The sequence below is a fragment of the Mucilaginibacter segetis genome (genome assembly GCF_016522075.1).
GTDB classification, from domain to species: domain Bacteria; phylum Bacteroidota; class Bacteroidia; order Sphingobacteriales; family Sphingobacteriaceae; genus Mucilaginibacter; species Mucilaginibacter segetis.
Genome location: NZ_JAEHFW010000002.1, coordinates 1 through 57,671 on the forward strand (window position 1 = coordinate 1; position 57,671 = coordinate 57,671).

Consider the following 57,671-nt stretch of genomic DNA (forward strand, 5'->3'; position numbering starts at 1 on the left):
CTTTTTGCATCCCAGCTCGTGGTCTCCCACTTACCGTTACGCTGCATAATTTACTTCCTATCTCTTTTAAGAACTTTTTTGATGTCTGTCGCAGACATCTTTTATTTTGAAAACCTATTTGGTTTTACTTTCTTTTACTATTTGCTTCGTTCCCGAAGCGGCTGCAAAGATGCAAATAATTTAGTATTCATGTCAAGTGTTATTTTCACTTTTTTTTAAATATTTTTTTATTCGCTAATCTTCAAAAAACAACGCCCTTTTTTATTTGAGCGGTCACAAATGTAAGGAGAAATCGGCTATCTGCCAAAAGTATTTATAAAATAATACAAGGCCTTATGGTAACTTGCTGTTAGTGAACTAATCTGCATCAATATTTATTTTATCTGATACCGCAAATATGAGCCTATTGTGCCTGCAACCAACAAAAACAGGGTTTAAAAAATAAACTCAAAATTGCAGCAGGCCTTCGTTTTTTTATAAAACAGCGCAATTTATGCCCTCGTTTTTTTGTGTAAGTTTGAATTATATATGGATAATTATTCTTTTCCGGCGCGTTTTTTGGATTCATTAACCGGTGAACCGGGATTTAACCGCGAGCGTTTCATAAACGAACACCTTGCCGGCAGCCCGCTTACCTCTGTCCGGCTTAACCCTTTTAAGCCATCATCCATGAAAATAAATACGCAGGTGCCCTGGTGTGCCGAAGGTTTTTATCTGGATGAGCGACCCTCTTTTACCTTCGATCCGCTTTTTCATGCGGGCTGTTACTATGTGCAGGAGGCATCGTCCATGTTTATCGACCATATTCTGAAAAATATCCGACCTGAAAAAGAGGATGCTATTAAGGTGCTCGACCTGTGTGCTGCTCCCGGGGGTAAAAGTACCTTGCTGAATTCGGCCCTGCAAAGCAGCGATCTGCTGGTATCCAATGAAATTATAAAAACGCGCGTACCTGTATTAACTGATAACCTTACCCGCTGGGGAACATCAAACGTAATTGCTACTAATAACGACCCGAAGGATTTTACTCACCTGCAGCATTTTTTTGATGTGATACTGGTTGATGCGCCATGCTCGGGCTCGGGCATGTTCCGTAAGGATGCCGCGGCCATGAAGGAATGGTCGGAAGCTAATGTTAACCTTTGCCACCAGCGGCAGGAACGGATACTTGCGGATATTTACCCGGCTTTAAAAGAAGACGGCTACCTTATATATAGTACCTGCTCCTACTCGCACCAGGAAAACGAGGATATACTGGATTGGCTATGCAAGGAATTTGAGCTGGAAAGCATACGTATACCTATAGATAAGGAATGGGGAATTGTGGAAAGCCAATCAGACGTGCAAAAGGCCTGGGGATATCGCTTTTATCCGGGTGAGGTAAAAGGCGAAGGATTATTTGCAGCCTGCATGCGTAAAAAAGGAGACACAACCGGCACCTCGAATTATAAAAACAATAGTCAGCAAAAATTACCCGCTAATGAGCTGGATATAGTAAAAGCTTATTTAAATGAGCCGGATGATTTTTACTTTTTTAAGGTGAATGATGACTGGCTGGCTATAAACCGCGAGCATAAGGAAAGCCTGAACCAATTGCACCGCAGTTTATATATCAAAAAATCGGGGGTACGTGTTGGCAAGCTGGCCGGAAAGGACCTGATACCTGACCACGAACTGGCCCTGAGCCTGGCCATTAACCGTAATGCCGTTTTAAGTACCACACTAAATAAGGAACAAGCCATACAATACCTGCGCAGGGATAACATTAATATTGATGTTGCTGAAAAGGGCTGGAGCCTGATGACATACGAGGGCCACGCTTTAGGATGGGCAAAATTACTACCCAACCGCATTAATAACTATTACCCTAAAGAGATAAGGATAATGACGCAACAAGTGTTGTAATCCCTCGCTTTATAATATAAACATGAATATTATCAGATATTCTTACCGTCAATCACTTTAAAGAAATCGTCGCGGTAGGTGTCGCCAACTGGGATCACTTTGTCGCCGATAAAAATACGGCTGCGCTCAATGCTGTCTATCTTATTGATAGCTACGATGTATGATTTGTGTACACGTATAAAATGTTTATCGGGCAGGGCATCATCCATTTTTTTCATGCCTTGCAGGGTAATTATGCGTTCGGCATCGGTAAATATGGATACGTAATCTTTTAACCCTTCTATATATAATATATCGTGCAGGTAAACCTTCTGAATTTTATGCTCTGTTTTAACAAATATAAAATCGCTTAAAAAATCATCCTGCTGTGCAGGTTCAGCCGGGGCTACGGGTTTAGCAGCAGGCTGTAAAACGGATTGTGCCTTTTGTACCGATTTTAAAAACCTGTCAAAAGCGATGGGTTTAAGTAAATAATCCACTACATCCAGCTCGTAACCTTCTAAAGCGTACTGCGGATAGGCGGTTGTAAGTATCACCTTGGTTTTTCCGTTGGCAATGCGCAAAAATTGTATGCCGGTAAGTTCGGGCATTTGCACATCCAAAAAAACCAGGTCGATATTACCATCCTGCACCATGGTAAGCGCTTCAATAGGGTTAGTGGTTGATTTGATCAACTGCAAAAAAGGCATCTTGGAGATATAATCTTCCAGTATATGCAAGGCCAAAGGCTCATCATCAACAACAAGACATCTGATCATGGTTATAAAACTAAGGATAATTGACAAGTATAAGTATCCGTTTCGTCACGAATATCTAAATTATATTTACCGGAGTACAGCAGATCAAGCCTGCGGCGTACATTAATTAAACCTATCCCCCCTTCCGCATCGCGGTTGTGGGTGTGTTTTTTGTTTTGGATAAAAAAGTACAGATGCCCGTCGGTAAGGGTTATTTTTAACTCAATAGGTGATTGCGGATCATTTGCCACCCCATGTTTAAAAGCGTTCTCGATAAAAGATATCAGCAATAGAGGTACTATTTGCTGGTTGGTTACCTCACCCTTCACTTCGTAATCAATAAAAGCTTTATTGCCAAAGCGTATCCGCTGCAGATCGATATAGTTTTGCAGGTACTGTAGTTCTTTGGTCAGATCAACCTTATTATCGTTACACTCATACAGCATATACCGCATAATCTCCGATAATTTAAGGATAGCCTCGGGCGTGGTATCCGACTTTTGATAGGCAAGCGAATAAATGCTGTTTAAGGAGTTAAAAAGAAAATGAGGATTGATCTGCGATTTCAGGAACGACAACTCAGCAGTGAGCCGCTGATTTTCCAGATCTCGCTGTACGCGTTCATTCAGGAACCAATCAATAGTGAATTTTAAAACGGTACTTAAAAATATGAATATTACACTGGTAAATATGGTACTGAGAAAATAAGACCAAAAGCCGGTTGTTGCACCATCTTTCATGTGCATTAATATTATTTTTTTGAATACTAATGCTACTCCATACTTACCAACACCAAATAAAACTATAGTGGCTATTATAAACATAGCATACGTTTTATACTTCTTTTTATCTAAAAAGCGCGGTATTAATATAAGGTAGTTTAAATAGAAGAGGCCTATATTTATTATGCCATACAGTAAAAATATTACCAGTAAACTTTGCAGTGCTACTTTGCTGTTACTATGAGCTAAAAACAAAAAGAACGCAATACCGCCAAGCCAAAAAATTATGTGCCAGAATATTTGCCAACTTTTTTTTATTAATGCCATACCTTACAATTACAGCAACTAATGTAATATTTTGATAATTACAAACCCTTGTAATTATATATAGTAAGTTTTTTTACCGATGAACTGGCGTTTATTACCGATCAACTGATTTAAGTATATAAATCGGCGTTTATCTACAAATCCTGTGTGTTGGTCTAAATGATTTTAGCGCCCGGTTTTTTTAATATTCCTTTGTTGCATCAAAAACAATCACAACAATGAAAAAGTTAGTTTCAAATTCAAATCCATTCATTTTATTACTTGCTCCTGTAGTATTTGCAATAATTATGGGGGTTAGCTACCAGTTTGAACAAAAAACACAAGAGTTTGCTTCAACACACTCTACCACCATACAAGCAAAATCATTATTCGTTAAAGGTGTTAGCTTAGTTAAAACTGTTTGCAACCTTTCAAAAGATACTGTATGGTAATCCGTACCGAAAACCTTTCGTTCAGCTTTGGCAGCCAGCAGGTTGTTAAATCGCTATCGCTGCAAGTGCCCGAAGGGTGCATATACGGATTTTTAGGACCCAACGGCGCCGGTAAAACCACTACTATTAAAATGCTGCTAAACCTGCTGCAAACAGAAGAAGGCAGCATTTATATTTTTGAGCAGGAACTGCAAAAGAACCGCATAAAAATATTATCACAAATAGGTTCATTAATTGAGCAGCCTGCTATATATCATCATTTAACCGGTAAAGAGAATCTGCTTAACCGGGCTATGCTGCTACAGGTTAACGAAGACCGTGTAGACGAAATGCTTAAGCTGGTGAAGCTGAGCAATGCAGCTAATAAGAAAGCCGGGCAATATTCACTGGGTATGAAACAGCGCCTGGGTATTGCGCTCGCCTTATTGAACGATCCTAAATTACTGATACTTGACGAGCCTACCAATGGCCTTGACCCTAACGGGATTATTGAAATACGCGAATTACTGATGCGATTGGTTAAAGAGCATCAAAAAACCGTGTTCATCAGCAGCCATTTACTGGGCGAAATTGAGCGGATGGCTACGCATGTTGGCATTATTAATAATGGTGAGATGTTGTTTCAGGGAAGTATAAAAGACCTGGAGAGCATTAGTCAGCCACAAATATATATTGAAACAGATAACAGTGTTGATGCCGCTAATCTGCTGAAAAGGAACGGATACGAGGTGAGCGATATAAATAACCAAAGCTTATTTGTGCCTTTCGTTTCTAAACAGCAAATGGGCGAAGTGAATGCTTTGCTTAATCAACACAGTATTATGGTTTTCAGCATCAGCAAACAACATAAAGACCTGGAAAACCTGTTTTTATCTATCACTCAAAATACCCAATCATCATGAAGGGATTTTTATTATCATTCCGGTCTGAATTTTATAAGACCCGCAAAACCCTGGGTTTTTGGAGCGCCATACTGTTGCCTTTACTCATTACCCTACTGGCCTTTGCTATATTTTATACCAAAAGTGAAAAATTTGTAATGATGCAGCCTATTATGCTGTGGATACAATTTACCATGATAAGCCTTGGTATGATGGGTTCTTTATTATTACCGATGTACACCATATTTGTGGCCTATTCCGTAAATAATGTAGAACATAAGGCCGATACCTGGAAAACCCTGTTCAGCCTGCCTATTTCGCGCTGGTCGGTATATGCGGCTAAATTCCTTTACGCGGTGTTCCTGATATTTTTATGCCTCGCTTTGTTTACCGTTTTGACTATAGGTTTTGGTAATTTGCTAAGCCTGTTAAAGCCCGAGCTAAAGTTTAACAACTACCATATGGAACTGCAGCTTATGCAGGTTTATTTCAAATTATTCTTATCAGCATTGGGCATATTATCCATACAATTTTTATTAAGCCTTTTATGGAAAGACTTTTTGAAACCTATGGGTGTCGGTTTTGTGGCTACTATAGTGGGGGTAATAGCGGCATCAAAGAACTGGGAATACAGTTATGCATTCCCCTATTCGCACCCAATGGTAGCATTAAGCAGTATGATACATAAGCAAAAAGGCCCGGCTAAAGATCTGGTAATTGATGTTTTTACTAAAGATGTATTTGTGAGCCTGGGCATATCAGCAGTGGTATTTGTAATAGGGTATTTTATTGTACAAAAACGCAGTGTAAAATAAAACAGGGCAGGTCAATAGTTTTAAAAACTCCAAGAAGTTTTTCTATTAAGCATCAATGGCATATATTTATAGGTAATAAATAATTACCATATGTCAGTACTATCGTTTTTAAACATTGGCGGCCCGGAGTTAATTTTAGCCATATTAGCGCTAATAGCCTATCCTATTATGGTTATATTTTGCCTGATAGATATTATCCGCTCCGATTTTAAAGACCAGAACACCAAGTTACTTTGGATAGTGATCGTGCTGCTCGCGCCGTTTTTGGGTTCAATACTTTACCTCACCATAGGCCGAAATTCAAAATCCGGAGGGCTTTAGATCGCCTTTATCTTACCGGCTTCGGAAATACCGGCAGGCTTTCGTGCCCCTGAGCGTCAACAGACTGTACCGCAAAAAGGTAATTGTCCTTGGAGTAAGCCAGCGTAGCATCAGTGCCGCTTACATAAAATTTCTTCTCCCAAACCGGGCTGCTGGTTTCGCGCATTAAAACATAATAACCTGCAGCAGCATTACCCTTAGGTGCCTGCCACTTTAATTGGGTTTTATTGGTAAGCCCGCTGGTTACAATACCTACATTTTGTGGTTCCGCTGGTGCTAAAGCCAGGTTAGCCAGTACAGCAAGATTCATGCGTGCCACTTTCTGCGTATATTCATAATCGGCAAAATCGGGCAGATCCCCATAGTTAACTCCGTTCCCGGTACGTATATCTTGATGCTGGCGGTTAAAATCCTCGTTCATTTCGGTAACGCGTATAGCTGTAAAACCCTGTTGCGAAAACGGCGTATGATCGCCGCCGCGCAGGTAACGGTCTCTGCGATAGATCAGCTTAACATCTAACTGGTCAACATATCGTTCGCCAACTTCCTTTATATAACGTGCCAGTTCGCGTGCCGGGCTGTCATTCTCGCCGCCTACCGCATTACGGATGGCTGCTTGTCGCTCGGTCTCCGCGGCGGGTACACCTTCGCTAAACACACGCACACTGCGGTTGTCCTTTAACCCTGTTTCCATCCCATAGGTATTGCCAACAATATCATTATTCAGCATGGCGTCAATATCCCATCCTTCAGCTTTAGCGCGTTTGGCCAAATTGGTTGAGCCGTATAACCCTTGCTCTTCGCCCACCATCGCAACAAAAATGATGGTAGCCGGGAATTTATGTTTTGCCATAACTCGCGCCAACTCCATGGAAAGGGCGGTACCTGATGCATCATCAACCGCGCCGGGTGCTGCGGATGTGGCATCCATCACATCGCTCACCCTGGAATCATAATGCCCGGATACCAGGTAGATGCGTTTATCGGCGGTATCGGTCCCTTTTAAAATGGCCAATACGTTTTTCATGGGTGTATCCTTATCAATGCGGTTTCCCTTTGGTTGTGTAAAAACATCAAACTCTACCTTCATCCGACTGCCGGAGGCAGCCGCGTATTTTTCATACTCCGCTTTTATCCAGTTACGTGCAGCCCCTATCCCCTCTGTTTTACTTGTGGTATCGCTTAACGTATGGCGGGTTTTAAAACTTACCAGCTTTCGTACTATGGCTTTTATGTTTTTGGCCGATACTTCATCGGTCATTTGTTTAATGGCAGCATCAGGCCGTATGGTGGTTTGCGCAAAGGCGGGAGCAGTGATCAATAGAAGAATAACGAGTTTAAGCTGTTTCATTTTGCAATTTAAAAATTATACTTCTTCCTCCTCGTTTACTTCTAAAATGTTACCTGTTTGGCTAAAATTGCTTTTTACAAAATGGCACCAATCGCATTCTTTTTTACCGCAGCCTACGTTAAAATCATGCTGCATTATTTTTTGATAAACCGAGGTGATCTGCCCGGTAACCGTTTCAATATCATCAGGGGTTATCACTATCTTTTCGCTGAAATACTCATCATTAACCGGCTCAACAAAATCAAATATGGTGTTGATCACTTCCCAGTCATTTGTGCGGTCGTTATCTACTAATATTTTATAAAATACCGCCTGGCGCCAGTAATCGCCGCCATTAGGTTGTTCCTCAGTTGGCCTTAGTAATTTAGTTTTGGCGTTGCGTACCCGGCCGGTTTTATAATCAACCACGGTAACCTGCTTGCCATTAAATTCAATTTTATCCAGGTTTCCTTTTATGGGCACGCCATCTACCTCAATGTTTTTTATAGTTCGCTCAGTTAGCGCAACTTTATTCCATGTGGGTACATTTTGTTGGTAATAGGGCGGTAATATTTTATCGCCATAATCAACCCGCAGCTTAAAATCCGTTTTGGTGAACGAGTCGCGGTTACGGTACATGTACCACCTGAATTCGTTAACAAAATCATCAACAGGCATAAACTCATCTTCAGGATCTTTTAACTTACGGAAGGCCTTATTCAACGCCCAGTGTACCGCCTGCCCAAATGTGGCCGACGGGCTTTTGCCTGATGGAACACGTATTAAACATTGAAAGTAAAAACGGAGCGGGCAATCCAGGTAATTATTAAGATGGGTAACCGAAAGCGTATAATTTTGCAGTAGCTGGTTAATGTAGTTGCGGTCAAGCAATTCAACCACAGGTTTATCATCCTCGTTATATTGTGTGGCGAAAAAGCCAAACATATCCTCGTCATTAACATGCGGATAGCTCAACTGCAAATGCGTATCGGCCAGTATCTCGCCTATGAATTGCGAGCGCTCCTGATCTTTTCCCTTAGCATCTTTGGCGGCATATGAAACGTGCAGGCATTGCTTTGCACGAGTAATGGCTACATAAAAAAGGCGGCGTGCTTCTTCTTTTTGTGCAATATCGTCGGACATGGCACCGGTGAGCGTATCGGGGTAGCTGAAACCATAATTACGTCCCTTGCCATCCCAGGTGCGTTTATCGCAGCCTATAAAAAACACATGCTCAAACTCTAATCCCTTTGAACCGTGTGCTGTTAAAAAATTCACGCCATTATCCGAGAATATTACTTTATTCAGTTCTATGCGGATATTGTTCTTTTTCATCAGCTCTATGGTGGCAATCAGGTCGGACAGTTTAATTTCGGGATTCTTGCGGCTCTCCTCTTTCAGGAAATCAAAAAAACTGGTTAGCACCTGCATATAGGTTCCCTTATCATGCTGCTGCATAATATATTTAAGGATACCCATTTTAGTTACCACATCCTGAAAAAACTGCTGTAAGGTAACGCTCACTGCCGATTTAAGCAGGTAGTCGATATCATTCACCAAAAATTTCATTTCGGTGTTGGGCTGTTTGCTGAACAGGTCTGTTTGGGCAACCAGCTTCATTTCGCTGATGTAGCGGCGCAGGGAGGTAACCGGCTGGTCGTTTTTGAGCATACCGAAGTTTTCTTTAGCTACCGCTATACTTGCCTTTGCTATCTCTATGGGCGGAATGGTGAACAGGTCATAATGCAATATCTCGAATAGGAGTTCATCACCACTATACGGCGAATCCAGCTCCATGGCCAGGTAGCGTAAAATGTTCACTATCTTTTCGCCGAAGGGCGTAGTCAATACATCTATTTTACGTTTGGTGTTTACCGCTATCTTTTGCGCCTCCAGAAATTTTAACAATTCTTCTACCTGGCTGTGGTTACGGTATATCACCGCTATTTCACCGGGCGGGGTTCCTTTAGCTACCAGATCTTTTATTTGCAGAGCCACATCTACCAGTTCCTGTGCGGGGTTTTCGTATTCCTTTATTAAGGGCTCTACTACCAGCTGATCAAAACGCGGATGCGATGAACGCAGATTTTTATCGAGCTTTAGCTGTGTGGTTAAACGCTCCCGGTTGTTATTTATAAGCGCCCGTGAAATATCAAGTATATGCTGATTGGACCGGTAATTATGTTTTAACACCACCGTTTGCAGGGTTTGCACATAATCGCCCGCAAAATCAAGAATGTTTTTCATGTTAGCACCCTGGAATTTGAATATCGACTGGTCGTCGTCGCCTACAACAAACACATTGGGAGTTTCCCAATAGCTCAATAAAAACTTCAGCAGTTCGTTTTGCGAGCCGCTGGTATCCTGAAATTCATCCACCAGGATATATTGATAACGCTCCTGATATTTACGCAATATCTCCTCATTTTCCCTAAAGGCCTGTAGCACCCAAATGATCATGTCATCATAATCATACCTGCCCTGCTTCTTCATTTTGGCTATGTAATTATCATACTCACCTACGGCTGCCAAAAGCTTGGCCATAGTTTCATGAGCCTTGTCGATATCTTTTTGCTTAGGATCGCCGATTTTTATCCCGGCCTTGGCGTTAGCTCTTTTGTAGATAAATTCTTCACGGTTGGGCAGGTCATCCAAATACTCCTGAACGGTTTGATGGATAAATTCTGCCGACCAGTTTTCGCGTTTCATGGTGGAGAATAAGCTTTTAAAACGCGGGGCATCGTAATAAATATCTCCGGTAAAGCGCTTCAGCAGGTGATCGTTCGGCAGGTCGTCTACCAGTTCGCGAAACAGCATCGCCGATTCCAGATCAGACAACGCTTCTAAATTCAGTTTACCAAAATATTCCAGATTCTCCTGGATGATCTCGTTACAAAAAGCATGAAAGGTGTAAATATTTATGCGGTAGGCATCGGGGCCAATAAACTCAAACAAGCGTTTGCGCATGGCAACGGCGCCAGCATCTGTATAGGTGAGGCACAATATCTCGTTTGGCTGCGCATCTGTATCCGTTAATATTTTACCAATGCGAGCGGCCAGTATCTGCGTTTTGCCCGTACCCGGCCCGGCTACTACCAGCACGGGGCCATCCATTTTATTAACAGCCGCCAATTGCTCGGGGTTTAACCCGGCAAGCGCCTCCTGAAATTTTAAATTATACTTATTTAAGGTTGATTGCATAGTGTAGTATAAAGATAAGGATTGTTTGCAATGATGCTAAAGGAGGAAAAACCCCTCAGCAAATAAATAAGAAGAATAGCTGATACCTAAGAAATCAACGGATCCTGCCGATTATCCCAAAAATAAAGCACAATTATTGACTTTTCATTAACCTTATAAAACAATGAAGTTTGCTTTGATATGACAGCCCTTCTTATTTCCGCTATCAATGATGCCTGGTACATGTAAGGCTGAACAGCTATTAATTTTAGAGTTGTCTGAACACGATTTATAAATATCCCTGCTTGTTTCATTCCCCATTTATCATCAATAAGCAAAACAATATGGTCAAAAGTTTCCTGTGCTTCTTCTGTCCAAAATATTGATCTGCTCATAAATATTTAGCATACTTACTAATTGCCTGATCGTGGGAAATGAGTTTTCCTTCGTCGGCCTGCTTTTTTGCACGCTCTATTCCGTTTTGTACATCCAGAGGCAGATCGTCCCAAAAGTCCTTTCCATCATTTTCAAATAACTGTTTAATTTGAAACAGCAAGTGCTCGTCTTCCACTTCCAGTAAACGTTTAGCAAGCTCTATTTTTTCTGCCAATAAGTTCATAATCAAATTTAATGTTAAATATTGAAATAAATAAAGCCTTAAAACAAAATAGCGAGTGTTAATTAAAACAGTCGCTATCAATAATACCCCTTCTTTTTACTTCTGCCGGAACCACACCTGTATCGGGGCGCCAGAGAATTCGAAATTCTCGCGCAACTGATTTTCAATAAAGCGGTAATAAGGCTCCTTTACGTATTGCGGCAGGTTACAGAAAAACGCAAACATAGGCGATGTACCTGCTATTTGGGTGATGTATTTTATTTTAACGTATTTACCTTTCAATGATGGCGGCGGATAATGCTCTATTATCGGCAGCATAATATCGTTAAGTTTTGAAGTTGATATTTTGCGCGCGCGGTTCTGGTAAACCTGGTTTGCTGTATCAATTACCTTTAATACACGTTGCTTTTCGGTTACCGAGGTAAATACAATGGGCACATCAGTAAACGGGGCTATTTTTTGACGTATCTGCTCTTCAAAAACTTTAATGGTTTTGTTATTTTTCTCTATCAGATCCCACTTATTCACCACAATAACAATCCCTTTTTTATTCTTTTCTGCCAGATGGAAAATATTGATATCCTGTGATTCTATCCCTTCTACGGCGTCGATCATCAGTATCACCACATCGGCTTCTTCCAGAGCTTTAATGGTACGCATTACCGAGTAAAATTCGATATTCTCCTTAACCTTTGTTTTTTTACGCAACCCGGCGGTATCTATCAACATAAAATCGTGACCGTACTGGTTATAATGGATGTGGATGGAATCGCGGGTGGTGCCTGCTATAGGGGTAACAATATTCCTGTCCTTTCCTATCAGGGCATTTATGATGGATGATTTACCCACATTAGGCCGGCCGACAATAGCGTATTTAGGGCGTTGGTTGTCTTCGAGATCTACATCCTCAAAATGCTTTACCACTTCATCCAGCAATTCGCCGGTACCTGAACCCGTCATGGAAGATATGGTATATATCTCCCCCAGACCTAAACTGTAAAACTCGGTAGCATCCGCTAACTGAGCGTTATTGTCCAGTTTATTTACCACCACAAATACGGGCTTGTTGCCTTTACGCAGCAAGTTGGCTATTTCATCATCCAGATCGGTAATGCCGGTGGTAACATCCACCATAAACAATATCACGGTAGCTTCTTCAATGGCAATAACCACCTGCTCACGAATGGCCACCTCAAATACATCTTCGGAGTTGGCTACGTACCCGCCGGTATCCACCACGGTAAAGTGATGATCCGTCCATTCCGATACGCCGTAATGCCTGTCGCGGGTTACCCCGCTAAAATCGTCAACTATGGCTTTGCGGCTCTCGGTTAAACGGTTATATAAAGTGGATTTGCCCACATTAGGACGGCCCACTATTGCTACTATATTGCTCATTTGTGTAATAGATTCAAGAACCAGGACCCAAGATTAAGCATAGCTGTTATTTTACAGTACTAAACCGGCCCAACTCTAAATTATAAACTTTTTCTGTATTGTACAGAGTTAAGAACTACCATCAATATAAATTATTTTTCTTGATTCCTGTATCTTAACTCCTGATCCTGCTCAATTATTCGTACCCGAATTTTTTAAGGTAATTTTTTTTGCTGCGCCAATCAGGGATAACCTTTACGAACATCTCCAGAAATATCTTCCTCTGAAAAAATTCTTCCATATCCCTACGGGCGTAGGTGCCTACAATTTTAAGCATTTTACCCCCCTCGCCTATCAGTATGTTTTTTTGGGAATCGCGCTCCACAATAATTTCAGCACTTATGCGGTGCAGTTTTTCGCCCTCCACAAAGGCGGTTACAATTACCTCGCTGCTGTAAGGGATCTCTTTTTTGTATTGCTTAAATATTTGCGCTCTTATCATTTCCGATGCAAAAAACCGGTCGTTACGATCGGTAAGCGCATCTTTTTCATAATACGCCGGATGCTCAGGCAGGTTCTCCATTATAAAATCCATAATGGCTTTTATGTTATGATCATGCAGGGCCGATATGGCAAATACTACCTTAGGCTGCAGGGTATCCTGCCAATACTGCGCCTTTTTGCGTACTTCCTCCTCGTCAGACAGGTCTATCTTATTGATCAGCACGGCCAGCGGGGCGGTTGAGCCTTCGAGTTTTTTAAGTACATCCTGCTCATCATACTGCTCGTTAATATCAGTTACCAGTAATATCAGGTCGGCATCTACAATCGAACCTTCCACCTGGTGCATCATGCTATCGTGCAGGGCGTAGTGCGGTTTTATGATACCTGGCGTGTCAGAAAATACGATCTGGAAGTCGTCGCCATTTACAATACCCAGTATACGATGACGTGTTGTTTGCGCCTTTGGGGTGATGATGGACATTTTTTCGCCCACGAGGGCGTTCATAAGGGTTGATTTACCCGCGTTGGGTTTACCAATTATACTTACAAAACCTGCCCTGTGCGTCATAAAAAAATAATTAAAATAATATTTGGACTGCAAAGAAACGAATTATATCTTTGCAGTCCAATTAAAAGAAAGCGAAATAGCTTTTTTGACAATTGGAAGCACCTTTCCGGAGTTATGAACGGAATGCAATATATACCAATACAGTGCGGGATGGAGCAGTTGGTAGCTCGTCGGGCTCATAACCCGAAGGTCGTAGGTTCGAGTCCTGCTCCCGCTACCTAAAACCCTTGCAATTTGTTGACAATCAACAAATTTCAAGGGTTTTTTTATTTTTCAACGTACGTAATTGCGGTGCAATTGAACGTAAAAGTCATAAGTGTATTAATATTCTCCATAATTAGCGCGATTCCAAATCCAGCATGACCGCTTTTTTGATCATTGATCCTCCCCTTCATAAATAACACCAGAAGTCAGAGTTTCCTTTAATTCGATCCGGCTCAACCCGGGGATCTCCTGATGGATACCCTGCCATAACCAGCGGGCCACATTTTCTGCGGTCGGATTCTCCAACCCATCTATCTCATTCAGCAGATGATGGTCCAATTGATCTACCAACGGCTTAACAACCGATTTCAGGTCCTTAAAATCAATTACCCAGCCTTCACCTGTAACGACGGGACCCGATACAAAAACGGCAAGATGGTAGGTATGGCCGTGTAACTTACGGCAGCGATGCCCTTCCGGTACGTTTGGCAGAAAATGGGCAGCATCGAATGTAAATTGTTTGTATATGGTCATAGATCGTTTTTATCAGCGCCATCCGGTGGATCGCACCACCCCAAAATTACAGCGAAACCCTTATCCTGAAAATGCGCAGGATCAAAAAATTTCCTGATCGCACCACCGGATTTTGTAGCGGAAAACAACCCGGGTAACCGACGCAGGATCACGCCAAAATATGACCCGCATCACTTTTTCCGCCGCGGTCAATGCCCAACTTTACAGCAACAAAACAAGCGTATAACAGCATGAAAACAATTGTGATCGCTACCGATTTTTCAGAAGGTTCAAAAGATGCGGCCCGTTACGGCTATCACCTGGCAGCGCAAGTCCGTTCAAATGTCCAGTTATGCCACGCTATCATCATACCAGCGGAGATCCCGCAGGCAGGCATGATGCTTTGGCAGGATGAAGAATATGAATTACTGCTGGAGGACAGCGCAACGGCGCTGCACGATTTCAAGGAAGCCCTTGATTATTCCTTACCGGAAAGTGGTTTTCGCCCGGTTGTGAGTTGCAGGAGCCAGCCCGGTATCGTAGCCGATGTCGTTAAAGGTTTGGCCGCAACCACGGACTGTGAACTGATCGTCAGCGGCAGCCACCAGGGCGGCGTATTCAGCGACCTGCTGTTAGGCAACCATGCTTCCAACCTGATCGACAGCGCGGAAAAACCGGTATTGCTGGTCGCACCGCGCACAGAATTCCGCCGGGTTAAAAAGATCGCCTTCGCCACTGAATTTGAAGACCCGGAAAACGATCTTCAGCATATTTATCAACTGGTATATTGGGCCAGGCAACTAAACGCGGAAGTGCTGCTCGTGCATACCTGTAATGAACCTCACGAAAGCCCCGCTTTAAAGGAAAAGATCGCCGATTATCTGGTAGGTATATCCAATAAAGCCGACTACCCCAATATCTATTACCGCTTGATCCGCAATGATCGGGTCGAAGAGGGCCTGGACTGGATCTGTGATAACGGCCAGGTGGATATGCTGGCCATGGTGCACCAACACCGCAACCTTTTCGGCGAACTGTTCGCCCACAGCCATACGAAACAAATGGCTGGCCACCTGCAGTTGCCGCTGCTGGTATTTCCCGGGACCAGATCCTAATATTAAAAAATTACTGCCATGAACAACTTACCACCGGATACCGAACTGAAAACAGAATTGCAGGAATTGTACATCCTGGCCCGCCACTGGCAGGACGACATCTCCTTTTTAGAAGATGAAGCCCGTTTCTTCCGAAACATCCTGTTGAAATTTGATACCACCCCGGCGGAAAGTATGGAATCAGTGGCAAAATTCCGCCAAAAGATCGAAGGACAGGAGAACCAGCTGGTCACCTTAAAATGCGCAGTTCCGGAATTCCTGCTTTTCCTGGAACCTTATATCGGCGACAATAAAAAGTCGATGGACCTGAGCTTCCTCGAACGCTGTAATGACCTGCAGAACGGTCTGACCGCCTTATTCGCTGGCATTAAAAAGACCAAGAAAGAACTTTTCGCCTATGCCGAACGGTCATGGCGGGTAATTTGACTACCGCACAATCCTGAATGGCATGAAGACAATAGCCGTATTGACCGATCAAAGTGCCGGCTCACATATTGCCGCGCGTTATGCACTGCACCTAGCCAAAAAGATGAAGGCCAATGTCCTGTTATTTAATCTGACTCGGGTGGCGGCAAGGGTTCTGCAGCTGCAGACAGCCGGCGGAAAACCGGAAATGGAGGAAGCCGAAGACAACGGCCTGGTAGCCTACACGTTGCAACTGGAACAGGAGTTGATCGCCAGCTCTTTTGCCGGCACCGCCTTGCCGGAGATCAGCTTCAATACCCGGCACACCGAACTGGTGGATATCATGACCGCGATTGATGCGCGCGCCGATATCGCCATGGTGGTGTGCGGTGTGCCTGACCTGCAAGAACTGGCGGATTACATATTGGGCGATACCTGCAGCCGGATCATTGACTGGGCCAGGATACCGGTAATGGTCGTGCCTCGTGGTACAGTACGGATGAACCCGGAAAAGATCGCTTATGCAGCCACCCTGAAAGACGAAGATATTCAAAGCATCGGCGAATTAGGCAACCTAATGGAGGCTTTCGCCGCCGAATTAATGGTTGCCCACCTATGGGGAACGCAACCGGATCAGGATGTAAAGGCGAAGGAGCAGGTGCTGAATAACGCGCTTTATCGTAACCTGAACTGCGGTGGGGTTTATTTCCGCAGCATCGATGATAGCCAGCCTGTCCGCGATTGGAAATGGCTGAAGGCAAATAAGCGGACAGATATCCTGGCGCTGATGCTGCGTCCGAAAGAACAAATGAAAAGCTTTTTCAAACGCGGCCAGAATCGCGAAGTGCCCTATCATATCACCGTTCCGGTGATCATTATGCCGAAACGCCCCTAACAAAAATAGTTCTAACAAAAAGGCCGCCCCTTTCGCAGGAGCGGCCTTTTCTTTTGGGGTGGCTTCAGACCTCGATCTGGTTCAGTTCCAGTTCTGACAGGTACAGTTCGCTTACCCATTCCTGGATCAGTTGCGAGTTCTGGTCGGCCTGCCTGCTGAACAAGTCCCGGTAATAACTGATCCCTTCCTGTAGCTGTGCCTTAAATTTGGTCAGCTGTTTTTGTTTTTTATCTGTAAGACCCTTCAACTGTGCCTGCAGGTCGGTCTTCAGGTAATCGATATATAAATTCAGCTCCTTGATGAACATATGCGGGCGTTTGATCTTACCCAATAAGTCAAGCTCACCATAAATATGCCGCACCATTTCTTCCAGCGAATAGATCCGGGAAAAATAAGCCAAGTTCGGTCCCGGGCAGATCGCTACCGCTTTATTCTCACGTGATTTTAACAGGTCATATTTCAAATAGGCGGAAGCGCAAAGCCCCTCGCATAAACAGATCTTCTCTGTGATGGTCCGGTATTGCTGCTCATATTCGGGTTCGCTGAGTTCCAGCGTAGCTAATTGCTTTAGCTTCAGGTTTTGGTATTCCCGGGAAGCTGTACAAATGGGCTGTTCCGTGAATTCGGTATTGGTACATAAATATTTCTTGGTGCAGGGACTGCCCGGACGGTTATTTTCAAGGCGCTTCAATCGCTGTGCCTCGGCCGTGCTTTGTTTAAAATTATTGAACAGGATACCCAATGGGGAGGCCCCGCTCACATAAAACTCTTCTTCTCCGGCATGTTCCAGCTGCTGTAGGGTGGCTGCATCTACGTTGGTCACTTCCGGCACCAACAGAAAGGGACTTCCCCAACCAGTGGCATCTACCTCGTAATGTTGCAGCAGGAAGTGATTCTCACCAGCAGTGCCGATACCGCCTTGAACACTTAGACGCTGCTGGGGTGCAGCCTCAATAGTAATGCCTTTTTCCAACAACGCAGCCTGGTAGCTCATAAACAGCTCCGCGACCATTCTCTGCCGCTTTTGCTTGAACTCTTCCAGGATAGGGCCCAGTAAAAAGCCTTCGGTCGCGAAAGCGTGACCGCCGCAATTCAAACCGGACTCCACGCGGAACTCGGAAACCCAGATCCCCTTTTTCGCCAGGAACTTGGCCTGGATAAATGCGGAACGGAAATCGCTCACTTTCAAAGTCACCTTTTTGGGGAGTTTACCTTCCGCATCCGGCAGAAAACAGTTAAAGGATTCCAGGTAACTATAAAGGCGAGGGTTCATTCCTGCCGAAAGGATTACGGAGGAAGCCAGCCGGCTTTCCGCAAAACCGCGGAGCGCCGCCAGTGCGTCGGTGAAATGGTCGCCCAAGGCCTGGCCATCGGCTGCATAATTCATCTTGTCTACCTTCGACATAATGTTGACATCGATAGCGCCGGGCTTCATCTCGCTTTTCAGCAGGTCCAGGAAGTACCGGCGCTGCTGCGGGTCCTTAAATTCCTGCATCAATTCAAAACCCTGTCGCAACCGCGCATCTTCCGGCAGCAGCTCAAAATAACGGCACAGGTCGTTCCCGGGTTCGAAAGGCAATTCCAGCAAAGCTGAAAATTGTCTGTCCACCTGCTGGGCAACGAGGTCAAGATAGGCAGTGATCCGCCTGGCCCGCGCATCAGGTTCCTTTTTACCGATAGGGTCGAAAGTTTCACCGCATTCGGCGGCATGATAGATACGCATTCTTTCGATCAGCTCGTCATCGACGATCGACATCACGGAGGAGATGCCATAGCGGGCAACTTTCAGCGGGGTATCTATAGAATAGCCGAGTCCTAAGACCGGTATGTGAAATGTATGGCTCATAATCGTTGAGATTTGTGTTAAGATTTATTAGCGGGTTCAACCGGCCGCTGCCGGAGTTCTTCTTCATTCCGGATAGCGGCCGGGAAAAGGATATTATTTTCCAGGTGCAGGTGCATCTGCAGGTCATCTTCGAATTCCTGCAACATTTTATAAAGGATGCGGAAGCCATGCGTGACATAGTTCGGAGCGCGGTAGCTGTTGGACAGTTTTCGTATCCGGGAAAAAGCGTCATAGATCCGCTCATGGGCAGCCTCCATCGAATAAATAAGCGGCTTTAACGCGACTTGCGCAAGTGCGGCCAGCTGCCTGCCTGACTTCAGCGCATAAGCCAGATCGGTCAGATAGGGAAATAGAATTTCTTCCTCCTGTTTCATATTGGTGGTCAGTCCTTCCGCGACCTGCTTTACCAGGGAATGTACTTCATGCAATTCAGGATACCTTGCGCCATAGAAACGCGCGATCTTCTCACTTGTCTCCAACAGAAAAGGCAGGTTGGCCCGGACATAACCGTGATGCAGGTTAACCAAGTATTTACAAAAAAAGCCGGTGTCCCAGTGCAGGAAATCCATGGCCGGATATGCCGTCGCCGCCAGATCACCGTTTAACCTCGTCAGGACCACGTCAAGGTTCATATCCATCTCCTCGCAGGCCTCGGCAAGGGGACGGTCACCACCGCAGCTGAAGTCTATGCCCAATTCTTTAAACACGGCAGCCTTTCGGGGGTCCACGATAACGATCCTGCCAATACTTTCCTCAAGGTCCCGGCGATCTCGCTTGCCAACCTTCACCTGCCAGACCTCCGGCCCGCTTTCCAGCGGCTTCCAGCTGAAACCCCTGCCCGTATGTTCGAGCAGGCGGAAATACAGCGGTCTGGGGTCCCGGTCATGATTCAATACCAGATGCCCGCCCAGCGGCAGACCCCCGAATTTTTCCAGCAGCACAGCGCTTTTCCGGCTTTCCTCAACAAGGCTGATATCTAATATCTCTGGTATGTTCATTCACGGTAGTTAATTGGCAAATTTATCCCAGGTGGCACACTCAGAAAATGATGACTGTCACTAATTGGCGCCGCATAGGTCATGAAAATGATTACCCCCTTACATTTGCAGCAACTGATCTTATAATTACCGGGAACAGGTCCCTGGCCTGCCCCGGTGTTATAAGTACTCTCCGGTTTTTCCTCCGGTTCCCGAAATTATCAGCTCATTTTATCAGGTAAAGCATATAAATATGGCTTTATCGGTCATTGGTCATCATTTTTTAAAAAAGTGACGCGGATCACATTTTGCACCGACGGCGGTCATTCTCCCGGTTCCCGGTAAGCTGCATTTTTGAACCATTAAAACATGAAAATGACAGGAATCCTAACAGCGGTAAAAACCAACTGCTATCACTGCGGTGATGAATGCGAACCAAACCTGTACCCGGCCGACAATAAACAATTCTGCTGTCAGGGTTGTGAGAACGTATACCAGATACTGTCTGGCAGCGGGCTGTGCAGTTATTACCAGTACAATGATCACCCCGGTGCTACCCGCGATAAACTCAACAAGCGCTTTGAATACCTGGATGAACAGTCTATCCTTAACGAGTTATTGGATTTTCATGATGAGCGCATATCAATCATCACTTTATATATCCCGCATATCCATTGCAGTTCCTGCCTCTGGCTGCTGGAACAACTTAACCGCTTCAATCCCGGCATCCATTATGCCCGGGTCGATTTCCTCAAAAAGCGACTGGTGGTCAGGTTCGATCACCAAAAGATCAGCCTGCGTGGCGTGGTCGAGCTGCTTTTTGACATCGGCTATGAACCGCTGATCAGCCTGCAGGACATCATTAAAAAACAGCAAAGGACCGAAAAGGGTAACCTGGTACAGCGGATCGCGGTCGCGGGATTCTGCTTCGGCAATGTCATGCTGCTCAGTTTCCCGGAATACTTTGGCCTTTCAGGCTTTGAACAGAACTTCCGCCATTTCTTTGGCTATATCAACCTGGCCTTTACCTTGCCGGTCGTGTTTTTCAGCGGCCGGGAATATTTTACTTCCGCCTGGAATAACCTGAAAAAAAAAGTCCTGAACATCGATTTTCCGCTGGCTCTCGGTATCGCCGTCCTGTTTATCAGGACTACAGCCGAAGTGCTGACCCATACCGGAGCCGGGTTCGCAGACACGCTCTGCGGACTGGTTTTCTTCCTGCTGTTCGGCAAATTCGTTCAGCAAAAGACCTATCACCATATATCCTTTGAACGCGATTACCGTTCGTTTTTCCCGGTAGCGGTTCAAACGCTGGAAAACGGTATGGAGAAACCGCTGCCCTTAGCAGTACTGCGCCCGGGGCACCGTATCCTGATCCGCCACAACGAGATCATTCCCGCCGATGCCATTTTATTAAAAGGTCCGGCCCTGATCGATTTTAGTTTTGTGACCGGGGAATCCGTACCTGTAGGCAAGACCCTGGGGGAGATCATTTATGCCGGCGGTCGCCAAACCAGTGAATCTATTGAACTGGAGGTCATCAAGCCGGTTTCTCAAAGCTACCTGACCCAGCTCTGGAACAATGAAGCCTTTACCCGCAAGCGGGATAACCGGATGCGGACCTTTAATGAAACGGTAAGTAAATATTTTACGGTCATCCTGATCGTCATCGCCTTTTCGGCCCTGCTGGCATGGGGGTTTACGGACCTGCGCCGCGGAATCGACGCCTTTACCGCCGTGCTGATAGTGGCCTGCCCCTGTGCGCTGGCTTTAAGCACGCCATTTACCATGTCGGCCGCACTTAGCATTTTCGACCGTAACCTTTTTTACCTGAAGAACACCTCGGTGGTGGAGCAATTGGCAAAGATCGATACCCTGGTACTGGACAAGACCGGCACCATCACTACGGGCAATACCCGGAACGCCGAGTTGCAGAGCCAGCTCAATGATGACCAAATCAGGCAGATCTATAGTGCCTGCGCCAACTCCATGCACCCGCTTTCCCGGATGATCTGCCGATATTTCGGGGAACAGGAACGATTACCGGTAAGTGATTATACCGAAACACCCGGACAGGGCATCACGGCCAGGGTAAAGGGCAGCGAGTTACGCATCGGTAGCGGCAAACTGCTGTTCGGCAACTATCACGAAACTGCCGATATGACCCGTGTACATCTGATGATTGATGGCGAGTACCTAGGTTATTTTGGTTTTAAACACGAATATCGCGAGGGAATGGAACAGGTCAGCGCACTCGAACCGGAATATCAGCTCTATCTGTTGTCCGGCGACCAGGACCAGGAAAGACGCGAGCTGCTCCGGTATTTTAGGGACAGCAGCCATATGCGTTTCGGCCAGTCGCCGCAGCAAAAGCTCGACTTTATAGCGGAACTCCAGCAACAAGGCAAAAAAGTCATGATGCTGGGCGACGGCCTGAATGATTCCGGCGCCTTACGCCAGAGCGATCTTGGGGTAGCCGTGACTGACAATGTCAATAACTTTTCACCGGGAAGTGACGCCATCCTCGATGGCCGCTCCTTTGACAAATTACCGGCCTTCCTGAGATTTTCTAAAGATACCGTGGTGATCATCCATCTGTCTTTCCTGATCTCCCTGACCTATAATATGATCGGCTTATCCTATGCGGTAACCGGGAAACTATCACCGCTCATCGCGGCGGTATTAATGCCGCTAAGCACCGCGACCATTATTTCCTTTACTACCCTGGCCACTCACTTTACCGCAAAAAGGAGGAAACTGTTATGAGTATCATATATTTCCTGATTGGCAGCAGCGTTTTGCTGGCGCTCGTTTTCCTCGGCGCTTTTTTCTGGGCACAGCGAACCGGCCAGAACGATGACCTCTACACACCGTCCATGCGGATCCTGCTGGAAGATGAACAACCTGAAGAGAAAAAAAGTGACCGAAATCAAATTTAAAAACAACTGTCATCATTCCGTCACTCCACACCCCTTAATAGTTTTACACCCATAAAAAGACAATATTTTATGCAGCCGGATAAATTTTATTATGACAACAAGATCGTCCGAAATTTTGGTATCGCAACCGTAATTTGGGGCATTATCGGCATGACCGTGGGGCTGATCGCAGCCATACAGTTATACCACCCAGCAGCCAATATGGGTAACCAGTATACGACCTTCGGGCGTATCAGGCCCCTGCACACCAACGCCGTTATCTTTGCCTTCGTCGGCAATGCCATATTCATGGGCGTGTATTATTCCCTGCAGCGTTTGCTCAAGGCACGTATGTTTAGCGACGTACTCAGCCAGATCCATTTCTGGGGCTGGCAGCTGATCATCCTTTCTGCTGTGGCTACCCTACCATTAGGTATCACCACTTCGCACGAATATGCGGAACTGGAATGGCCGATTGATATCGCCATTACAATCATATGGGTAGTATTCGGCTGGAACATGTTCGGAACTATTTTCAAACGCCGCGAAAGGCATTTATACGTAGCCATATGGTTCTACATCGCCACCTTTGTGACCATCGCCGTGCTGCACATCGTGAATTCTTTCGAATTACCGGTGGGCTGGTTAAAAAGCTATATGGTATTCGCCGGCGTCCAGGATGCCCTGGTGCAATGGTGGTACGGGCACAATGCGGTAGCGTTCTTCCTGACAACGCCTTACCTGGGCATGATGTATTACTTCCTGCCCAAAATGGCTAACCGCCCGATCTATTCCTACAAACTGAGTATCCTTCACTTCTGGGCTTTGATCTTTATTTATATCTGGGCCGGTCCTCACCATTTATTATATACAACCTTACCGGGCTGGGCACAGTCCCTTGGTGTGGCCTTTTCTATCATGCTCATCGCTCCAAGCTGGGGTGGTATGATCAACGGTCTGCTGACCCTGCGCGGCGCCTGGGATAAAGTGCGTGACGATGTGGTGCTGAAATTTATGGTCGTAGGTTTGACCGCCTATGGCATGGCCACCTTTGAGGGCCCGATGCTTTCGCTGAAACAGGTGAACGCCATCGGCCACTTTACGGACTGGATCATCGCACACGTTCACGTAGGTGCCTTGGGCTGGAATGGCTTCCTGACCTTCGCCATCCTGTACTGGCTGATACCGCGTATCTACAAGACCGAGCTGTTCTCTAAAAAACTCGCCGCCTTCCATTTCTGGATCGGCACACTGGGTATCATTTTTTATGCCGTACCAATGTATTGGGCCGGATTTACCCAGGGTTTGATGCTGAAAGAGTTCACGCCGGAAGGCATGCTTAAATACCCTAACTTCCTGGAAACCACCATGCGCATTCTTCCGATGCACGTGATGCGCTCCATTGGTGGTACTTTATACTTGACCGGGGTGATCGTCATGGCCTATAACCTGGTGCGTACTGCGCTGTCAGGGAAACTGGCTGCCAACGAAGCTGCTCAGGCCATGCCATTGGAGCCTATACAAAAAGTCAATGCGGGTCAGGAAACCTGGCACCGTGTGCTGGAACGCCGCCCGATCCAATTGATGATCGCTTCCCTGCTGGTGATCCTGGCAGGTACCTTTGTCGAGCTGATGCCGACGCTGACCATATCAGCGAACATTCCGACGATTGCCAGCGTCAAACCTTATACACCGTTGGAACTGGAGGGACGCGACCTGTATATCCGTGAGGGCTGTTCCAACTGTCACTCGCAGACCATCCGTCCATTCCGGTCGGAGACAGAACGATACGGGGAATACAGCAAAGCCGGGGAATTCGTCTATGACCACCCCTTCCTGTGGGGTTCCAAACGTACCGGACCCGACCTGGCCCGTATCGGAGGCAAATACGGCAATGCCTGGCACTATAATCACCTAATGGACCCACGTCTGATGTCACCGGGCAGTATTATGCCGAACTATGACTGGCTGATCTCGCAGAACCTAGACACCAGCCTGACAGCCGCCAAGATCCGCGCCATGCAGAAACTTGGCGTTCCTTACCCCGCAGGTTATGATAAGCAGGCCAACAGCGACCTGGACAAACAGGCCAAAGAGATCGCCGACAACCTGCAAGCAGATCATATTAAAGTAAAAAGCAATAAAGAGATAGTTGCCATCATTGCCTACCTGCAGCGTTTGGGAACCGATATTAAAGCCAATAAATAAAACCATGTTTAAGCAATTCACCGAACACCTTTCAGGAAACCAGATCTATTTGCTGGCCTCTTTATGGATTTTCCTGGTATTTTTTATCGTTGTAACCGTTCTCCTGGTCCGCATCAGGAAAGCGCACGTCAACTATATGGGTGAGCTTCCACTGGAAGACAACCTGATCAACTCACCACAAAACAGCCAGCCATGAAAAAGATTAGCATCCTGATCTTAACCCTTTCAGCCCCGCTGTTAACCATGGCCGAACCGAACAAAGAAAGCGGCGGCATGCTATCGGGGGAAACCCAGAATTTGATCGGCTATTGGCTTATCGGCATCATGCTGTTCCTGTTCCTGATCGTCGTACTGTTACAGGTGCGAATCATCAAGATCATGTCCCGTATCATCTTTAAATATCAGGGCACGAGCGAAGATGAGATAATTCGCGCAGAGCAGGCGGCCAAAGCGTCTAAAACGACTGTCAAGCCCAAAAACGAAGTATTGTTGAAACTGATGTCCCTGAAACCGATGTCGGAAGAGAAATCGCTCCTGATCGAACATGATTACGACGGGATCCAGGAACTAAATAACCCGACCCCGGCCTGGTTTATGTGGCTCTTTTATGGCACCATCGTGTTTGCCGTTTGCTATATTTTGATCTACCACGTGTTCAATTTGGCACCACTGCAGTACCAGGAGTACCGGAACGAAATGGCACAGGCCGATATTGCCAAGAAAGAATACCTGAGCAAAGCCGCCAACCGCGTCGATGAAAACACAGTAAAGCTGGTCCATGACCCGGCGGTAATCGCTGCGGGTGAGGCTATCTTCAAAACCACCTGCGCCGCCTGCCATGGTGATCACGCGCAGGGTAACATAGGGCCAAATCTGACAGATGATTACTGGTTGCATGGCGGTAAGATCAATGAGATATTCAAGACCATCAAATACGGTTTCGCCGCCAAGGGAATGCCGAACTGGGAAAAACAGTTGTCGCCGAAGCAGATCTCCGACGTAGCCAACTTTATCAAATCTATACACGGATCTAACCCGGCTAACCCGAAAGCGCCGCAAGGCGAAAAAGAGATTCCGGAAGAACCACAAAAAACGGCAGCCAAATAACATGACAACAGACGTATCAGCGGAGGTACAGGAGGGAAAGAGAAAGTGGATGTATCCGCTGATCCGCCAAGGTAGGTTCTATCGCTGGCGCAGTTACCTGAGCTATGTGTATCTGATTTTCTTTTTTTCAGGACCGTTTATCAGGATCGGGGGGCAACCCCTGCTGCTGCTCAACTTTATGGACCGGCAGTTCGTGATCCTGGGGCAGGCCTTCTGGCCGCAGGATATCTTCCTGTTCGTGCTGGCCTCTCTTATTTTTCTGGTGTGCGTGGTGCTGTTTACCATTGCCTTTGGCCGTATCTTTTGCGGCTGGATATGCCCGCAGACTATTTTTATGGAAATGGTGTTCAGGCGGATCGAAGTTTGGATCGAGGGAGAACCGTCAGCCCGGAAAAAACTGGACGCCGGTCCCTGGACCACGCAAAAGATATGGAAGAAATCTCTAAAACACGTGATCTTCGTGTTCATTTCGTTCCTTATCGCCAATACGTTCCTGGCATACCTTATCGGTAGTCCGGCACTATTACGCATCATTACCGAACCCCTTGCCCAACACCTTACCGGTTTTATCAGCATTTGGGTGTTTACCGTCGTGTTTTACCTGGTGTACACCCAAGTGCGCGAGATCGTTTGTACGCTCATCTGTCCTTATGGGCGCTTGCAAACCGTCCTGATCGATCAGCATACGCTGATAGTTGCTTATGACGAGGTGCGCGGTGAACCCCGGGGCAAACTACAGAAAAACGTGGATCAGCTCAGTCTGCATGGTGACTGCGTCGACTGCGGCCTTTGCGTGGCGGTTTGCCCCACAGGTATAGACATTCGTAAAGGAACACAGCTGGAATGTATCAACTGCACAGCTTGTATCGATGCCTGCGACCAGGTCATGGATAAGATCCATAAACCACGAAATCTCATCGGCTATTTTTCGGAGAACATGATCCATGCCAAGGAGAAACCTTCGTTCACGATACGGATGAAAGCTTATGCGGCGGTGATCACCATCCTATTCGGCGTGCTGGGTTACTTTGTTTTCAGCCGCAGTGATATGGATATGACCGTACTGCGCGGGGCCGGCATGCTTTACCAGGAGCAGCCCGGCGGCATGATCAGTAACATATATAATGCAGAGATCATCAATAAGACTAATCATGACCGGACGATCCGCATTACTGCCGATAATCCTGATGCCTGTATCAAATATATCCAGGCACCCACAACTGTGGCCAAAGGCGGGATGGTGAAGACCATGTTCTTTGTCATGATTCCGGCACGGCACATACACACCGCTAAAACCGATATTCAACTGAAACTGATTTTTAACAACCGGGTACTACAAACGGTGAAGACCACTTTTGTAGGACCACCAAATGATTAAAATATGAACTGGGGAAAAGGACTGATCACCGGTATGATCATTTTTATGCTGTTTATCTCTGCCATGGGTGTCCGGATGTTTATGGTACCGGGTGACGACTACGATCACCAATATTATGAAAAGGGACTGACCTTCAACCGGGATTATGACCGGGAAAAGCAGGTAATGACCGATCAGGCTACGCCTGTTATAGAACAGGTTGGCCAAACACTGGCCCTGACATTTAAAACGCCGCTGACCGGTTCGATCCGTTTTGAGCGGCCATCGGACCAGCGGCAGGACCGTTCGTTCCCCTTAGCGCCAGATGCAAAGAACAAAGTAGTATTGCCCATAGCTAAACTCGCTACCGGCAAATGGCAACTGACCATAAACTGGCAGCACGGGGGCAAAAACTATTTATATCACCAGGAGATCACCATTCAATGAGTACCACCGAGATCGCTTTTTTTATCGGCCTGTTCGGCAGCGTGCATTGCGTTGGGATGTGCGGACCATTGGCATTTTCCATCCCATCCTTCCATGCCCGGTGGTGGAGAGTGATCCTGGACAAGGTTATCTACAACATAGGACGGCTCCTTTCTTATACACTGCTGGGCTTTTTGATCGGCTTGCTGGGGCGGCAGCTCTGGTTGCTGGGTTTGCAGCAGGGGGTCAGCATTATCAGTGGTTTGCTGATCATGGGCGCAGGATTTTCGCGTATCCTGAAGATCCGTTTCAGTTTAAACCGGCGCTTACAGGCGCTCCTTCAGCCAATGAATAAATTGATCACCTGTGCATTGCAACACCAGGCCGGTCACCTGATCGTTGGTATTCTCAACGGTTTTCTGCCGTGCGGATTTGTATACGTCGCGCTGGTAGGCGCCGTCAATACCGGTACACCTGCGGCTTCTGCCGCTTATATGTTCTGGTTCGGGGCAGGCACCTTTCCACTAATGCTGGCGGCTACAATCAGTACCGGATTTGTCGGGCCTGTCCTGCGCCACCGAATCAACAAGGGCATCCCTTACCTAATGGTTTGCCTGGGGATCTGGTTCACCATGCGCGGACTTGCCCTGGATATTCCTTATCTCAGTCCTGCCAAACAGGATAGCGGCGTGACCGTCTGCCAATAAAGTGGAACAACAAGGAATTAAAATGTTAAAACATTTAGAGGGCAAGCGGACGTTTAAACACAACTTCAAACTCGTTACTTTACTGAAAATGACAGGTGTAGGAAAGTGACAGCAATCATTTTTTACAAGTGTTTTGGTCATGGTTCCCGCAGGAGCTTACCGTGATATTTGTTTCATAAAAACTATCAGATCATGGAACAAACGATAAGCGCCAACCGCTGGCAAACCCAACGCGGACAAAAGATCAATCTACATACTCTGCACCAAAAATTTAATAATTTCAGCGATAGCCAGGCCGGTAACCGAACCGCGTGGTTTCTGTTCGCGCTGGTTTTCCAGGGCGTATTGTTTCTGCCGCTGCCAGCAGTACTGATCTATTATTATGATGCCCCCGTGGCTGTATTGGCCGTGACCCTCGGGCTGTTCTTTGCCAATATCATTGCGGGCATGGGCGGTGCCAGCATACGCACCCTGCTGGGTTTTTTTGCTGCCGGCCTGGTGACAAATGTGCTGATGTTCATTTTATTTCTCTTGTAAAAAATATACGTTATGATACCAAAAACCATGAAAGCTGCGGTGATCCGGGAATTCGGACAACCACTTCAAATTGAAGAAGTACCTGTTAAGATGCCCATAGATGACCAGATCCTGGTCCGCGTGATGGCTTGCGGCGTATGCCATACCGACCTTCATGCCTGTAATGGAGATTGGCCGGTAAAACCCAACCTGCCGCTGATTCCCGGCCATGAGGCCATCGGCTATGTGGCAGCTATCGGTGCCCGCGTTACCGGCGTCAAAGAAGGTGACATTGTCGGTGTTCCCTGGCTGCACAGCGCCTGCGGCTGTTGTGAATTTTGTATCACCGGCTGGGAAACCCTTTGCGGTACGCAGCAAAACGGCGGCTACAGCGTTGATGGTGGATTTGCTGAATACGTACTAGCGGACTCGCGCTATGTGGCCCATTTTCCGGAGGGTATTGACTTCGCTGAAATGGCGCCGATCATCTGTGCTGGTGTAACCGTTTATAAAGGATTGAAGGAAACCGAAGTGAAACCCGGTGAGTGGGTAGCTATTTCCGGCGTCGGAGGCTTGGGCCATTTGGCGGTTCAATACGCCAAGGCTATGGGCATGCATGTGGCAGCGATCGACGTATCCGACGAAAAGCTGGCGCTGGCCCGCCAGTTGGGTGCCGACTTGACCGTTAATGCACTGAATGGAAATCCGGGTGCCTATTTGCAAAAGCAAGTCGGCGGCATGCATGGCGTGCTGGTGACCGCCGTGTCACCGATTGCCATTGAACAGGGCATTTCTGCCCTGCGCCGTAAAGGCACTATCGCCCTGAACGGCCTGCCCAAAGGCAGCTTTGACCTTTCCATATTTGATACCGTGCTGAACCGTTACACCGTGCGCGGCTCAATAGTGGGTACCCGCAAGGATATGCAGGAAGCCGTGGCATTTGCCGTGGAAGGCAAGGTGAAAGCAACCATTCATAAAGCCAGGCTGGAAGACATCAATGACGTTTTTGACAAGATGAAAGCAGGGAAGATCGATGGTCGAATTGTGCTGGAGATAGGTCAGCCCTGAATTCCATAATATGGGAGAGGTATTTATTGGCAACCTCAGGACCTGATAGGCCCTCGGTTCGGGATGACAGGAATTACCTGGCTGAATTTTAATGGATCCCCGGATGATTAACATCTCGCCGCTGGCGTGCCTTGCTTTTGCTTGTCCGGAGCATCATTGTGTCCTTTCGGAGACCCCGCCCCGCTAAGCTTTAGCAGCATATCTGGGGGCAGGAACTTGGCTCAGTTCGTCCTTTGCAACGGATTGCCTGAAGACGATAGAAGATATCGGCCAGGAATATTTAGCTTACTTCGGCATGGAAGGTGGAGCGCAGAAGCAGTTGACCGTATGGCTAAAATACAGCCCGGCCCCGAGCTTTTTTCTGCTTAGATCGCCATGCTGAATAACCGGGTAGCCGGCTTGTCCGCCCAAAGACGGGTATCAAAGCATAAACAGATATTTCTTAAAAAATGCTTGCCAATTTCCGTAACCCGCAGGCCGTGCTCGGACAAGCTAACCAGCCCATCCTCTTCGAGCGGCTCCAGCCTTTTCAACGCTTCGGATAGTTCGCCGGCAATCAGTGCAGCATTCCAGCCGGTGTACTGTTTGCACATAATATCGAGAATATGGCGGCGGATCTGCAGATCATCATTGCTCAGGACATGCCCCTTAAATACCGGCAATTCTCCCTGGTTGACCAAGGACAAATATTCCTCCAATGTTTTGACATTTTGGGCGAAGGCATACCAGCTATCGCTGATCGAAGAGACGCCTAATCCGACTAGCAGTTGAGTATGCTGCTCGGTATAACCCATAAAGTTGCGGTGCAGCCGACCACCCATTTCAGCGGCGAACAGCGCGTCAGCAGGCAGGGCAAAATGGTCCATCCCGATCTCATGGTAGCCGTAACTCAGCAACAAGCTGCGCCCGATCTCTTGCAGCTTACTTTTTTCTTCCGGTGTAGGAAGGTCCGCTTCCGTAAAACGGCGCTGACCCGGTTTTATCCAGGGCACATGGGCATAACTGTAAAAAGCGATGCGGTCAGGTTTCAGCCCGGCCACGATATTCATGGTATTGATCAGCCCTTCCAGGTTCTGATGCGGCAGGCCGTAGATCAGGTCGAAATTGATGGACGTGTAACCAATACTGCGGGCCTGTGTGGTCACCGTCCGTACCTGCTCTACACTTTGGTGCCGGTTGATAATGAACTGTACTCGCGGATCAAAATCCTGTATACCCAGGCTGAGCCTGCGAAAACCCAGATCAAATAGTGTCTGTAAGTGATTCGCTGTCGTGTTGCCCGGATGGGCCTCAAAGCTAAACTCTGCCTGCGGATGAATCCAGGCATGATTCAAAATTCCGCTGATCAGCAACCGTAGATTTTCCGGGCTGAAGAAAGTAGGTGTGCCGCCACCGAGGTGCAATTCCCGGATAATCGGTATATCGCCAAATAGTTGCAGGTACAGCGCCCATTCTTTGAGTACCGCATCAATATAAGGTTCTTCTACCCTGTGATTTTTGGTGATGCGGGTATTGCAGCCGCAATAGGTACAAAGGCTTTCACAGAAAGGCAGGTGTATATATAAGCTGATACCGGACCCGGAATTGCTTTCCTCAAAGGAAAAGCGCACGGAGTCTTCCCAGCTTGTACAGTCAAAAGTGGTCCCGTCCCAATAAGGCATTGTTGGGTAACTGGTATATCGGGGCACGGGCACATTGTATTTATCGGCTAGTGCATTATACTTTTCTTCCATTATCAGTGCTTTAATTCGGAAACCCCTTCTTGTACAACAAGGTTAGTTTTGCAGATTTGGCCGCAGGCACAGGATTTGCCCACACATTTATTTTGCTGCCAAAGGTCCAGGCTGCGGATGGTCTGGTCAGCGATCTGCTGGAGCGCTTCCTTAGTCAGGTAAGCCTGGTGCGGGGTAACGAGCACATTGACGTGTTGGAGCAACTGTAACAGTAACGAATCTTTGACAGGATCGTTACTGTGGTTCTCGAAGAATAACCCTTTTTCGAATTCATAAACATCCAGACCGAGGTAGCCGATCTTTCTTTCTTCCAATGCGGCCAGTACATCAGCTGTTTGCAGCAACTGCCCGCGGGAGGTGTTGATCAGCATCACGCCCGGCTTCATCAGCTGTAACGAGGCACTATTGATTAGGTAACGGGTTTCATCCGTTAATGGTACATGAATAGAAATGATATCCGACTGTCGGTAAAGCTGCTCCAGGGAAACAGGCTTGACATACCGGAAGTTACGCGGGAACTTTTCATCATAAGCGATCAGCTGGCAGCCTAAGCCATGATAGATGGATGCAGTCGCCTGCCCGGTGTTGCCCATGCCGATGATGCCAACGGTCTTGCCTGCAAAATTAAAGCCGACGAGGTCATCATTGCGGAAATCAAAATCATGGGCGTGATGGTCGGCTTTAACGATCTGTCGGTTCAGCGCGAAGGCAAGTGCTACGGCATGTTCCGCGATCGCCTGGGGCGAATAGGACGGCACACTGGCCAGCTTGATGCCAAAGGCCGCCGCGGCCGCTTTGTCAATATGATCCGTACCTGCCGAGCGCGTAACGATATAACGTACCCCCAGACAGGCCAGCTTCTCCACCACCGGTGCAGAAACATCGTCGTTGGTAAACACGATCACCGCATCCTTGCCACTGGCATACAGTGCTGTATCAATAGACAGGGGGTTGGATATCAGGGTGATATCGTGCTTCTTCTGGTTAGCCTTTGCCAGGTATTCTTTTTCAAACGGCTTAATACTGAATGCGACTGCTTTCATCGATTTGTTTATTTCAAACAAAATTACCCGAATGTAGCACCCGTGGGAATGAGCGGAGTCAACTCAAAATATGATGTGTATCAGTTTTTCATTTTAGCCAGTTTCTCTGGTTCCAGGACCGTGATCAGGCTGCCTTTCTTCTCGATAAGGCCCTCATCCTTGAAGTCAGACAAGGTTCGGCTGACCGTTTCGGTGGCCATGCCCGCCATCGCGGCCAGGTCCTCGCGGGTGATCTTGAATCCATTCTTATCGCCGGAAGGTTGACGATACAGCCGCATCATGGCCTCAGCCATACGCTTGCGCACAGAATGATAGGCCAGTTGCATCAGCTGCTCTTCCTTTTCGCGGATGTTGTCTGCCAGCAGCTTGATAAACTCGCGGCCGACCTCCGGAGAGGCGTGCAGTAATTGCTCCAGCTGGTCACGCGGGATCATGCAAAGCGAGCAATCTTCCAGCGCGGTAGCAGTGTCGGTATAGGGCTCATTGGTCAGCATGGCGTGGATGCCCAGGTACTCATCATTGCTGTAGATGCCGGTCATCAGTTCACGGCCGTCCTCTGCCAGCCGGATGGTTTTCACCTTCCCGCTCAGTACCAGGTATAGCCCCGCGCCCTTATCACCATCATAATAGATGACCTGCCCCTTTTTGAACAGGCGGCTCTTACGTTCCTGGATGATCTTCTTCAGTTCCGCCAGCCCATCATTCTTGGAGACCAGGTTACCCAGGGAATCCAGGGAGCGGCTGTAAAAATGCTGGTGCACCTCTTTTTTCTTCAGGCGGCTTTCGATCGCATTCAGCAGGTCGAGGTCGTCAAAAGGTTTGGTCAGATAATCGTCCGCGCCCATTTCCATCCCTTTGCGCAGGTCCACGCGTTCGGCTTTGGCCGTCAGGAAGATAAAAGGGATCGCCGCCGTTTCAGGGTTCTTATGCAGGATATGCAGCACCCCGTAACCATCCAGTTCCGGCATCATGATGTCACACAGGATGATATCAGGCAAATGGGTGGTGGCCAAGTCAACGCCGGCTTTCCCATTGGCGGCCTCGTACACTTCGTAGCCAGCCAGGCCAAGTATCTCCACGACATTCTCGCGAATGTCGTTGTTATCTTCAATGATCAGTACTTTCTTTTTCATATTAATGGAATGGTGATCTTAAATAAAGTGCCCTGGTTAACGTCGCTCTTGAAAGCGATCTCGCCATTCATCAGGTGGGTATAGCGGGAAACAATATTCAGGCCCAACCCCGTACCAGGGATGTTACCCGTGTTATGTGCCCGGAAAAATGCTTCGAACAAATGCTTCTGGTCCGCTTCCGGAATACCGATGCCATTATCCCGGATCGTGATAACACAAGACTTATCGTTAATTTCTGTATTGAACTCGATAAAAGTGTTCTCGCCCGAATACTTGATGGCATTACCGATCAGGTTGATCACACAGTTTTTTATCAGGTTCGGGTCAAGGTTAACCATGCTGAGTGTACCGGTATGCTGATAAATGATGGTCTGATTTTGCTTGGCGACCAGTTGCAGTTCTTCGGTCATTTCCTCGGACATTTTGACCAGATCAAAAAACTGTCTTTTAGCTTCCACCTTCCCGGCCTCCAGTTTTTCCAGCGACAGAAAGTCGTTGAGGATATTGGTCAGGTTGCCCACCGAGTTCTTGATCTTGGCGACATGCTTGCTGATATTGGCATTGTCAAAAGGCTGGGCATATTTCTCGATCAGTGACGATGAAAGCTGGATAGCACTTAGCGGCGTCCGGAATTCATGCGAAGCCATTGATACAAAGCGGCTCTTCAGTTGCCCCAACTCCTTTTCCTTTTCCAGGGAAGAGCTAACTTCTTCCTTGGCCTGCTGCAAGTCCTGAATAGCATCTTTCAGATTTTGCGTCCGGTTCTCCACCAGTTCTTCCAGATGCGCGGCATATTCTTTCAATTGTTCTTCCGCTTCCTTCTCACGCGAAAGGTCATGGATAAACCCGGTATAGATCTTCCGGTCCGCGAAAGGGACTTCGCTGACCCCTAAACGGAAGGGGAATATGGAGCCATCCTTACGCAGGCCTTTAACTTCACGGCCAATACCGATAATATGCGGCTCGCGCGTACGCTGGTAGCGTTCAATATATTCGTCGTGCTGGTTCCTATCAGGGGGCGGCATCAAAACGGATACATTTTTACCGATGACCTCTTCCGGGCTGTACTGGAACAACTTACAGGCTGCCGGGTTGATCGTCTCAATGTGACCGCTCTCATCGATGGTGATGATCCCATCGATCGCATTTTCTATAATTGCTTTTAAGAGTGCGGCGTTTTCCATGTCGTGATCCGGTATTGCTAATGATATTTACCACAAATATTGCGAATAAGGATCACAAAAAATATAATATCATTCAGTTAAAAAAGTGACCAGCGTCATTTTTTGTAAGGTGATGCCACCAGCCATGAAAAAAGTTGACCATCAGCAGGTTTATTACTGACGGTCATCATGTTACCGGCCTGTTAAATGTCCAAACTTTGTATAACCATCCCCCAAATCAGTACTAATGGACCAAACCGCAATTAATACCGAGATCAAATTTCTGGCCGGACCGCAGTCCCGCCTGAAAGAACTGCAATTTACTTTCGAGACAATGCTGGATCTGATCCGCGGATTCCGTGGACTGCATTTTCTGGGCCCCTGTATCACTGTTTTCGGTTCGGCTCGCTATAAAGAGGACCATCCTTATTATGAACTGACCCGAAAAGCGGCCGGCGAATTCGCCCGCCTGGGTTTTACCATCCTGACCGGCGGCGGACCCGGACTAATGGAGGCGGCAAACCGCGGGGCCAAAGAGGTCGGCGGCAGGTCCGTCGGCTGCAATATCCAACTGCCCGTAGAGCAGGCTCCCAATCCCTATCTGGATAAATGGGTCTACATGAAGCATTTCTTCCTCCGCAAGGTGCTGCTGGTCAAATATTCTTTCGCCTTTATCGTCATGCCCGGCGGATACGGTACCCTGGATGAGTATTTCGAAGCGCTTACCCTCATCCAGACCCGTAAGATCAAAAATTTTCCGGTCATTATCTTCGGTACGACTTACCATGAAGAACTATTGCAGCATATTCGGGTCATGCAAAAAGATGCGACCATCAGCGAGGAGGATACACGGCTTTTTCTGGTAACCGACGATATTACGGAAGCGGTGGAATATATCCGCGAAAAAAGCGTCCGGGAGTTTGGCCTCAAACCGGAGGAGCGCCGCAAACCGCTGCGCTGGCTGTTCGAAAAGGACTAAGACTGGCCGGAAATGACAAGGATCATAACACCGGTTGTTCCGCATCAGTATTTATGAACACCTGGCAAGCTATTTTTGACTACCCTAATATTATTCAAATGAACGAGATACAATATATTCCCGCAGCAGAGGCTTTGAAATGTGTAGCACCCGGTAACCGGGTATTAATCCATGGCAGCGCCGCTACGCCAGTTTGCCTGGTCGAAGCGCTACAGGCACGGCACCATGAACTGTATAATGTGGAGCTGGTGAGCATTACTACGCTGGGCGATGTCAACTTCGACCACCCTGAACACCGCAAATCTTTTTTCTTCAACTCCTTATTTGTTTCAGCCGCAACCCAAAAGGTAGTGAACAGCGACGACGGGGACTATGTGCCCATCTTTTTAAGCCAGATCCCGAAGCTTTTCAGAGAAAATATTTTACCGATCGATGTGGCCCTGATCCAGGTATCTCCGCCCGACGCCCACGGTTACTGTTCACTGGGCACCTCGGTCGATATCGCCCGTGCTGCCGTTGACATGGCGACCTATGTGGTGGCACAGGTCAACCCTTTAATGCCCCGGACACATGGCGAAAGCTTTCTGCATATCAGCAATATCAATGCCATGGTTTGGCATTCCGCCGAATTGCCAGAGATAAACTATGACGCAGTGACCAACGCGGTCACTGAAAAGATCGGCTACCATGTGGCTTCCCTGGTGGAAAATGGTGCTACCCTCCAATTGGGTATCGGCAGCATTCCGGACCAGGTCCTGAAAAACCTGACCACGCACCAGCACCTGGGGATCCACACCGAAATGTTCTCCGACGGCATCATTCCGCTGATCCAGCGCGGCATCATCGATAATAGCTGTAAAAAGTTGAATGTCGGCCGCTCCGTGACCGCCTTTATTACCGGCACCCGCAAATTATACGATTATGTTAACGATAATCCTGGTATCCGTGTGATGGATATCAGCTACGTGAACGACACCAGCGTGATCCGCCAGAACCCGAGAGTAACCGCGATCAACAGCGCCATAGAGATCGATTTGACCGGGCAGGTATGTTCCGATTCTATCGGTACCTTCCAGTATTCCGGGATCGGCGGCCAGATGGATTTTATCCGTGGTGCTTCGCTCTCTGCCGGCGGAAAGCCGATAATTGCACTACCATCACAGACTAATAAAGGGATAAGCCGCATTGTCCCTTTCCTGAAGGAAGGGGCGGGTGTGGTGACCACACGCGGACACGTACACTGGGTAGTGACCGAACACGGGATCATTAACCTGTTTGGGAAAAACCTGAAGCAACGTGCCCAGGCGCTCATCCAACTGGCGCATCCTTACCACAGTGAAAATCTGGAACGAGCTTATTTTAACAGGTTTGAACATGCCTGACAGCGCCTACTTGCTGAATAATTATGAAAGAACTTGACCTACTCATCGTGTTGACCAATATTTTACCGGACCCGGTAGTGCTGCTTGACGACCATGGGCAGATTCTTACGACTAATACACCTTCGGCGTTTTTGCCGGGAATGAATTAATGATGAAATGATAAAGGTCACCTAATTATATGATTCCTGTCATTCGATTACAGGTATCGGATTACGAGCTTTAGTGCAGCTAACAATGCATAAACTATGGAACAAACCCACAGTATTTCCGCAAGATCCCTGCAATATTTCGTGATTGCCAAACGCTGGCGTGCCGACCTCGAATTTTTTAAGATGGAAGCCACCTTCCTTCGCCAGCTCCTGGACCGTTATATCAGCCGTCTGCAGGATCATGACCATTTAGGCATCCTCACCGCCTGCGGCAACCTGCTTGACAGGCTGGAAGCTATGGAAGTAGATGACCTGCTGGCCGGACAATTGACCCAGCTGGAACTAATGGCGGAGGATATTATACCCGAGGACTCGGAATCCCTCGCCGCCACCCAGGTCAAACTGGAGTATTTTATAAGCAGCCTGGTCAAAGAGTTCCGCGCAGCGAAAGAACAGATCTATCGCCTGGTCCTGTCGGTAAGTACTCCTTTAACCCCAGAAGCCATGGCTTAAAATAGCTTTACCTCCCCCTAATTAATACCCTGAAAGACGCCGGCCAGCCCGGCGTTTTTGCTTGGATGGAATCGCTGTTCCGTGCGCTCCGTCAGCTTATTTCATGCGCTGCATCATTTTTTTGGTGAGGCATAAGCCTGAATTTTACTGAAAATTTATAGGTCATGAAAAATAGGACGCGAATCATTTTATGGTACTTCTCCTGCCTGCTCCTGCTGGTTTCGCCGCGGGCGATGGCCACAGGTCTGGCTGCCGACAGCAGCCTGTCCGCAGAGATCAGGAACCAGCTGCAGGCAGGTGCGGTGAAGCAAAAGCTATATTTCCCTAAATCTGTGGCGCGCCTATATGCCGCCAATAACTTCAATGCCGTCTGGATCAAACCGCAGCGCGACAAAGGACCAGCCTGGCAGGCTCTGCTGATGATCGACTGCGTGCTGCAGTTCGGACTTTCCCATGCCGATTACCATCCCGATGAATTGACCTATACCCAAATGCACGCAATGTTAGATACGCCCGGAAAGGTAAGTATTCCCTTACAGGCCCGTTACGATATATTATTAACCGATGCGATACTGAACCTGATGAATAACCTGCATTACGGTAAACTCAACCCGGAATTTCCGGCCAGCCGTATTGACGCCCTTACCGGCACAAAGTTCCAGGCTGACGCGGCCCTGTTAGCAGGAATGGGTCAAAAGGACCTGCTATCCGTGATCGCAGCGGCACAGCCAGCCGATAAGTTATACCGTGCCATGCAATGGCGCATGCATATGCTGGAAGGCCAATTGCAAGGGGATTGCTACGAGATACCGGAAGCCGAGGTCCGCAAACTGGCCATCAATATGGAGCGCCTCCGCTGGTCCAATACCGGCGACAGCGTCTATATCCAGGTCAATATTCCATCTTACACCCTGATTTATCGTGCACCGGATTCCCTCTACCGCTTTAAGGTTGTTGTAGGCAAACCCGAAACGCCAACCCCAACCCTGGTCAGCGCCATCACATACATGACCACCGCACCGGAATGGAAGGTGCCCGCTAAGATCTTCGCCCGTGAACTTTTACCAAAGGCCAAAAAAGATACGGCCTTCCTGGAAAATAATCATTTGGCCATCTATGACCTGAAAGGAAATTTCGTGCAACCGACAGCGGCCAATCTTGCCCTCGTAAGTAAAACCCCGGCTATCTATTTCGCCCGCCAGTCCGCCGGCTGTGACAATGCCCTGGGACTGCTGGTGTTCCGCTTTGCCAACGCCTATGATATTTATTTGCACGATACACCGGAACAGGCATTGTTTAAACGGAAGGAACGTGCCTTCAGCCATGGCTGCATACGCGTAGAACAGGCCGAAAAACTGGGCAGCCTGCTGCTTAGCTATGATGGTGCAAAGGCGCGCACCGGTTTACTGCACCGCGATATAACTACTTATACCAAACAGAATTTTGTCCTTAAAAAACCGGTGACCATCAAGATCACTTACCTGACCTGTATGATTAAAGACGGCGAATTGCAAGACTTTGGCGACCCCTACCAGCTGGACCATAGCCTGGAAATGGCGATGTATGGCACAGACCTGCCACTAAGTACTAGCTTAAAAAAATAAATATGAGTTTAAGATAATGCTACTCCGACTGAACTCCATGTTATTCCTGCCAATGATAACCATTGTGGCGCTATTATCAGAATCTTTAACATTTATCTGAGGATGAAATTTTTTCTATAGGTGACAACCATCATATTTAGCCTTATTGAGCGGTCATTTTTCCCGGCCCGCCTGCTGCCTAAATTTGAAGGTATTAACTCCTTAAAGCTATGCTCGGAAAACTTGATCAAACCCAAATGGAAAGCCTGCTGCTGCAGCAGGTGACCGGCCGGATCGGCTGTCATGCCGACGGCATAACCTATATCGTTCCTGTCAATTATGTCTACAGCGCTCCTTACGTTTATTGCCATTCCGCCAATGGGAAAAAAATAGAGATGATGCGCCGCAACCCGAATGTTTGTTTCCAGGTAGATGAGATCCGGTCCATCTTTCACTGGCAAAGTTTGGTAGCTTGGGGCACCTTTGAGGAGGTGACCGATGTCGTGGAATCAGAACGCCTGATGCAGGGCCTGATCCATCGCATCATGCCTTTAGCGGATAGCCCCGGAGACCATCCTTCCCATGGGATCACCGAGAACGGTTACGACATTAGCAACTGTATAGACCTCATCATCTACAAGATTCATATTGAAAAAATGACCGGCCGGTTCGAGCACAGTTAAATTCTTTTACCTTCTCAAAACGGCTGCTATAGCAAATTCTCGCTGCCAGCGGCATGCTCACCGGGGGACGCGTCTTAACCTACCTCAAAAGTTACCTGCCCGAGAAAAGAAACACTATCCTGCTGATCGGTTTCGAGGCGGAAGGTACGCGCGGACGCGCCCTGTTGAACCGTGCGCATGAGCTCAAAATTCACGACAAATATTACCCGGTCGTTGCCGGCATCCGCGAAATAGAAGGCTTGTCGGCACATGCCGACTTTCAGGTGGCGGCCGACACAGGCCAGTAAGGTTTGGTCATCAAAGGGCTTGATCAGGTAATCGTTGACACCGAGGTCGCTGGCTTTTTGAATATCCTTTCGCTCAGATTGCGCCGTAGAAAACACGAAAGGGGTGGCCTTAATTATTTGGGATCCTCCTTCAGCTCGGTAAAAACCTCATAGCCGCCCATGACCGGCATAACCACATCACAAATGACCAGGTCGGGATTGATCAGGCGGCTCAGGGAGACACCCTGCGCGCCATCCGGAGCGGCGTAAATCTCATAGCCTTCCAGTTCAAGTAACTCGCTGGCGCATTCACGGATATTCGTATTATCTTCAATCAATAAGATGATAGGTTTCGCAGGCATAAGGGCTTTGGCTGTAAATCAAATAGTTACTATAAGTTACAACTTCTGCGAATACAAATCAAAAAAAGTTTTTTAAGATTTTTGAAAGGGATTCAGGTGTGGCTTGCACAACTTGTTAACTGATTCGCGAATATTCTCCTGTTATTTAGCAACCCTGTTCGAGCCCATCGCGGAACCCTCTATGGGTCAAAGGCTTTTTGAAGGTTTTACCCCATTTTTGCTTGTAACACTTGGTTCCAGGTATATTAGCTCGGCGGCCTTGTTGAGCTTACCGGCTCGACATACCCATCCCACACTTAATACATTGATTATTCAAATATTCATAGTTAAACAGTCAAAAATAGATGTGTAGCTTTGCAGGCTAAATAATAAACACTTGAATAAGGTTTTAATCATAGATGACGAGGAAAAAATCCGGACGCTGCTTTCGAGGATTATCAATTTAGAAGGTTTCGATGTCATGCAGGCTGCTGATATCAGAAGCGGCTTAAAAAAGCTGGAATCCTCTGATATTGATGTGGTCATCTGCGATGTAAAGTTACCTGACGGCAACGGTATTGAAGCTATTACAACCATTAAAGGCAAATATCCTGCTACCGAAATTATTTTGCTTACCGCTTATGGCAACATTGCAGATGGCGTACAGGCAATCAAAAACGGTGCCTTTGATTATATTACCAAAGGAGATGACAACAATAAAATCATCCCGTTACTCTATAGAGCAATCGACAAGATTGCATTGGCGAAAAGGGTGCAGCACTTAGAAAAACAATTGAGCAATAAGTATTCTTTTGCTCACATTATTGGCAAGGCGAAATCATTTACTGTTGCTATTGAGGCAGCGAAGAGAGTAGCGCCCACGGACGCAACGGTTTTGCTTACCGGAGAAACCGGGACTGGCAAAGAAGTTTTTGCACAGGCTACACATCATGCCAGCCGACGGGCTAAGGAAAATTTTATTGCCGTAAACTGTTCCGCTTTCAGTAAAGAATTGCTGGAAAATGAGCTGTTCGGTCATAAGGCTGGTGCTTTTACCGGGGCGATAAAAGATACTAAAGGCATTTTTGAGGAGGCTGATGGAGGAACCGTTTTTCTGGATGAGATTGGTGAAATGCCGATAGATTTGCAGGCAAAACTGTTAAGGGTACTGGAGACGGGCGAATTTCTTAAAGTGGGCGATAGCAAAGCCACGAAAACCAATGTACGCATTATTGCAGCAACGAATCGCGATCTGGAACAAGAGGTGAAAGCATGGAACTTCCGGGAAGATCTTTTCTACCGCATAGCAGTATTTCAAATCGCATTGCCGCCGTTAAAAGAACGTGTGGTGGATATTGAGGCATTAGCTGAGCACTTTCTATACCTTTTTGCGTGTAAGACGAATAAAAAAATTACAGGCATGGCAAATTCTTACCTCGAAGCCTTGAAACAGCATGCCTGGAAAGGAAACATCAGGGAATTGAAGAATGTGATTGAACGTAGCGTGATCCTTACCGATGGCACAGAACTGACGGTAGACAGCCTGCCCCATGAGTTACAGCAACTTCAAACGGGTGCAGCAAAGGAAAAAATCCTTTCCACATTCCAACTGGCCAGTGCCGAAAAAATGCACATACAGAAGGTCATGAATTATGCTAATGGCAATAAAACAGAAACTGCCAGGTTACTCAATATCGCCCTTACTACCCTTTATCGTAAATTAGAGGAGTATCAAATCAAATAGCCTATTTCTATAGGCATAAACTTTAGTACCCTTTCAAAACGATAGGCCTTACCCTTTCATAATGAAAGGGTTTTTCTTTTGGCATTCAAATAGTTTTAATTTATAATACTGATTGTCAATAGATTAAACGCAAGACAATAACAATGGAACAACCCTTGCCATCTGATGCATAAAAACATGTAAAACGATGGCAGCAATTCTCACCCTCTCCGGCACGGTGCTTTTCGCACTCCTTTTTTTAATCATTAACTCATTTGAAAAAATATGATCGCATTATTCATTGTGGCCATAGCTGTATTTATGTATATGTGCTATGTGCTGGTCAAACCCGAAAGTTTTTAATCATGAAAATGGAGAAGTGACGGAAGCTGCTATCACCTTATATATCATGTTGCTGATGTTGTCGGTGTTCGGTTCTTTACTTCAAACTGAAACTCCTTTTTAAATTCTTAAAGATATAGTCATGAAATCATTGCTCAAGGAAGTGGGAATATTCGTGTTGATCTTCCTGCTTATTTTCAGTTGGTTCAAGTTGTTCAACTGGCTGTTTTCTTTTATCCATTTATGCTAAAAAATAACAAAATATGAATACAGAGATTCCTGGAATTGTCCTCATGTATCTCGCGGTAGTAATTCTTGCCTTACCGCTAGGGCGCTACATCGGCAAAATATTCTGCCATGAAAAAACGTGGTCAGATTGCATATTTAATCCGGTTGACAAACTTTTTTACAAACTGGGCGGCATTAACCCGGCTACAGAAATGAACTGGAAAAAGCATCTGGCTGCTTTACTTAGCATTAACCTGGTATGGTTCCTGATCGCCATGTTTGTGCTAACCAATATGAGCTGGCTACCGCTCAACCCGGATCATAATCCTTCGATGAGTGCTGACCTGGCCTTTAACACGGCGATCAGCTTTGTGACCAATACCAACCTGCAACACTATTCGGGCGAAACCGGCCTGTCATATTTGGGGCAACTCTCGCTCATGCTGTGGCAATTTATCAGCGCAGGCTGCGGCATAGCCATAGCCGGCGTTGTTTTTATGGCGATGAAAGAAAGAAATGCCGGAAAACTCGGCAACTTCTACTGTTTATTTGTGAGAAGCTGCACTCGCATCTTATTTCCGTTGGCGGTCGTACTGTCTTTGCTGTTATTGTTTAACGGTACGCCAATGACTTTTAAGGGGAAGACGCTGATGACCAGCCTGCAAGGTGATTCAGTAGCGGTCAGCCGCGGGCCTGTTGCCGCCTTTGTGGCCATCAAACAATTAGGCACCAATGGTGGCGGCTTTTTTGGCCCTAATTCCACTCATCCCCTGGAAAACCCCAGCTACTTTACCAATATACTGGAAACGGTAGCCATCTTTTTAATCCCTATCGCCATGGTGTTTGCTTTGGGTTATGTTTTAAAAAGGCGAAAATTGGCTTGGACAATATTCGTGGTGATGACGGTCGGATTTCTCCTTCTGCTGATTCCTACCGTTGTTAACGAAATGAACGGCAATCCGGCCATTACCAGGATGGGCATTGGGCAGCCTATGGGAAGCATTGAAGGTAAGGAAGTCCGTTTTGGTCCGGCGGCCTCCGCTTACTGGGCTATTAATACAACAGTAACCAGCAATGGTTCAGTAAATGCCATGCATGACAGCTTAACGCCACTTTCGGGCATGAATGCCCTGCTAGGTATGATGGTCAACTGTTTTTACGGCGGGGTAGGCGTGGGTTTCCTTAATTTTTACATTTTTATTATTCTTGCGGTGTTCATCAGCGGGTTAATGGTAGGCAGGACCCCCGAGTTTTTAGGAAAAAAAATAGAAGCTAAGGAAATGAAGATCGCCATGATCATCGCCCTGCTTCATCCCTTCCTGATCCTCACCGGTACGGCAATGTCCAGCTTTTTATATGCCCATGCTCCTGAAACTTATGCAGGGTGGCTGAATAATCCCGGCTATCATGGCTTCAGCGAAATGCTGTACGAGTTTAGCTCCGCGAGTGCCAATAACGGCAGCGGTTTTGAGGGCTTGGGTGATAATACCCCTTTCTGGAACATTGCCTGCGGCATCGTGATGCTTGTGGCCAGATACCTGCCCATTATTGGCCCGGTAGCTATTGCCGGCAGTCTTGCGGCAAAAAAATACGTGCCTGAAAGTGCAGGTACGTTAAAAACAGATACCGCGACCTTCGGACTCATGACATTTGCCGTCATTGCTATTGTTGCGGCCTTATCCTTTTTCCCTGCGCTGGCTTTGGGCCCTATTGCAGAGTATTTTTCCATTTACTAAATCATTAATACAGGTATGAAACCCAATACAAATAACAAACTGTTTCAGTCTGCTTTGGTGCAGGAAGCATTAAAACAATCATTCATCAAACTCAGCCCTGTAAAAATGTTCCGTAATCCGGTCATGTTCATGGTATGGATCGGAACCCTGGTCATGGCAGGTGTATGCGTGTGGATTGCCGCAGGCGAACAAAAGCAGGGAAGCCTTTTATATAACCTGATCGTGACGCTGGTGCTTTTTATTACCTTGCTATTCGCCAACTTTGCGGAAGCCATTGCCGAAGCCAGGGGCAAAGCACAGGCCGACAGTCTGCGTAAAACCAGAGAGGAAACACCCGCTAGGCTGGAAAACGGTCATACGGTATCTTCATCGCAGCTTAAAAAGGGCGATATTTTCGTTTGCGAAGCAGGCGATGTGATCCCATCGGACGGGGAGATCATAGAAGGTTTGGCCACCATTGACGAAAGCGCTATTACCGGCGAAAGTGCACCGGTTATACGTGAAGCGGGGGGTGACAAGAGCAGTGTGACAGGCGGCACAAAAGTATTATCCGACAAAATAAAAGTAAAAGTAACCACCGAAGCTGGCGAAAGCTTTCTGGATAAGATGATTGCGCTGGTAGAAGGTGCTTCACGCCAGAAGACGCCCAATGAAATTGCACTGACCATTTTATTGGCAGGCTTTACGCTGGTATTCATTATTGTAACCGTAACGCTGAAACCATTTGCAGATTACGCACAAACGCCCATAACCGTAGCAGCGTTCATTTCATTGTTTGTGTGTTTAATTCCAACCACCATCGGCGGTTTGCTATCGGCCATCGGTATTGCCGGGATGGACAGGGCTTTGCGGGCAAATGTGATTACCAAAAGCGGCAAAGCCGTAGAAACGGCAGGTGACATTGATGTATTACTGTTGGATAAAACAGGAACGATCACCATTGGTAACCGTAAAGCAACTAATTTTTATCCTGTTCATGGTATCGGCGAACAATATTTTGTTAAAGCTGCGGTATTAAGCTCGATGAGTGATGAAACCCCTGAAGGCAAATCCATCATTGAGTTGGCGGGCATAAACCCGTCAAACTACCAGATTAACCAACCACGGTTTATCAAATTCACCGCCGAAACCAGAAGCTCAGGTATTGATTTTGATGAGGTTAAAATCAGGAAAGGGGCATCAGATGCCATGCGGAATTTAGTGGAAAAAGCGGGCAACCATTACCCGCAGGAAACAGATGAACGCGTAAAAACCATTTCAAGCAGCGGCGGTACGCCATTGGTGGTGGCCGAGAATGAAAAGGTGCTGGGTGTAATTGAATTGCAGGACATTATTAAACCAGGCATACGCGAACGCTTTGAAAGACTGCGCAAAATGGGTATTAAAACCGTGATGGTGACCGGCGATAACCCTTTAACCGCAAAATACATTGCTGAAAAAGCGGGCGTGGATGATTTTATTGCCGAAGCGAAGCCGGAGGATAAAATGAACTATATCCGTAAGGAGCAAGCAGAAGGCAGGCTGGTGGCCATGATGGGCGACGGCACCAATGACGCGCCGGCGTTGGCACAGGCTGACGTGGGTGTTGCCATGAACAGCGGAACCCAGGCTGCCAAAGAAGCAGGCAATATGGTGGATTTGGATAATGATCCTACCAAACTTATCGAAGTGGTTGAGATAGGCAAGCAGTTGCTGATGACCAGAGGAACGCTGACCACCTTTAGTATTGCCAATGATGTAGCCAAATATTTTGCCATTGTGCCTGCACTGTTTATTGCCTCTATTCCGGCTTTGCAGGGCTTAAATATTATGCGGTTGCATTCGCCCGAAACCGCTATCCTGTCCGCCGTTATTTTTAATGCGATCATTATCCCTATGCTCATTCCGCTGGCCTTAAAAGGTGTTGCTTATAAGCCGATCGGCGCCAGTGCTTTGCTGCGAAGAAATCTGCTTATTTACGGGTTGGGGGGGGTGATTGTTCCGTTTATCGGCATCAAATTGATTGACATTCTGGTATCAGTATTTATTTAAAATTCAAAAAATGAAAACAAATATTTTCCCCGCAATACGGCTAACCCTTGTTTGCCTGGTTTTCTTTTCGGGCGTTTATACCTTAATGATATGGGGTGCTGCCCAATTGGCGCCCAATAATGGCGAAGGTGAGTTATTAAATGCTAACGAAAAGACCTGTTATGCCAATGTTGGGCAAAAATTCACTCAGGATAACTATTTCTGGTCGCGCCCTTCGGCGGTTGACTACAACGCAGCAGGCGCGGGTGGCAGCAATAAAGGCCCGTCAAACCCTGCATATCTCAACGATGTGCAGGCAAGGATAGATACCTTTTTAGTGCATAACCCGGGGGTTAGCAGGGCCGAAATCCCTTCTGACCTGGTTACGGCCAGTGGCAGCGGTCTTGATCCGCATATTTCCCGACAGGCTGCTGTAATACAGGTAAAACGGATCGCCAGGGTTCGCGGGATAGCCGAAGGTAATATTCAGCAGCTTATACTCTCTAATACGGAAAAACCTTTGTTGGGCCTTTTCGGCACTGAACGGATCAACGTGCTCAGGCTCAACATAGCGTTAGATAACTTAAAATAAAAAGTCAGTTAAAAGGCAGGTACTTTTGTACCTAACTTACTTATGGAAGACACCAGGAAATCGGCGGAAGAATTTCTCGATCTGATAAAAAAATCAAGACGGGGTAAATTCAAAATATACATTGGTATGAGTGCCGGTGTGGGTAAAACTTTCCGGATGCTCCAGGAAGCGCATGCTCTCTTAAAAAATGGTATTGACGTAAAAGTTGGCTATATTGAAACGCACAACCGGAAAGACACGCAAGCAATGGTAAGTGGTTTGCCTGTTATACCGAGGAGAAAATTGTTTTACAAAGGAAGAGAGCTGGACGAACTGGATCTGCAGGCCGTGATTAATCTACGACCCGAAGTAGTTATTATTGATGAACTTGCACATACTAACATAGAGGGGAGCAAAAACAACAAGCGCTGGCAGGATGTAATGGATATTCTGGATGCAGGGATTAATGTGGTGAGTGCAGTAAACATACAGCACATTGAAAGTCTGAATAAAGATATAAAAGAGATTACAGGTGTCGATGTGAAAGAACGCATCCCTGACAGTGTTCTTGCACAAGCCGATGAAGTAGTAAATATTGATCTTACGGCTGATGAACTCATTGCCAGGTTAAAGGAAGGAAAGATATATGAGCCCGCGAAGATTGAAACGGCCTTAAAACACTTTTTTAAAAGTGAACATATCCTCCAATTGCGGGAAATGGCGCTAAAAGAGGTTGCCTCGCAAGTAGTACGTAAAGTAGAAGCTGAAGTTACCTCGGTAAGGCCCGCAAAACGGGAACGTTTTTTAGCCTGTATCAGTTCAAACGAAATAACGGCCAAAACAGTGATCCGCAAGACGGCAAGGCTTGCTAACTACTACAACAGCAAATGGTATGTGATGTATGTACAGACGCCAAAAGAAGCCCCGGACAGAATTGCCCTGGATAAACAACGGTATCTTATTAATAATTTAAAATTAGCTACGGAACTTGGCGCAGAAATCATCAAAATAAAAAGCAGCAATGTATCAAAAGCGATCATTGCTCAATGTGAGGAACGAAGAGTAACGACGATTTGTGTCGGAAAACCTCATTTAAACTTAGTACGCATCATTTTGGCAACCAATGTATTTAATGAGTTGCTGAAAAAACTGTCTACCAATAATATTGACCTGGTTATATTAAGCTAAGACCCAAAGCAATGAAAATAAAAACTAAACTGGTACTGGGCGTTGGCGTGTTATTTATAATGATCGCCCTGCTTACAGTTTTAAGTGCGATTCATATTAACAAGTTATCTGTTGATACAAAAAACATACTGGCAGATAATTACAAGACCATTGATTACAGCCGCCGGATGTTAAACGCGCTGAATAACGGTTTTTCGGCCCCGGAAGCGCGTAAGGAATTCCTAATGAATTTAAAGAAACAGCAAGCAAATATTACCGAGGTAGGTGAAAAGGAACTGACGCGCAAAATGACCATCGATGCCGGACATTTGCTGCAGCTCCCGGCTGATACTTCATTGCAAAAAAGGGTCCACCGGGACATTGCCGATATCATGCTGCTAAATATGCAGGCTATACAACGAAAAAGTGAGGTGGCAACAAACACGGCCGACAGGGCTATTTTATGGATTGCTGTTACGGGAACCATTTGCTTTCTGTTTGCATTCGGACTTTTGGTAAACCTGCCTTCAAATATTGCTAACCCTATCAAAACCCTTACAGAGAGTATTAAGCAGATTGCAGCAAAAAATTATTCACAACGTGTGCATTTCAAGAGCCGTAGCGAATTTGGCGAGCTCGCCCGGTCATTTAACACCATGGCTCAAAAACTGGAAGAATACAGCAACAGCAATTTGGCCAAGATCATGATGGAGAAACGCCGGATTGAAGCGCTGATCGAAAACATGAGTGATGCGGTGATTGGAATAGATGAGCAGCAACAAGTGCTGTTTATGAATGATATGGCGCTTAAAATTACCAACCTGGATAAAGAAAGTATACTCGGGACCTCCATTCAAGCGATTGCCAATCAGAATGACTTGGTAAAAACATTGGTTCAGGATTTGAAACAAGAACATCATAAAAAAGTAAAATCCTTTCCTGTAAAAATATACGCTAACGATAAGGAAAGCTATTTTGAAAAAGAGATAATCCCGATTAAAATTACTCCGACGGGTGAGCGTGAAGAAAGACATGTAGGTGATGTCATCCTATTGCAAAACATTACTCCATATAAAGAACTGGAATTTGCCAAGACCAATTTTATCGCTACTATTTCTCACGAATTAAAAACGCCTATTTCGTCGATAAAAATGAGTTTGCAGTTGCTGGAAAACAAACAGATAGGCGAATTGAACACCGAACAGAAGAGCTTACTGGAAAGCATTAACGAAGATATCGCGAGGTTATTGAAAATAACCGGCGAGCTGCTTAATATGGCCCAGGTGGAGAGTGGTGCCATTCAAATCAGCGTAGTTCCGTCAGCGGTTAAAACAATTGTAGCCTACGCAGTGAATGCTACCAAAGCTGCTGCCGAACAAAAGCAGATCAGGTTCGAAATCAACATGGAGGATAGTTTACCTGATGTACTTGCGGACAGCGAGAAAACAGCCTGGGTGCTTACCAATTTATTGTCTAACGCTATCCGCTATTCCTATGAGCATTCGATTATTTATATCAATGTAACCGAGAAAAAACAGCAAATCAAATTCGCGGTAACGGATACAGGTCAAGGTATTTCGCCACAGTATATCGATAAGGTTTTTGACAGATATTTCCGCATCCCCGGCACTAAAAAAGAAGGGACAGGTTTAGGGCTCAGCATCAGTAAGGAGTTTATTGAGGTACAAGGCGGACAAATTTCAGTAGAAAGTGAATTTGGCGCGGGCACAACTTTTGAATTTTCGCTAAACGCAATTAAACGATTAAAAATGTCTTAATCCTTAAACCTATAACTTTACGATCAAATAAAGGATCGTTTTAACTTTCGAAACCCATTACTGGGGATAGATTCGATTGAATTAATGTATGCCGAAAAACAAATTATTACCCTGTTTTGTCAACTTTCCCCAGCCATCTTTCGCTTTCGTTTTCTCAGGTTAGTGTAGCCAGGATGCCCAAATCACGCAAAAACTCTGTAGACATAGGGGTATCCTCACCATTCACCGGGAAAAGATTTTCCAAGGCTTTTGTCTCTTTTTTCAATTTAATTATCTTTTTATCAGGGAGATACAACGAGGCGTCGCTAATTCAGTAAAACAGGTTAGGATCCTTAGATATACCATATCAAACATTTTGGGATGCTCTTCATAACCTTTACTGGCCGGTTGGCTTGGACAACAGAACCTATTTACTTTGGTCCGCATAAGTTATGCGATGTTAATAGAAAATACCGTTCTGCCACCCACCATTTTTAAAGAAAATTCAAAACCATGACCGAGCAATATTTCACGAACCAGAGTGAGGCCTATTCCCTGTCCGTCTTTCTTTGTACTAAAAAAGGGTGAAAATAATTGCTCACTTTCTTCTTCTGTAATGCCTTTGCCGTCATCTGTTATAGTTAACAGCCTGGCTTTTTCATTAATAGCAAACGCCACAATACCATTATCTGTAATTGCTTCTATAGCATTTTTTACAATGTTAATCAACACCTGTTCCATTTGCTGTGCATCAGCATGAATAATAAATGGTTTGGCAGGCGGATCAAATAACATCTGTACGGATCTCTCTTTAGCTTTAAGTGTCATTAGTTCCTTTACAGCGCCAATTAATAGCTGTAGGTTAACGGGCTTTTTATTGGCAGGCGGAAGTTTTACCAGATCGGCAAAGTTGCGCATGAAATGATTGAGGCTCTGATTGCGGTAAAAGGCTACCTGCAAGGCATTGTTTAGTTGGCCTGTCCAAAGTTCTTTTGTGTTTAGTGCCGACTGCAATATTGAATTAACCGGGCCAACAGTATTGTTCACTTCATGTGCCATCATTCTAATCACTTTGCCGTAAGCGTTCTTTTCTGCCATCAGTATTTCGGTAGTTAATTCCTCTATCATGATAAATCCACGCCGGAACCCCCTATCTACAAAATCGGATTTTTGCAGCTTGTATGTATTAATCCCGTCGGGTTTTACGGTGATTGTGTCGCCGGCCTTTAATTTTGCAGCTTGCACAAGTAGTGGCGTCCGAATAGTATGGATGTTTTGGCCCTTTATGTCATTTTCTTTATGACCAAGAATAAGTGCCGCTTTGGGATTCAGCTGCTGGAGATTGTTATCATGATCTAATATAACTATACCGGTTGGTGAAGTATAAATGAGCTTTTCTAAAAAAAAATGCTGCTCTTCCTGTCGGGTGCGTTCTTTTCTTAGTTCTTCTATCATCTGGTTATAAACGCTGATCAGTTCATCTACCTCGTGCTTACCTGTAGTCAGAAACTTTACATTAAAGTCCTGATCTTTTATGGCCTCTATACCCTGCAAAAGCAATTTTATCGGCCTGATCAACTGCCGATAAAGCTGAACAGCTAAAACCACGGATATAATGACAAAAACCTCGGATATGATAAAATAAACTCTGTGTTTATCAAAAATAAAAAAAGACAACGCTATCACAAGCAGATGCAGTATAGCAACAAAAAGGATGTATTTAGTCCTCAGCTTCATCGTAGGGGATGTCAAATTTATCTAACCGGCGGTAAAGTGCGCTGCGGGTTAATCCCAAAGTTATTGCCGCTTTGCTCACGCGGTTCTTATGAAAAATCATTGCCCGTTTTATCATTTCAATTTCCATCTCTTCGAGGGTAATAGTGCCTACGCCGGGCCATTGAAGATTTCCGGCCTTTTGAGGGGACAACTCCAGCTGCTGTTGAAAATCATCAACTTCCAGCACATTTCGTTTACTTACCAGTATGGAACGTTCCACCAAATTTTTTAATTGGCGTATATTTCCGGGCAAAGGCAGTTGTTGCAGCCATTTCATGGCGCTTTTTGTTACCGTGAGCTCCGGGCGGTTATAGATCTGCTTAAGATTATTGATGAAAAACTCCACTAAGAGCGGAATATCCTTCGGCCGGTCGCGTAGGGCTGGTAAAGTTACAGTGATCAGGTTAATACGATATAAAAGATCTTCTCGAAATGTTCCTGCATTTACCATTGAAGACAGATTTTTATTGGTAGCACACACCACCCTAACATCAACAGTTTTGGTGCGGCTGCTGCCCAAAACCTCGTAAGATCTATCTTGCAACACACGCAACAACTTCACCTGACTGCTGCCGTCCAGATCGCCTATCTCATCTAAAAAAATAGTTCCTTTATTAGCAAGTTCAAAGCGCCCGGCCCTGTCAAACCTGGCATCGGTAAATGCTCCCCTAATGTGACCAAACATTTCGCTTTCAAAAAGCGACGTAGAAATACCACCTAAATTCACCTTTATGAATGGTTTATTGCGGCGCAAACTATTTTGATGCACCGCTTCAGCTATTAACTCCTTACCTGTACCACTTTCGCCCATAATTAATATGGAAGCATCAGTACCCGCAACACGGCCAATAGTATCCAAAATTTGCAGCATCTGAGGATCTTCGCCAATAATATGCTGAAAATTATATTCTTTATCCAGTTGCTTCCTTGTACGATCAACAACCGTTTTTTTCCTTAAATCAAGTAACGTTGTTACCGATTGCAGCAAATGTCCGTTATCCCAGGGTTTATTGATAAAATCGCTCGCACCAAGCTTCATTCCCTGTACGGCAAGGGCTATACTCCCCCAACCGGTTATTAATATCACAGGGATTTTAGCATCGGTTTTTTTAATGCTATTCAAAAGTTTCATACCCTCTTCGCCCGTGGTGCCGATAGAAAAATTCAGGTCGAGAATGATGAGATCAGGCCGGTTTTCAGTAATAATCCGGAGTGCTTCTTCAGGTTGGGAGGCACCCGTCACTTCATACCGCTCACTCTTTAATAAAAGCTGCAATGAGGTGCGTACCGCAATGTCATCATCAATCACCAATATCATACTTCAAAGCTAATTTTTATTCTTCATGTAAAGCAACTGCCGGATAAATTGCAGCAGCTTGTTTTCCCGGATAAAGCGAACAAATCAACACCAGTAAGTAAATAAATACCACTGCAAACAGCATGGCAAATAAATACACACTTGCGGGCAGATCAAACACATTAAGTAAAGGAAACTGGACAGCGAAAAATGCCCCAATAATCAGCGACAGGGTGGCTAATATCATGGCCTCGTAAACCAATTGTGCCGACACAGAGCTACCTGGTGCACCAACTGCCCTGCGTAGTCCGATTTCGCCCCGTCTTTTGTTAATGTTATACCAAAGTACACCAAATATACCCAAAGCTACATTAATGATCAGGAAAGCTGCTACAATAGATAGGATGATAAGTGGTACAAGCGTAAATTTGTTATAAGCCGTAAGTTTATTGTCCAAATGTTCTATTTCAATATTGGATTTTTTCAACCTGCCTGCCATTAGCTTATATAGTTGGCCTTCAAAAGCAGCATTGGCTTCGGGCGCAACTTTTACCAGTATTCTACCCATCCATATATAGGCAGCCGTATCTTGCTTATTGTAAAGCCCATAGGTAGGCGCCTGGTAATCACCGTCCGTTTTGATGTCGTCAATTACGCCGATAACTTTTTTTCTGTTTTCGGGTTTATCACCAATGAATTTTCCTACGGCATCTGTGTTGCCAAAAAGTTTATCTTTAAGGGATTTGTTAATAACAATAATATTTGTTTTAGATGCCAAATCACCTTTATCGTACCAACGGCCGGAGAGCATTTTTACACCCATAACATTTACGTAATTTTCATCCATAAAGAAATTATTAACTCTATCCACATAAAGTCCGTTAGTAGTAATACCCGTAGACATGTGGTTGCTACCAAACGGAATATTGCTGCTTGCGTAACCTGCATCTACCACTAATGGCAGCGATTGAATATCGCGCAACAAGGTTTGATAAACTAAGGTAACTGAATCGGGGTTTTTGGTTTCCAACGTATGGTTATAGCTTATCGCCCAAACATGATCATAATTAAAACCCATTGGCTTGGCATAATTATTATAAGAGTTAAGTGCGAAGCTGAATACTGCGAAAATGACCAGGAAGGAAAGCAATATCTCCACAATAAGCAGGGAATTTTGCTTCTTTTTATTCCAGATCATTTTAAATAGATGCTTGAACATAGTATTTTAATTTAAAGTGATAATTATTAGGCTTTTAACGCATTAACGATGTTGAGTTTTGACATACGCCAGGCCGGATAAACGCCCGAAAACAATCCAAAAAAGATGCAGGTAAATAGCGCATAAGCCAGAACAGTAAAATTTAAGCTGAGATCTAAATTCGCAATAAATTCGGCATCGTTAATAAAATACATTACGATCACCGATAATACCACGCCTATTATGCCACCCAGCAACGTCAGGATAAGGTTCTCTACAAGGAACTGATACACCAATGTTTTTGATGATGCTCCAAATGCTTTTCGTACACCTATTTCTGACGAACGCTCCATAATACGGGTAATGTTTACATTTATCAGGTTAAGAGTAGGCAGCAGCATTACAAATAAAGCAAATATGGTTATTGCACCGAATGCAATAGCTACCCCCGAACTGTTTTCATTACCGGTGCGTACATATCCTTCCAGATAAGAATCCGCATGGCTGTTAATATGGTCCCATTCTTTTCCCGGTATAGGTAGTTTTGCAACAATGTCTGCATACTCTTTTTTCATTTTACTTACATCACCGGTATTTTTTGCCAGTATGATAGCTCCATAGTTGCCCATGTATCCCTTATCGGCATCCAGTTTGGTCTTAGATGTGGTTACAGGCAAATAGATATCTGAGTACAATAAATAAGAAGTAATAGGAAGGCTTTTTACTACCCCGCATACGCGGTATTTAACATTGTCGGCCTCAATGTATTTTCCTACGGCAGGCGAATCATCATTGCCGAAGTACGCTTTCTTCATATCTTCAGATATTACTGTAACACGGTCGGCATTATCGATTTGCTGCCTGCTGATTGGTTTACCTTCAATAAAATCAAAGTCAAGCACATCCCAAAAATCGGCATTAGTGTATTTATAATTGATTACGATCTTGCGGTTATTTACATAAGTATTTGTGGAGCTATATCCCGATGAAATTGCCACCTTAACAGGAGTTCTCATTTTGGTAACGTAATGATGCAAAAAGTAATAACTCAATCCGCTGGAGTTCATGGATTCCTTTCCGCGCAGTTCTATATGGCTGATGTAAAGCGAACGATCGCGCTTTTTATCCGGATAATCATCATTTACAACCTTATCAATAAAAGCAGTGAGTACCATTAATATGGTAAGTGTAAAGCTGATACCAAACAAACTGATAAAGGTGAAAAACTTCCTTCGCCGTAATACTGCTATAGCTATTTTAAAGTAATTTTTTAGCATGATTATATGTTTTAGGCTGATAAATTACTGAACCTGAGACCCATCGAACAACCTTACCAAACGATGCGTTTTTTGGGCCATAAACTCATCATGCGTAACCATTACAATGGTTGTGCCGTCATCGCGGTTAAGCTGCAGCAAAATGTCCATTATCTCGTTACCCATGGCGCTATCCAGGTTGCCGGTGGGTTCATCAGCAAGGATGACTTCGGGCTTGCCAACTATTGCCCTGGCAATAGCCACACGCTGGCGCTGACCGCCGGATAGTTGTGTTGGGAAATGCTTCATCCGGTTACTGAGGCCCACCTTCTCCAATGCGGCAGTTGCTAACGTTTTGCGTTCTTTAGCAGTACTGTTACGATAAAGCAAGGGTACCTCAACATTATCTAAAACAGGCAAATCGTTGATTAGATGGTAACTCTGAAATATAAACCCCAGCTTTTGGTTACGAAATTTTGCCAATTCCTTGTCGGAAAAACTTATGGTGCTTTGCCCGTCGATGTTAATTGTACCGCCAGACGGGACATCCAGCAGGCCCATAATATTCAGCAGTGTGCTTTTACCGCAGCCGGAAGGCCCCATAACCGACAGGAACTCCCCCTTTTCTATATCAAGGTTGATGCTGTTTAACGCTAATGTTTGTATGGTGTTGGTACGGTACACCTTTTCAATGTTTTGTAATCGTATCATAATAATGAGTTTGGATTTTTTTTATTATTCGTTTTCATTTTGCTTATAGTGTGTGGTATTATTTATAACTTATTTTTTTATTTTTTTCAAAGTCGTACAGGCTTAAATATCTCAGTTGATAATAGGCCCCCCAAAAATCTCTGAGGGCGGCAACGTAATCACGCTTAGCCTGGTCGTTTTCCTGAAAAGCAATACTCAGGTCGGTAATACTTAAATCACCAAGCACATAACGATCGCGGGCAATTTTATACTTTTCTGAAGCAATGCTGTCTGCCTGCGCTGTAAATACCAGTTGATCTTTCATCATATTGAATAAAGTAACTTGCGTAACTATCTGCTGTTTAAATGTCTGTTTATCCTGCTCAACAGCATATTCAATAAACTGCTGATCAGCCTGCGCCGTTTTAACACGTGATTTTGAGCGCCCCCAATCTAATACCGGGATGGTAAACTGCAATTGTAATAGTTGCTGGTTTTGCGGTGAACGGTAAATGTCGGGTATGTTTCTGGCTGTATTCGAATAGCCGATATTAGCCGTAAGCGTAGCAACCAAACCGCTCTGCCCTTTTGCTTTAGCAACGTCCCGTTTGGCTTCTGCAATGCGGCGCATAAATCCAATGGCGTCGCTCCGGTTTTCAAAAGCCTCTTCCAGTACTTTATCCGCAGAAACGTTCATGTCGATGCTTGCTTCCGGCAATTCAAGTGCTATCTTATCTTCCCCTTCCGCGCCTATGTAAGTACGCAGGTTAAGGGTTGCAATTTCCATATCGCGTTTAGCGGTGCCAACGGCTTTCTGAGCGTTTAATCTTTCTAACTGTAACTGTAGTATCTCATTCTTGGATATTTTCCCCAGCTCGAACTTCACATTTGCGATCTTCAGGATATTTTCAGTATTTGTAAAATTTGTTTCAGCAATCTGCAGGTTTACCTGGGCTAACAGCAAGTCAAAAAA

The 57,671-nt window shown here is 45.9% G+C and carries 54 protein-coding genes and 1 tRNA gene (1 of these 55 running past the window's edge); 32 read left to right on the plus strand and 23 right to left on the minus strand.

Features of this window, described 5'->3' with window-relative positions; translation table 11 throughout:
- Positions 1 to 528 precede the first annotated feature (528 nt).
- A complete protein-coding gene (locus tag I5M19_RS09680) occupies positions 529 to 1,905 on the plus strand; it encodes a methyltransferase RsmF C-terminal domain-like protein (protein WP_200066136.1) in 1,377 nt (458 codons plus the stop codon).
- 32 nt (positions 1,906 to 1,937) lie between these two features.
- Here the strand turns inward: I5M19_RS09680 and I5M19_RS09685 are convergent, their stop codons facing one another.
- Together I5M19_RS09685 and I5M19_RS09690 are read right to left on the minus strand one after the other, a co-directional pair.
- Entirely contained in the window at positions 1,938 to 2,663 is a 726-nt protein-coding gene (locus tag I5M19_RS09685) for a LytR/AlgR family response regulator transcription factor (RefSeq protein ID WP_200066137.1), read from the minus strand.
- Positions 2,664 to 2,665: 2 nt separating this feature from the next.
- On the minus strand, positions 2,666 to 3,691 hold the full coding sequence (locus tag I5M19_RS09690; protein ID WP_200066138.1) for a sensor histidine kinase: 1,026 nt from the start codon (positions 3,689 to 3,691) through the stop codon (positions 2,666 to 2,668).
- A 218-nt stretch (positions 3,692 to 3,909) separates the two neighbouring features.
- Between I5M19_RS09690 and I5M19_RS09695 the strand changes: the two genes are divergently transcribed.
- From I5M19_RS09695 to I5M19_RS09710, 4 genes are all read left to right on the plus strand, one after another.
- Complete coding sequence (locus I5M19_RS09695) at positions 3,910 to 4,122, plus strand: hypothetical protein (RefSeq protein ID WP_200066139.1); 213 nt, start codon at positions 3,910 to 3,912, stop codon at positions 4,120 to 4,122.
- A complete protein-coding gene (locus I5M19_RS09700; RefSeq protein ID WP_200066140.1) occupies positions 4,116 to 5,024 on the plus strand; it encodes an ABC transporter ATP-binding protein in 909 nt (302 codons plus the stop codon). Before I5M19_RS09695 ends, I5M19_RS09700 begins: the two co-directional genes overlap by 7 nt.
- Entirely contained in the window at positions 5,021 to 5,818 is a 798-nt protein-coding gene (locus tag I5M19_RS09705; protein ID WP_214653052.1) for an ABC transporter permease, read from the plus strand. Before I5M19_RS09700 ends, I5M19_RS09705 begins: the two co-directional genes overlap by 4 nt.
- A gap of 90 nt (positions 5,819 to 5,908) precedes the next feature.
- Positions 5,909 to 6,139 (plus strand): PLD nuclease N-terminal domain-containing protein, encoded by a 231-nt coding sequence (locus I5M19_RS09710; RefSeq protein ID WP_200066141.1) that lies wholly within the window; start codon positions 5,909 to 5,911, stop codon positions 6,137 to 6,139.
- A gap of 7 nt (positions 6,140 to 6,146) precedes the next feature.
- On the opposite strand, the gene I5M19_RS09715 is transcribed toward I5M19_RS09710, so the two are convergent.
- The 6 genes from I5M19_RS09715 to era all read right to left on the minus strand — a co-directional run bounded on the left by I5M19_RS09715 (position 6,147) and on the right by era (position 13,717).
- Positions 6,147 to 7,490, minus strand: coding sequence for a M20/M25/M40 family metallo-hydrolase (locus I5M19_RS09715; RefSeq protein ID WP_200066142.1), 1,344 nt, complete (start codon positions 7,488 to 7,490; stop codon positions 6,147 to 6,149).
- Positions 7,491 to 7,505: 15 nt separating this feature from the next.
- Positions 7,506 to 10,670, minus strand: a complete 3,165-nt coding sequence (locus I5M19_RS09720) for an ATP-dependent DNA helicase (protein ID WP_200066143.1) — start codon at positions 10,668 to 10,670, stop codon at positions 7,506 to 7,508.
- 86 nt (positions 10,671 to 10,756) lie between these two features.
- Positions 10,757 to 11,044, minus strand: a complete 288-nt coding sequence (locus I5M19_RS09725; protein ID WP_200066144.1) for a type II toxin-antitoxin system RelE/ParE family toxin — start codon at positions 11,042 to 11,044, stop codon at positions 10,757 to 10,759.
- Complete coding sequence (locus tag I5M19_RS09730) at positions 11,041 to 11,268, minus strand: hypothetical protein (protein ID WP_200066145.1); 228 nt, start codon at positions 11,266 to 11,268, stop codon at positions 11,041 to 11,043. Before I5M19_RS09730 ends, I5M19_RS09725 begins: the two co-directional genes overlap by 4 nt.
- 96 nt (positions 11,269 to 11,364) lie before the next feature.
- Positions 11,365 to 12,666, minus strand: coding sequence for a ribosome biogenesis GTPase Der (der, locus tag I5M19_RS09735; protein WP_200066146.1), 1,302 nt, complete (start codon positions 12,664 to 12,666; stop codon positions 11,365 to 11,367).
- A gap of 175 nt (positions 12,667 to 12,841) precedes the next feature.
- Complete coding sequence (gene era / locus I5M19_RS09740; RefSeq protein WP_200066147.1) at positions 12,842 to 13,717, minus strand: GTPase Era; 876 nt, start codon at positions 13,715 to 13,717, stop codon at positions 12,842 to 12,844.
- A 144-nt stretch (positions 13,718 to 13,861) separates the two neighbouring features.
- Here era and I5M19_RS09745 point away from each other — a divergent pair.
- Positions 13,862 to 13,934 (plus strand) — tRNA-Met (locus I5M19_RS09745).
- Positions 13,935 to 14,092: 158 nt separating this feature from the next.
- On the opposite strand, the gene queD is transcribed toward I5M19_RS09745, so the two are convergent.
- The gene (gene queD, locus I5M19_RS09750) at positions 14,093 to 14,455 is read right to left on the minus strand and encodes a 6-carboxytetrahydropterin synthase QueD (protein WP_200066148.1); all 363 of its coding nucleotides are present in this window, start codon (positions 14,453 to 14,455) and stop codon (positions 14,093 to 14,095) included.
- Positions 14,456 to 14,685: 230 nt separating this feature from the next.
- On the opposite strand from queD, the gene I5M19_RS09755 reads away from it, so the two are divergent.
- Genes I5M19_RS09755 through I5M19_RS09765 form a run of 3 tightly spaced genes read left to right on the plus strand, consistent with a single transcriptional unit; the run spans position 14,686 to position 16,849 of the window.
- On the plus strand, positions 14,686 to 15,549 hold the full coding sequence (locus tag I5M19_RS09755) for a universal stress protein (RefSeq protein WP_200066149.1): 864 nt from the start codon (positions 14,686 to 14,688) through the stop codon (positions 15,547 to 15,549).
- 18 nt (positions 15,550 to 15,567) lie between these two features.
- Complete coding sequence (locus tag I5M19_RS09760) at positions 15,568 to 15,975, plus strand: hypothetical protein (protein ID WP_200066150.1); 408 nt, start codon at positions 15,568 to 15,570, stop codon at positions 15,973 to 15,975.
- Positions 15,976 to 15,997: 22 nt separating this feature from the next.
- A complete protein-coding gene (locus I5M19_RS09765) occupies positions 15,998 to 16,849 on the plus strand; it encodes a universal stress protein (protein ID WP_200066151.1) in 852 nt (283 codons plus the stop codon).
- A 64-nt stretch (positions 16,850 to 16,913) separates the two neighbouring features.
- Here the strand turns inward: I5M19_RS09765 and I5M19_RS09770 are convergent, their stop codons facing one another.
- Positions 16,914 to 18,695 (minus strand): hypothetical protein, encoded by a 1,782-nt coding sequence (locus I5M19_RS09770; protein WP_200066152.1) that lies wholly within the window; start codon positions 18,693 to 18,695, stop codon positions 16,914 to 16,916.
- A 17-nt stretch (positions 18,696 to 18,712) separates the two neighbouring features.
- Positions 18,713 to 19,693 carry a DUF542 domain-containing protein gene (locus I5M19_RS09775; RefSeq protein ID WP_200066153.1) on the minus strand — a complete coding sequence of 327 codons (981 nt, stop codon included), beginning with the start codon at positions 19,691 to 19,693 and terminating at the stop codon, positions 18,713 to 18,715.
- Positions 19,694 to 20,041: 348 nt separating this feature from the next.
- Between I5M19_RS09775 and I5M19_RS09780 the strand changes: the two genes are divergently transcribed.
- The 10 genes from I5M19_RS09780 to adhP all read left to right on the plus strand — a co-directional run bounded on the left by I5M19_RS09780 (position 20,042) and on the right by adhP (position 29,979).
- The gene (locus I5M19_RS09780) at positions 20,042 to 22,438 is read left to right on the plus strand and encodes a heavy metal translocating P-type ATPase (RefSeq protein ID WP_317193227.1); all 2,397 of its coding nucleotides are present in this window, start codon (positions 20,042 to 20,044) and stop codon (positions 22,436 to 22,438) included.
- A complete protein-coding gene (gene ccoS / locus I5M19_RS09785; protein ID WP_200066154.1) occupies positions 22,435 to 22,611 on the plus strand; it encodes a cbb3-type cytochrome oxidase assembly protein CcoS in 177 nt (58 codons plus the stop codon). Before I5M19_RS09780 ends, ccoS begins: the two co-directional genes overlap by 4 nt.
- 69 nt (positions 22,612 to 22,680) lie before the next feature.
- Positions 22,681 to 24,798, plus strand: coding sequence for a cytochrome-c oxidase, cbb3-type subunit I (gene ccoN, locus I5M19_RS09790; RefSeq protein WP_200066155.1), 2,118 nt, complete (start codon positions 22,681 to 22,683; stop codon positions 24,796 to 24,798).
- Positions 24,799 to 24,802: 4 nt separating this feature from the next.
- A complete protein-coding gene (locus I5M19_RS09795; RefSeq protein ID WP_200066156.1) occupies positions 24,803 to 24,994 on the plus strand; it encodes a hypothetical protein in 192 nt (63 codons plus the stop codon).
- The gene (locus I5M19_RS09800; RefSeq protein ID WP_200066157.1) at positions 24,991 to 25,905 is read left to right on the plus strand and encodes a cbb3-type cytochrome c oxidase N-terminal domain-containing protein; all 915 of its coding nucleotides are present in this window, start codon (positions 24,991 to 24,993) and stop codon (positions 25,903 to 25,905) included. Before I5M19_RS09795 ends, I5M19_RS09800 begins: the two co-directional genes overlap by 4 nt.
- Position 25,906: 1 nt before the next feature.
- Complete coding sequence (ccoG, locus tag I5M19_RS09805; protein WP_200066158.1) at positions 25,907 to 27,283, plus strand: cytochrome c oxidase accessory protein CcoG; 1,377 nt, start codon at positions 25,907 to 25,909, stop codon at positions 27,281 to 27,283.
- Positions 27,284 to 27,286: 3 nt separating this feature from the next.
- Positions 27,287 to 27,709: a FixH family protein gene (locus tag I5M19_RS09810; RefSeq protein ID WP_200066159.1), complete on the plus strand. Its 423-nt coding sequence runs from the start codon at positions 27,287 to 27,289 to the stop codon at positions 27,707 to 27,709.
- Positions 27,706 to 28,395 carry a sulfite exporter TauE/SafE family protein gene (locus I5M19_RS09815; RefSeq protein ID WP_200066160.1) on the plus strand — a complete coding sequence of 230 codons (690 nt, stop codon included), beginning with the start codon at positions 27,706 to 27,708 and terminating at the stop codon, positions 28,393 to 28,395. The genes I5M19_RS09810 and I5M19_RS09815 overlap by 4 nt, the downstream gene beginning before the upstream one ends.
- A 192-nt stretch (positions 28,396 to 28,587) precedes the next feature.
- Positions 28,588 to 28,932 (plus strand): hypothetical protein, encoded by a 345-nt coding sequence (locus I5M19_RS09820; RefSeq protein WP_200066161.1) that lies wholly within the window; start codon positions 28,588 to 28,590, stop codon positions 28,930 to 28,932.
- A gap of 12 nt (positions 28,933 to 28,944) precedes the next feature.
- Positions 28,945 to 29,979, plus strand: coding sequence for an alcohol dehydrogenase AdhP (gene adhP, locus I5M19_RS09825; RefSeq protein ID WP_200066162.1), 1,035 nt, complete (start codon positions 28,945 to 28,947; stop codon positions 29,977 to 29,979).
- A 365-nt stretch (positions 29,980 to 30,344) separates the two neighbouring features.
- Here the strand turns inward: adhP and hemN are convergent, their stop codons facing one another.
- The 4 genes from hemN to I5M19_RS09845 form a co-directional block, all read right to left on the minus strand.
- Positions 30,345 to 31,712: an oxygen-independent coproporphyrinogen III oxidase gene (hemN, locus tag I5M19_RS09830; RefSeq protein ID WP_200066163.1), complete on the minus strand. Its 1,368-nt coding sequence runs from the start codon at positions 31,710 to 31,712 to the stop codon at positions 30,345 to 30,347.
- 2 nt (positions 31,713 to 31,714) lie between these two features.
- Complete coding sequence (locus I5M19_RS09835) at positions 31,715 to 32,755, minus strand: 2-hydroxyacid dehydrogenase (protein ID WP_200066164.1); 1,041 nt, start codon at positions 32,753 to 32,755, stop codon at positions 31,715 to 31,717.
- Positions 32,756 to 32,835: 80 nt separating this feature from the next.
- Complete coding sequence (locus I5M19_RS09840) at positions 32,836 to 33,888, minus strand: response regulator (protein ID WP_200066165.1); 1,053 nt, start codon at positions 33,886 to 33,888, stop codon at positions 32,836 to 32,838.
- Entirely contained in the window at positions 33,885 to 35,072 is a 1,188-nt protein-coding gene (locus I5M19_RS09845; protein ID WP_200066166.1) for a PAS domain-containing sensor histidine kinase, read from the minus strand. Before I5M19_RS09845 ends, I5M19_RS09840 begins: the two co-directional genes overlap by 4 nt.
- Positions 35,073 to 35,298: 226 nt before the next feature.
- On the opposite strand from I5M19_RS09845, the gene I5M19_RS09850 reads away from it, so the two are divergent.
- The 4 genes from I5M19_RS09850 (at position 35,299) to I5M19_RS09860 (ending at position 38,074) form a co-directional block, all read left to right on the plus strand.
- Positions 35,299 to 36,030, plus strand: coding sequence for an LOG family protein (locus I5M19_RS09850; RefSeq protein WP_200066167.1), 732 nt, complete (start codon positions 35,299 to 35,301; stop codon positions 36,028 to 36,030).
- Positions 36,031 to 36,083: 53 nt separating this feature from the next.
- A complete protein-coding gene (locus tag I5M19_RS09855) occupies positions 36,084 to 37,412 on the plus strand; it encodes an acetyl-CoA hydrolase/transferase family protein (protein WP_235985817.1) in 1,329 nt (442 codons plus the stop codon).
- Positions 37,413 to 37,435: 23 nt separating this feature from the next.
- Positions 37,436 to 37,561 (plus strand): hypothetical protein, encoded by a 126-nt coding sequence (locus I5M19_RS18725; protein ID WP_262895503.1) that lies wholly within the window; start codon positions 37,436 to 37,438, stop codon positions 37,559 to 37,561.
- Positions 37,562 to 37,657: 96 nt separating this feature from the next.
- Entirely contained in the window at positions 37,658 to 38,074 is a 417-nt protein-coding gene (locus tag I5M19_RS09860; RefSeq protein WP_200066168.1) for a hypothetical protein, read from the plus strand.
- Positions 38,075 to 38,165: 91 nt separating this feature from the next.
- On the opposite strand, the gene I5M19_RS09865 is transcribed toward I5M19_RS09860, so the two are convergent.
- Positions 38,166 to 38,429 (minus strand): hypothetical protein, encoded by a 264-nt coding sequence (locus I5M19_RS09865; protein ID WP_200066169.1) that lies wholly within the window; start codon positions 38,427 to 38,429, stop codon positions 38,166 to 38,168.
- Here I5M19_RS09865 and I5M19_RS09870 point away from each other — a divergent pair.
- From I5M19_RS09870 to I5M19_RS18835, 3 genes are all read left to right on the plus strand, one after another.
- The gene (locus tag I5M19_RS09870) at positions 38,407 to 39,678 is read left to right on the plus strand and encodes a L,D-transpeptidase scaffold domain-containing protein (protein WP_317193231.1); all 1,272 of its coding nucleotides are present in this window, start codon (positions 38,407 to 38,409) and stop codon (positions 39,676 to 39,678) included. The two genes, I5M19_RS09865 and I5M19_RS09870, sit on opposite strands and share 23 nt — an antisense overlap.
- Positions 39,679 to 39,887: 209 nt before the next feature.
- Positions 39,888 to 40,340, plus strand: a complete 453-nt coding sequence (locus tag I5M19_RS09875; protein WP_200066171.1) for a pyridoxamine 5'-phosphate oxidase family protein — start codon at positions 39,888 to 39,890, stop codon at positions 40,338 to 40,340.
- A 53-nt stretch (positions 40,341 to 40,393) separates the two neighbouring features.
- Complete coding sequence (locus tag I5M19_RS18835) at positions 40,394 to 40,627, plus strand: hypothetical protein (RefSeq protein WP_200066172.1); 234 nt, start codon at positions 40,394 to 40,396, stop codon at positions 40,625 to 40,627.
- 113 nt (positions 40,628 to 40,740) lie between these two features.
- Here I5M19_RS18835 and I5M19_RS09885 read toward each other — a convergent pair whose 3' ends face one another.
- Positions 40,741 to 40,968: a response regulator gene (locus I5M19_RS09885; RefSeq protein ID WP_200066173.1), complete on the minus strand. Its 228-nt coding sequence runs from the start codon at positions 40,966 to 40,968 to the stop codon at positions 40,741 to 40,743.
- Between the two features lie 376 nt (positions 40,969 to 41,344).
- Here I5M19_RS09885 and I5M19_RS09890 point away from each other — a divergent pair, with 376 nt between their 5' ends.
- From I5M19_RS09890 to I5M19_RS09915, 6 genes are all read left to right on the plus strand, one after another.
- A complete protein-coding gene (locus I5M19_RS09890) occupies positions 41,345 to 42,691 on the plus strand; it encodes a sigma-54-dependent transcriptional regulator (protein ID WP_200066174.1) in 1,347 nt (448 codons plus the stop codon).
- Positions 42,692 to 43,275: 584 nt separating this feature from the next.
- Entirely contained in the window at positions 43,276 to 44,976 is a 1,701-nt protein-coding gene (gene kdpA / locus I5M19_RS09895) for a potassium-transporting ATPase subunit KdpA (RefSeq protein WP_200066175.1), read from the plus strand.
- 15 nt (positions 44,977 to 44,991) lie between these two features.
- Complete coding sequence (gene kdpB, locus I5M19_RS09900) at positions 44,992 to 47,007, plus strand: potassium-transporting ATPase subunit KdpB (RefSeq protein ID WP_200066176.1); 2,016 nt, start codon at positions 44,992 to 44,994, stop codon at positions 47,005 to 47,007.
- 10 nt (positions 47,008 to 47,017) lie between these two features.
- On the plus strand, positions 47,018 to 47,578 hold the full coding sequence (locus tag I5M19_RS09905) for a K(+)-transporting ATPase subunit C (RefSeq protein ID WP_200066177.1): 561 nt from the start codon (positions 47,018 to 47,020) through the stop codon (positions 47,576 to 47,578).
- Positions 47,579 to 47,620: 42 nt separating this feature from the next.
- A complete protein-coding gene (locus I5M19_RS09910; RefSeq protein ID WP_200066178.1) occupies positions 47,621 to 48,745 on the plus strand; it encodes a sensor protein KdpD in 1,125 nt (374 codons plus the stop codon).
- Positions 48,746 to 48,756: 11 nt separating this feature from the next.
- Positions 48,757 to 50,502 (plus strand): sensor histidine kinase, encoded by a 1,746-nt coding sequence (locus I5M19_RS09915; RefSeq protein ID WP_200066179.1) that lies wholly within the window; start codon positions 48,757 to 48,759, stop codon positions 50,500 to 50,502.
- A 429-nt stretch (positions 50,503 to 50,931) separates the two neighbouring features.
- Here the strand turns inward: I5M19_RS09915 and I5M19_RS09920 are convergent, their stop codons facing one another.
- The 6 genes in view from I5M19_RS09920 to I5M19_RS09945 are tightly spaced (at most 58 nt apart) and all read right to left on the minus strand, a layout consistent with a single transcriptional unit that may run on beyond the window.
- On the minus strand, positions 50,932 to 52,218 hold the full coding sequence (locus I5M19_RS09920; RefSeq protein ID WP_200066180.1) for a sensor histidine kinase: 1,287 nt from the start codon (positions 52,216 to 52,218) through the stop codon (positions 50,932 to 50,934).
- Complete coding sequence (locus I5M19_RS09925) at positions 52,202 to 53,575, minus strand: sigma-54-dependent transcriptional regulator (protein ID WP_200066181.1); 1,374 nt, start codon at positions 53,573 to 53,575, stop codon at positions 52,202 to 52,204. Before I5M19_RS09925 ends, I5M19_RS09920 begins: the two co-directional genes overlap by 17 nt.
- A 16-nt stretch (positions 53,576 to 53,591) precedes the next feature.
- A complete protein-coding gene (locus tag I5M19_RS09930; protein WP_200066182.1) occupies positions 53,592 to 54,773 on the minus strand; it encodes an ABC transporter permease in 1,182 nt (393 codons plus the stop codon).
- A gap of 26 nt (positions 54,774 to 54,799) precedes the next feature.
- The gene (locus tag I5M19_RS09935) at positions 54,800 to 56,029 is read right to left on the minus strand and encodes an ABC transporter permease (RefSeq protein ID WP_200066183.1); all 1,230 of its coding nucleotides are present in this window, start codon (positions 56,027 to 56,029) and stop codon (positions 54,800 to 54,802) included.
- 24 nt (positions 56,030 to 56,053) lie between these two features.
- Positions 56,054 to 56,719 (minus strand): ABC transporter ATP-binding protein, encoded by a 666-nt coding sequence (locus tag I5M19_RS09940; RefSeq protein WP_200066184.1) that lies wholly within the window; start codon positions 56,717 to 56,719, stop codon positions 56,054 to 56,056.
- A gap of 58 nt (positions 56,720 to 56,777) precedes the next feature.
- Positions 56,778 to 57,671 carry the 3' portion of a TolC family protein gene (locus tag I5M19_RS09945; RefSeq protein WP_200066185.1) on the minus strand. It continues 567 nt past the right edge of the window, so only the last 894 of its 1,461 coding nucleotides appear in the window; its start codon lies beyond the right edge, outside the window; its stop codon occupies positions 56,778 to 56,780.

Coding starts and splice junctions, on each gene's coding strand:
- I5M19_RS09680 (WP_200066136.1), top strand. CDS start 529: ATGGATAATTATTCTTTTCCGGCGCGTTTTTTGGATTCATTAACCGGT.
- I5M19_RS09685 (WP_200066137.1), bottom strand. CDS start 2,663: ATGATCAGATGTCTTGTTGTTGATGATGAGCCTTTGGCCTTGCATATA.
- I5M19_RS09690 (WP_200066138.1), bottom strand. CDS start 3,691: ATGGCATTAATAAAAAAAAGTTGGCAAATATTCTGGCACATAATTTTT.
- I5M19_RS09695 (WP_200066139.1), top strand. CDS start 3,910: ATGAAAAAGTTAGTTTCAAATTCAAATCCATTCATTTTATTACTTGCT.
- I5M19_RS09700 (WP_200066140.1), top strand. CDS start 4,116: ATGGTAATCCGTACCGAAAACCTTTCGTTCAGCTTTGGCAGCCAGCAG.
- I5M19_RS09705 (WP_214653052.1), top strand. CDS start 5,021: ATGAAGGGATTTTTATTATCATTCCGGTCTGAATTTTATAAGACCCGC.
- I5M19_RS09710 (WP_200066141.1), top strand. CDS start 5,909: ATGTCAGTACTATCGTTTTTAAACATTGGCGGCCCGGAGTTAATTTTA.
- I5M19_RS09715 (WP_200066142.1), bottom strand. CDS start 7,490: ATGAAACAGCTTAAACTCGTTATTCTTCTATTGATCACTGCTCCCGCC.
- I5M19_RS09720 (WP_200066143.1), bottom strand. CDS start 10,670: ATGCAATCAACCTTAAATAAGTATAATTTAAAATTTCAGGAGGCGCTT.
- I5M19_RS09725 (WP_200066144.1), bottom strand. CDS start 11,044: ATGAGCAGATCAATATTTTGGACAGAAGAAGCACAGGAAACTTTTGAC.
- I5M19_RS09730 (WP_200066145.1), bottom strand. CDS start 11,268: ATGAACTTATTGGCAGAAAAAATAGAGCTTGCTAAACGTTTACTGGAA.
- der (WP_200066146.1), bottom strand. CDS start 12,666: ATGAGCAATATAGTAGCAATAGTGGGCCGTCCTAATGTGGGCAAATCC.
- era (WP_200066147.1), bottom strand. CDS start 13,717: ATGACGCACAGGGCAGGTTTTGTAAGTATAATTGGTAAACCCAACGCG.
- queD (WP_200066148.1), bottom strand. CDS start 14,455: ATGACCATATACAAACAATTTACATTCGATGCTGCCCATTTTCTGCCA.
- I5M19_RS09755 (WP_200066149.1), top strand. CDS start 14,686: ATGAAAACAATTGTGATCGCTACCGATTTTTCAGAAGGTTCAAAAGAT.
- I5M19_RS09760 (WP_200066150.1), top strand. CDS start 15,568: ATGAACAACTTACCACCGGATACCGAACTGAAAACAGAATTGCAGGAA.
- I5M19_RS09765 (WP_200066151.1), top strand. CDS start 15,998: ATGAAGACAATAGCCGTATTGACCGATCAAAGTGCCGGCTCACATATT.
- I5M19_RS09770 (WP_200066152.1), bottom strand. CDS start 18,695: ATGAGCCATACATTTCACATACCGGTCTTAGGACTCGGCTATTCTATA.
- I5M19_RS09775 (WP_200066153.1), bottom strand. CDS start 19,693: ATGAACATACCAGAGATATTAGATATCAGCCTTGTTGAGGAAAGCCGG.
- I5M19_RS09780 (WP_317193227.1), top strand. CDS start 20,042: ATGAAAATGACAGGAATCCTAACAGCGGTAAAAACCAACTGCTATCAC.
- ccoS (WP_200066154.1), top strand. CDS start 22,435: ATGAGTATCATATATTTCCTGATTGGCAGCAGCGTTTTGCTGGCGCTC.
- ccoN (WP_200066155.1), top strand. CDS start 22,681: ATGCAGCCGGATAAATTTTATTATGACAACAAGATCGTCCGAAATTTT.
- I5M19_RS09795 (WP_200066156.1), top strand. CDS start 24,803: ATGTTTAAGCAATTCACCGAACACCTTTCAGGAAACCAGATCTATTTG.
- I5M19_RS09800 (WP_200066157.1), top strand. CDS start 24,991: ATGAAAAAGATTAGCATCCTGATCTTAACCCTTTCAGCCCCGCTGTTA.
- ccoG (WP_200066158.1), top strand. CDS start 25,907: ATGACAACAGACGTATCAGCGGAGGTACAGGAGGGAAAGAGAAAGTGG.
- I5M19_RS09810 (WP_200066159.1), top strand. CDS start 27,287: ATGAACTGGGGAAAAGGACTGATCACCGGTATGATCATTTTTATGCTG.
- I5M19_RS09815 (WP_200066160.1), top strand. CDS start 27,706: ATGAGTACCACCGAGATCGCTTTTTTTATCGGCCTGTTCGGCAGCGTG.
- I5M19_RS09820 (WP_200066161.1), top strand. CDS start 28,588: ATGGAACAAACGATAAGCGCCAACCGCTGGCAAACCCAACGCGGACAA.
- adhP (WP_200066162.1), top strand. CDS start 28,945: ATGATACCAAAAACCATGAAAGCTGCGGTGATCCGGGAATTCGGACAA.
- hemN (WP_200066163.1), bottom strand. CDS start 31,712: ATGGAAGAAAAGTATAATGCACTAGCCGATAAATACAATGTGCCCGTG.
- I5M19_RS09835 (WP_200066164.1), bottom strand. CDS start 32,755: ATGAAAGCAGTCGCATTCAGTATTAAGCCGTTTGAAAAAGAATACCTG.
- I5M19_RS09840 (WP_200066165.1), bottom strand. CDS start 33,888: ATGAAAAAGAAAGTACTGATCATTGAAGATAACAACGACATTCGCGAG.
- I5M19_RS09845 (WP_200066166.1), bottom strand. CDS start 35,072: ATGGAAAACGCCGCACTCTTAAAAGCAATTATAGAAAATGCGATCGAT.
- I5M19_RS09850 (WP_200066167.1), top strand. CDS start 35,299: ATGGACCAAACCGCAATTAATACCGAGATCAAATTTCTGGCCGGACCG.
- I5M19_RS09855 (WP_235985817.1), top strand. CDS start 36,084: ATGAACACCTGGCAAGCTATTTTTGACTACCCTAATATTATTCAAATG.
- I5M19_RS18725 (WP_262895503.1), top strand. CDS start 37,436: ATGAAAGAACTTGACCTACTCATCGTGTTGACCAATATTTTACCGGAC.
- I5M19_RS09860 (WP_200066168.1), top strand. CDS start 37,658: ATGGAACAAACCCACAGTATTTCCGCAAGATCCCTGCAATATTTCGTG.
- I5M19_RS09875 (WP_200066171.1), top strand. CDS start 39,888: ATGCTCGGAAAACTTGATCAAACCCAAATGGAAAGCCTGCTGCTGCAG.
- I5M19_RS18835 (WP_200066172.1), top strand. CDS start 40,394: ATGCTCACCGGGGGACGCGTCTTAACCTACCTCAAAAGTTACCTGCCC.
- I5M19_RS09885 (WP_200066173.1), bottom strand. CDS start 40,968: ATGCCTGCGAAACCTATCATCTTATTGATTGAAGATAATACGAATATC.
- kdpA (WP_200066175.1), top strand. CDS start 43,276: ATGAATACAGAGATTCCTGGAATTGTCCTCATGTATCTCGCGGTAGTA.
- kdpB (WP_200066176.1), top strand. CDS start 44,992: ATGAAACCCAATACAAATAACAAACTGTTTCAGTCTGCTTTGGTGCAG.
- I5M19_RS09905 (WP_200066177.1), top strand. CDS start 47,018: ATGAAAACAAATATTTTCCCCGCAATACGGCTAACCCTTGTTTGCCTG.
- I5M19_RS09910 (WP_200066178.1), top strand. CDS start 47,621: ATGGAAGACACCAGGAAATCGGCGGAAGAATTTCTCGATCTGATAAAA.
- I5M19_RS09915 (WP_200066179.1), top strand. CDS start 48,757: ATGAAAATAAAAACTAAACTGGTACTGGGCGTTGGCGTGTTATTTATA.
- I5M19_RS09920 (WP_200066180.1), bottom strand. CDS start 52,218: ATGAAGCTGAGGACTAAATACATCCTTTTTGTTGCTATACTGCATCTG.
- I5M19_RS09925 (WP_200066181.1), bottom strand. CDS start 53,575: ATGATATTGGTGATTGATGATGACATTGCGGTACGCACCTCATTGCAG.
- I5M19_RS09930 (WP_200066182.1), bottom strand. CDS start 54,773: ATGTTCAAGCATCTATTTAAAATGATCTGGAATAAAAAGAAGCAAAAT.
- I5M19_RS09935 (WP_200066183.1), bottom strand. CDS start 56,029: ATGCTAAAAAATTACTTTAAAATAGCTATAGCAGTATTACGGCGAAGG.
- I5M19_RS09940 (WP_200066184.1), bottom strand. CDS start 56,719: ATGATACGATTACAAAACATTGAAAAGGTGTACCGTACCAACACCATA.